At 61.5% G+C, this 57,671-nt stretch carries 52 protein-coding genes and 1 pseudogene (2 of these 53 only partly in view); 19 read left to right on the forward strand and 34 right to left on the reverse strand.

Going from position 1 to position 57,671, the window contains the following annotated elements; genetic code table 11:
- From HPT29_RS28035 to HPT29_RS28045, 3 genes are all read right to left on the reverse strand, one after another.
- On the reverse strand, positions 1–116 hold the 5' end (the start) of the coding sequence (locus tag HPT29_RS28035; RefSeq protein ID WP_173949714.1) for an NAD(P)/FAD-dependent oxidoreductase. The gene continues 1,093 nt to the left of window position 1, outside the view; the window shows 116 of its 1,209 coding nt (coding positions 1–116); the start codon lies at positions 114–116; the stop codon falls past the left edge of the window.
- A 131-nt stretch (positions 117–247) separates the two neighbouring features.
- Positions 248–787, reverse strand: coding sequence for an RrF2 family transcriptional regulator (locus HPT29_RS28040; RefSeq protein WP_173949713.1), 540 nt, complete (start codon positions 785–787; stop codon positions 248–250).
- 200 nt (positions 788–987) lie between these two features.
- Complete coding sequence (locus tag HPT29_RS28045) at positions 988–1,251, reverse strand: hypothetical protein (protein ID WP_173949712.1); 264 nt, start codon at positions 1,249–1,251, stop codon at positions 988–990.
- Positions 1,252–1,622: 371 nt separating this feature from the next.
- On the opposite strand from HPT29_RS28045, the gene HPT29_RS28050 reads away from it, so the two are divergent.
- On the forward strand, positions 1,623–2,267 hold the full coding sequence (locus tag HPT29_RS28050; RefSeq protein WP_173949711.1) for a glutathione S-transferase family protein: 645 nt from the start codon (positions 1,623–1,625) through the stop codon (positions 2,265–2,267).
- Positions 2,268–2,383: 116 nt separating this feature from the next.
- On the opposite strand, the gene HPT29_RS28055 is transcribed toward HPT29_RS28050, so the two are convergent.
- The 13 genes from HPT29_RS28055 to HPT29_RS28115 all read right to left on the reverse strand — a co-directional run bounded on the left by HPT29_RS28055 (position 2,384) and on the right by HPT29_RS28115 (position 15,022).
- A protein-coding gene (locus tag HPT29_RS28055) for an IS630 family transposase (protein ID WP_173949710.1) occupies positions 2,384–3,341 on the reverse strand; the annotation gives its coding sequence in 2 pieces (ribosomal slippage) (positions 2,384–2,989 and positions 2,991–3,341; 957 coding nt in all).
- 148 nt (positions 3,342–3,489) lie between these two features.
- The gene (locus tag HPT29_RS28060; protein ID WP_173949709.1) at positions 3,490–5,145 is read right to left on the reverse strand and encodes an acetolactate synthase large subunit; all 1,656 of its coding nucleotides are present in this window, start codon (positions 5,143–5,145) and stop codon (positions 3,490–3,492) included.
- 148 nt (positions 5,146–5,293) lie between these two features.
- Positions 5,294–6,283 (reverse strand): pyruvate dehydrogenase (acetyl-transferring) E1 component subunit alpha, encoded by a 990-nt coding sequence (pdhA, locus tag HPT29_RS28065; RefSeq protein WP_173949708.1) that lies wholly within the window; start codon positions 6,281–6,283, stop codon positions 5,294–5,296.
- A gap of 30 nt (positions 6,284–6,313) precedes the next feature.
- Entirely contained in the window at positions 6,314–7,609 is a 1,296-nt protein-coding gene (gene nuoF / locus HPT29_RS28070; protein WP_173949707.1) for an NADH-quinone oxidoreductase subunit NuoF, read from the reverse strand.
- A gap of 21 nt (positions 7,610–7,630) precedes the next feature.
- Complete coding sequence (locus HPT29_RS28075; RefSeq protein WP_173949828.1) at positions 7,631–8,566, reverse strand: NADP-dependent oxidoreductase; 936 nt, start codon at positions 8,564–8,566, stop codon at positions 7,631–7,633.
- 536 nt (positions 8,567–9,102) lie between these two features.
- Positions 9,103–9,618 (reverse strand): peptide-methionine (S)-S-oxide reductase MsrA, encoded by a 516-nt coding sequence (gene msrA, locus HPT29_RS28080; RefSeq protein ID WP_173949706.1) that lies wholly within the window; start codon positions 9,616–9,618, stop codon positions 9,103–9,105.
- Positions 9,615–10,073: a peptide-methionine (R)-S-oxide reductase MsrB gene (msrB, locus tag HPT29_RS28085; protein ID WP_173949705.1), complete on the reverse strand. Its 459-nt coding sequence runs from the start codon at positions 10,071–10,073 to the stop codon at positions 9,615–9,617. Before msrB ends, msrA begins: the two co-directional genes overlap by 4 nt.
- Before the next feature lie 46 nt (positions 10,074–10,119).
- Positions 10,120–10,275 carry a DUF1127 domain-containing protein gene (locus HPT29_RS28090; protein WP_173949704.1) on the reverse strand — a complete coding sequence of 52 codons (156 nt, stop codon included), beginning with the start codon at positions 10,273–10,275 and terminating at the stop codon, positions 10,120–10,122.
- Positions 10,276–10,409: 134 nt separating this feature from the next.
- A complete protein-coding gene (locus tag HPT29_RS28095) occupies positions 10,410–10,946 on the reverse strand; it encodes a YkgB family protein (RefSeq protein WP_173949703.1) in 537 nt (178 codons plus the stop codon).
- 408 nt (positions 10,947–11,354) lie between these two features.
- The gene (locus HPT29_RS28100; RefSeq protein ID WP_173949702.1) at positions 11,355–12,983 is read right to left on the reverse strand and encodes an NADP-dependent glyceraldehyde-3-phosphate dehydrogenase; all 1,629 of its coding nucleotides are present in this window, start codon (positions 12,981–12,983) and stop codon (positions 11,355–11,357) included.
- A gap of 527 nt (positions 12,984–13,510) precedes the next feature.
- Positions 13,511–13,900 (reverse strand): hypothetical protein, encoded by a 390-nt coding sequence (locus HPT29_RS28105; RefSeq protein ID WP_173949701.1) that lies wholly within the window; start codon positions 13,898–13,900, stop codon positions 13,511–13,513.
- Positions 13,901–13,923: 23 nt separating this feature from the next.
- Positions 13,924–14,385, reverse strand: coding sequence for a DNA-binding transcriptional response regulator (locus tag HPT29_RS28110; protein ID WP_173949700.1), 462 nt, complete (start codon positions 14,383–14,385; stop codon positions 13,924–13,926).
- A gap of 13 nt (positions 14,386–14,398) precedes the next feature.
- A complete protein-coding gene (locus tag HPT29_RS28115) occupies positions 14,399–15,022 on the reverse strand; it encodes a transglutaminase-like cysteine peptidase (RefSeq protein WP_259061097.1) in 624 nt (207 codons plus the stop codon).
- 309 nt (positions 15,023–15,331) lie between these two features.
- Between HPT29_RS28115 and HPT29_RS28120 the strand changes: the two genes are divergently transcribed.
- Entirely contained in the window at positions 15,332–15,919 is a 588-nt protein-coding gene (locus HPT29_RS28120; RefSeq protein WP_173949699.1) for a TetR/AcrR family transcriptional regulator, read from the forward strand.
- Between the two features lie 34 nt (positions 15,920–15,953).
- Here HPT29_RS28120 and HPT29_RS28125 read toward each other — a convergent pair whose 3' ends face one another.
- From HPT29_RS28125 to HPT29_RS28165, 7 genes and pseudogenes are all read right to left on the reverse strand, one after another.
- The gene (locus HPT29_RS28125) at positions 15,954–16,673 is read right to left on the reverse strand and encodes a hypothetical protein (RefSeq protein WP_173949698.1); all 720 of its coding nucleotides are present in this window, start codon (positions 16,671–16,673) and stop codon (positions 15,954–15,956) included.
- 8 nt (positions 16,674–16,681) lie between these two features.
- The gene (locus HPT29_RS28130; protein WP_173949697.1) at positions 16,682–17,020 is read right to left on the reverse strand and encodes a DUF1476 domain-containing protein; all 339 of its coding nucleotides are present in this window, start codon (positions 17,018–17,020) and stop codon (positions 16,682–16,684) included.
- A 372-nt stretch (positions 17,021–17,392) separates the two neighbouring features.
- Positions 17,393–18,772, reverse strand: coding sequence for an FAD-containing oxidoreductase (locus tag HPT29_RS28140; RefSeq protein ID WP_173949696.1), 1,380 nt, complete (start codon positions 18,770–18,772; stop codon positions 17,393–17,395).
- A 78-nt stretch (positions 18,773–18,850) separates the two neighbouring features.
- Positions 18,851–19,537, reverse strand: a complete 687-nt coding sequence (locus HPT29_RS28145) for a VOC family protein (RefSeq protein ID WP_173949695.1) — start codon at positions 19,535–19,537, stop codon at positions 18,851–18,853.
- A gap of 61 nt (positions 19,538–19,598) precedes the next feature.
- The gene (locus tag HPT29_RS28150; RefSeq protein WP_173949694.1) at positions 19,599–22,784 is read right to left on the reverse strand and encodes an efflux RND transporter permease subunit; all 3,186 of its coding nucleotides are present in this window, start codon (positions 22,782–22,784) and stop codon (positions 19,599–19,601) included.
- Positions 22,785–22,806: 22 nt separating this feature from the next.
- Positions 22,807–23,924 (reverse strand): annotated as a pseudogene (locus HPT29_RS28160) (efflux RND transporter periplasmic adaptor subunit).
- A 93-nt stretch (positions 23,925–24,017) separates the two neighbouring features.
- Positions 24,018–24,563: a ferritin family protein gene (locus tag HPT29_RS28165; protein WP_173949693.1), complete on the reverse strand. Its 546-nt coding sequence runs from the start codon at positions 24,561–24,563 to the stop codon at positions 24,018–24,020.
- Between the two features lie 421 nt (positions 24,564–24,984).
- Between HPT29_RS28165 and HPT29_RS28170 the strand changes: the two genes are divergently transcribed.
- From HPT29_RS28170 to HPT29_RS28200, 7 genes are all read left to right on the forward strand, one after another.
- On the forward strand, positions 24,985–25,878 hold the full coding sequence (locus HPT29_RS28170) for a helix-turn-helix domain-containing protein (protein WP_173949692.1): 894 nt from the start codon (positions 24,985–24,987) through the stop codon (positions 25,876–25,878).
- Between the two features lie 54 nt (positions 25,879–25,932).
- Entirely contained in the window at positions 25,933–27,600 is a 1,668-nt protein-coding gene (locus HPT29_RS28175; RefSeq protein WP_259061101.1) for an FAD-dependent oxidoreductase, read from the forward strand.
- A gap of 120 nt (positions 27,601–27,720) precedes the next feature.
- Positions 27,721–29,028, forward strand: coding sequence for a family 1 glycosylhydrolase (locus tag HPT29_RS28180; protein WP_173949690.1), 1,308 nt, complete (start codon positions 27,721–27,723; stop codon positions 29,026–29,028).
- A gap of 438 nt (positions 29,029–29,466) precedes the next feature.
- Entirely contained in the window at positions 29,467–29,868 is a 402-nt protein-coding gene (locus tag HPT29_RS28185; protein ID WP_173949689.1) for a cupin domain-containing protein, read from the forward strand.
- An 8-nt stretch (positions 29,869–29,876) separates the two neighbouring features.
- A complete protein-coding gene (locus HPT29_RS28190; RefSeq protein WP_173949688.1) occupies positions 29,877–31,217 on the forward strand; it encodes an epoxide hydrolase family protein in 1,341 nt (446 codons plus the stop codon).
- A gap of 133 nt (positions 31,218–31,350) precedes the next feature.
- A complete protein-coding gene (locus HPT29_RS28195; protein WP_173949826.1) occupies positions 31,351–31,572 on the forward strand; it encodes a DUF2798 domain-containing protein in 222 nt (73 codons plus the stop codon).
- A 29-nt stretch (positions 31,573–31,601) separates the two neighbouring features.
- Positions 31,602–32,555, forward strand: coding sequence for an alpha/beta fold hydrolase (locus tag HPT29_RS28200; RefSeq protein WP_173949687.1), 954 nt, complete (start codon positions 31,602–31,604; stop codon positions 32,553–32,555).
- Positions 32,556–32,680: 125 nt separating this feature from the next.
- Here the strand turns inward: HPT29_RS28200 and HPT29_RS28205 are convergent, their stop codons facing one another.
- On the reverse strand, positions 32,681–33,730 hold the full coding sequence (locus tag HPT29_RS28205; protein ID WP_173949686.1) for an alpha/beta fold hydrolase: 1,050 nt from the start codon (positions 33,728–33,730) through the stop codon (positions 32,681–32,683).
- 220 nt (positions 33,731–33,950) lie between these two features.
- Between HPT29_RS28205 and HPT29_RS28210 the strand changes: the two genes are divergently transcribed.
- Positions 33,951–34,367 (forward strand): organic hydroperoxide resistance protein, encoded by a 417-nt coding sequence (locus HPT29_RS28210; RefSeq protein ID WP_173949685.1) that lies wholly within the window; start codon positions 33,951–33,953, stop codon positions 34,365–34,367.
- A 197-nt stretch (positions 34,368–34,564) separates the two neighbouring features.
- The gene (locus HPT29_RS29080; RefSeq protein ID WP_432807352.1) at positions 34,565–34,858 is read left to right on the forward strand and encodes an SDR family NAD(P)-dependent oxidoreductase; all 294 of its coding nucleotides are present in this window, start codon (positions 34,565–34,567) and stop codon (positions 34,856–34,858) included.
- A gap of 39 nt (positions 34,859–34,897) precedes the next feature.
- Here the strand turns inward: HPT29_RS29080 and HPT29_RS28215 are convergent, their stop codons facing one another.
- Both HPT29_RS28215 and HPT29_RS28220 read right to left on the reverse strand, forming a co-directional pair.
- Positions 34,898–36,217, reverse strand: a complete 1,320-nt coding sequence (locus HPT29_RS28215; RefSeq protein ID WP_173949683.1) for a sensor histidine kinase — start codon at positions 36,215–36,217, stop codon at positions 34,898–34,900.
- Complete coding sequence (locus tag HPT29_RS28220) at positions 36,214–36,954, reverse strand: response regulator (RefSeq protein WP_173949682.1); 741 nt, start codon at positions 36,952–36,954, stop codon at positions 36,214–36,216. Before HPT29_RS28220 ends, HPT29_RS28215 begins: the two co-directional genes overlap by 4 nt.
- 360 nt (positions 36,955–37,314) lie before the next feature.
- Here HPT29_RS28220 and HPT29_RS28225 point away from each other — a divergent pair, with 360 nt between their 5' ends.
- Both HPT29_RS28225 and HPT29_RS28230 read left to right on the forward strand, forming a co-directional pair.
- Entirely contained in the window at positions 37,315–39,081 is a 1,767-nt protein-coding gene (locus tag HPT29_RS28225; RefSeq protein ID WP_173949681.1) for a cytochrome c biogenesis protein DipZ, read from the forward strand.
- Positions 39,082–39,243: 162 nt separating this feature from the next.
- A complete protein-coding gene (locus HPT29_RS28230; RefSeq protein WP_259061103.1) occupies positions 39,244–39,375 on the forward strand; it encodes a hypothetical protein in 132 nt (43 codons plus the stop codon).
- Between the two features lie 282 nt (positions 39,376–39,657).
- Here the strand turns inward: HPT29_RS28230 and HPT29_RS28235 are convergent, their stop codons facing one another.
- The 6 genes from HPT29_RS28235 to HPT29_RS28260 form a co-directional block, all read right to left on the reverse strand.
- A complete protein-coding gene (locus HPT29_RS28235) occupies positions 39,658–40,137 on the reverse strand; it encodes a hypothetical protein (RefSeq protein WP_173949680.1) in 480 nt (159 codons plus the stop codon).
- Positions 40,130–40,783, reverse strand: coding sequence for a TetR/AcrR family transcriptional regulator (locus tag HPT29_RS28240; RefSeq protein ID WP_349774737.1), 654 nt, complete (start codon positions 40,781–40,783; stop codon positions 40,130–40,132). The genes HPT29_RS28235 and HPT29_RS28240 overlap by 8 nt, the downstream gene beginning before the upstream one ends.
- 171 nt (positions 40,784–40,954) lie before the next feature.
- Positions 40,955–42,724, reverse strand: a complete 1,770-nt coding sequence (locus HPT29_RS28245; RefSeq protein WP_173949678.1) for a DHA2 family efflux MFS transporter permease subunit — start codon at positions 42,722–42,724, stop codon at positions 40,955–40,957.
- Positions 42,721–43,755: an HlyD family secretion protein gene (locus HPT29_RS28250; protein WP_173949677.1), complete on the reverse strand. Its 1,035-nt coding sequence runs from the start codon at positions 43,753–43,755 to the stop codon at positions 42,721–42,723. Before HPT29_RS28250 ends, HPT29_RS28245 begins: the two co-directional genes overlap by 4 nt.
- A gap of 353 nt (positions 43,756–44,108) precedes the next feature.
- On the reverse strand, positions 44,109–45,188 hold the full coding sequence (locus HPT29_RS28255; RefSeq protein WP_173949676.1) for a TetR/AcrR family transcriptional regulator C-terminal domain-containing protein: 1,080 nt from the start codon (positions 45,186–45,188) through the stop codon (positions 44,109–44,111).
- Entirely contained in the window at positions 45,185–45,835 is a 651-nt protein-coding gene (locus HPT29_RS28260) for a TetR/AcrR family transcriptional regulator C-terminal domain-containing protein (protein ID WP_173949675.1), read from the reverse strand. The genes HPT29_RS28255 and HPT29_RS28260 overlap by 4 nt, the downstream gene beginning before the upstream one ends.
- 139 nt (positions 45,836–45,974) lie before the next feature.
- On the opposite strand from HPT29_RS28260, the gene HPT29_RS28265 reads away from it, so the two are divergent.
- Positions 45,975–46,607 carry a TetR/AcrR family transcriptional regulator gene (locus tag HPT29_RS28265; RefSeq protein WP_173949674.1) on the forward strand — a complete coding sequence of 211 codons (633 nt, stop codon included), beginning with the start codon at positions 45,975–45,977 and terminating at the stop codon, positions 46,605–46,607.
- 44 nt (positions 46,608–46,651) lie between these two features.
- Here HPT29_RS28265 and HPT29_RS28270 read toward each other — a convergent pair whose 3' ends face one another.
- Positions 46,652–47,845 (reverse strand): adenylate/guanylate cyclase domain-containing protein, encoded by a 1,194-nt coding sequence (locus tag HPT29_RS28270; RefSeq protein ID WP_173949673.1) that lies wholly within the window; start codon positions 47,843–47,845, stop codon positions 46,652–46,654.
- A 433-nt stretch (positions 47,846–48,278) separates the two neighbouring features.
- Between HPT29_RS28270 and HPT29_RS28275 the strand changes: the two genes are divergently transcribed.
- The 5 genes from HPT29_RS28275 to HPT29_RS28295 all read left to right on the forward strand — a co-directional run bounded on the left by HPT29_RS28275 (position 48,279) and on the right by HPT29_RS28295 (position 52,841).
- Positions 48,279–48,626 carry a hypothetical protein gene (locus HPT29_RS28275; RefSeq protein WP_173949672.1) on the forward strand — a complete coding sequence of 116 codons (348 nt, stop codon included), beginning with the start codon at positions 48,279–48,281 and terminating at the stop codon, positions 48,624–48,626.
- A 106-nt stretch (positions 48,627–48,732) separates the two neighbouring features.
- Positions 48,733–49,938 (forward strand): NAD(P)/FAD-dependent oxidoreductase, encoded by a 1,206-nt coding sequence (locus HPT29_RS28280; RefSeq protein ID WP_173949671.1) that lies wholly within the window; start codon positions 48,733–48,735, stop codon positions 49,936–49,938.
- Between the two features lie 77 nt (positions 49,939–50,015).
- Positions 50,016–50,816, forward strand: a complete 801-nt coding sequence (locus HPT29_RS28285) for an acetoacetate decarboxylase (protein ID WP_173949670.1) — start codon at positions 50,016–50,018, stop codon at positions 50,814–50,816.
- Positions 50,817–50,849: 33 nt separating this feature from the next.
- Positions 50,850–52,025: a DUF3734 domain-containing protein gene (locus HPT29_RS28290; protein WP_173949669.1), complete on the forward strand. Its 1,176-nt coding sequence runs from the start codon at positions 50,850–50,852 to the stop codon at positions 52,023–52,025.
- Positions 52,026–52,058: 33 nt separating this feature from the next.
- Complete coding sequence (locus tag HPT29_RS28295) at positions 52,059–52,841, forward strand: 3-hydroxybutyrate dehydrogenase (protein WP_173949668.1); 783 nt, start codon at positions 52,059–52,061, stop codon at positions 52,839–52,841.
- A gap of 194 nt (positions 52,842–53,035) precedes the next feature.
- Here the strand turns inward: HPT29_RS28295 and HPT29_RS28300 are convergent, their stop codons facing one another.
- A protein-coding gene (locus HPT29_RS28300; protein ID WP_259061109.1) for a trifunctional serine/threonine-protein kinase/ATP-binding protein/sensor histidine kinase crosses the window boundary here: on the reverse strand, positions 53,036–57,671 show its 3' portion. The gene runs 932 nt beyond the window's last position; only the last 4,636 of its 5,568 coding nucleotides appear in the window; its start codon lies off the right edge, out of view — the gene reads right to left on this strand; it ends in the stop codon at positions 53,036–53,038.

The following is a 57,671-nucleotide window of genomic DNA, read 5'->3' on the forward strand; positions in this document are numbered from 1 at the left end:
ACGACAATCACCTCGATGTCCGCCTCCTTGCCCGCAAGCGACACCGCCCGAGCGGCGGAGACGGCGGCCCACATGCCGGCAAAGCCCGAGCCGGCGATCACAATTTTCTTGGTCATAATAATTCTCTGTCTCGGCCGGACGTGTGAAGCCATTCCGTCAAGGTGAGGCCCGACGGGTTCTCGGCAGGTCCGGCAAGGTGCCGAGAAATTCTAAATGTTTGAGGTGAGGGCGGCTGACCCCCGCGAGATCAACTTGGCGGCTCTTTGGATCGGGGGGTGCGGCCTGGCCGACGGGCGTCTAGACGCTCCGACATCCAGTCTTGAACCTGGCCGAGAAAATCTGATGGGGCTTTGCGTCCGAGCGCCGCGTGCACATCGGCCAGCGATTGGGAAGCCAGCGTGTCTCGCATCGCCTTCTCAGCCTGGAGCATGACGGCGTGGACGGCACACACACCGTTGCTCGACCATGCCGGCGGCTTGCCCTTGAACAAGGCGCAACGGCCCCGGATCTGCTGACAATCGAAGAGCGGCTTCTCCCCTTCGATCGCGTCGACGATCTCTAGGAAGGTGATGTCCTTGGCTGGACGTGCGAGGCGGTAGCCGCCCCGAACGCCTTCGCTGGCCGTGACGATCCAAGCCCTTTCGAGCTTGGGAAAGATCTTGGCGAGGAAGCCGGGCGAGATACCCTGCAACTCGGCCAGGTCCCGGCTGCTGAGGGCTGCATCAGAGTCGACAAGCCATAGAAGGCAATGGATGCCATACTCAACGCTGACGGTCAGGTGTGCCATAATTTCGGTATGTTGCGTCTGCCAATAATCGGACTGCGATAAACACAGACCATAATAGTCAGCGTTTATCGACGCAAGTGCGAAAACGCATACTGTCTTTGTCTGAATTGATCTGCCACTGCGTACGATCCGGGTCAGCCCTGGCGGTTCGCTCACGTGCCCGTGTGATTTAACAGATGCTGCTTCCCGTATGACATGCCTCAGTAACCAGCAGATCGGCGAGCAGGCCGCGACGCCGTGTATCCGGTTGCGAGCTGCCGCATCCGGTTTTCAGCCTGATGCAGTGCCTCGAAAACCTGCTTGTTGGCGCGACCTTCAGCAATGGCACGCTCCCAGCGGCCATCACGCATCATCGCCTCGACCTCGCGATTGACCTGGTCGCGATCTGTACCACCGCCCATCTCCGCCAAGGCCATGCCGGGAAGGACAAGAAGGGGCAGGGTCAAAAGACGTTTTCTCAACATGGCGCTCTCCATAAAGCCGGCGCATGGCCGATGCCCGAGGGCTGGGTGCAATCGGCGAGTGCCGATCGAGCCTGAGGCGATCTTGCAGCCGCCCTGAGCCACAAAACAGGACCAAGACCGACCGAAAAGACTGCACCATTGGCGTTGATCCCCTCCCCCGTCGGCGCTGAGGAGAACTTTCAGAGTCACGGGCAGCTTCGGGGACGGTCACATCATCCCAACTGGCCACGGCAATGGCCGCGTTGCGATCCAACGCACGCGGGTTAGATCCAGTAGACTCATGCCCGGAGCCGCTATAGAAACCCGGCGCAATCAGGATCTCACCTATATCCAGGGCGATCCGATACCCAAGACTTGGTTGGGAGGCACGCATGCTTAAGATATTCGGCGCGGTCGGATCAGGCTCCGTGCCGATCGAGGCCATGCTGACTTTGCTTGGAGTTCCTTACGAAGTGATTGAGGCGGTCACTTGGGAGGACGAAGCGGCGCGTGAGCGGGTCGAGACAGCCAATCCGTTGGGTCAAGTCCCGACACTGGTGCTGCCATCCGGCGAGGTCATAACTGAAAGCGCTGCGATCCTGATCTATTTGGCTGATCTCCATCCACAGGCACGACTGGCGCCAGGGCTCAACGACCCCAATCGCGCACAATACCTCCGCTGGATGACCTATGTGTCGGCGGCCATCTACGCATTTGCCTGGATCAAAGACGACCCTATGCGCATCACTGCCAGCGACAAACTCGCGCCGGAGATCATTGATCGCATTCATGACCGGATCGCCGACTGCTGGCACATGATGGACGATCAGATCACACCGGGCCGCTACATCCTCGGCGACGAACTCTCCGTGTTGGATCTGTATGTCACGGTGATCTCGCGCTTCGCTCCCTGGCGCTCGCGCTTTTACAAGAGTGCACCGAAGATGGCCGAAATCGTCCGCCAGGTCGATACGGATCCCCGTCTCAACGAATTTTGGGCGAAGCGATTTCCATTTGATGAGGGGTGGGAGCGGTAAGCGTTACATCGCGAGCCATGCTTAAGAACCGATGGCGGCGATAAATGCACATCGCCGCCGCAGCTCCACGTGGGTGTGAGTTCACCGCGTGGCCACTCAACTAGAGCATCGGACGGTTACACGGACGCATACCCGGCGGCCTTGAGATAGTTCCAACACTCTTGCGGCTCGAAGAGATCGCAGATGCCTCCGAGGGCTCGCCAAAGCACCTCAAAGGTTCGGGCCTCGGCCTTGCGCAAGTGTGCTTTGATCTTGGCGAAGGCCTGCTCGATCGGGTTCATGTCCGGACTGTACGGCGGCAGGAACAGGAACCAGGCCCCTCGTTGCTTCAGGCATTGGGCGGCCTTCTCGCTCTTGTGAACCGCGAGGTTGTCGAGGATCACGACATCTCCGTCTCTGAGCGTCGGCGCCAGTTGCGTCTCGATGTAGGTGTCAAACGCCGTGCGGGTGATCGGGCCATCGATCACCCAGGGCGCGCTCAGCTCATGGCAGCGCAGGCCCGCGATGAAAGTATGCGTCTTCCAATGGCCGAAGGGAGCGCCGGCGCGTAACCGTTCTCCCTTGCGCGAGCGTCCGCGCAGGCGCGTCATCTTAGTGTTGACGTAAGTCTCATCGAGAAACACCAGCCGGTGCGGCTCTTGGCGCATGCGCGGCTGGCGGTGGCCTGCCCAGACCCTGCGCTCCTCACGTATGTCGGCGCGTGCGCACTCCGCCGCCATCAGCTGTTTTTTTATAGGTGAAGCCACGCCGGCACAGGAAGCGCGAGAGCATCGCGGGAGCCGCCACCACCCCGTGCTCGTCCAGCAGCCTTGCGGCGAGCTCGGGCATGGTGATGGCCGGCTCGGCCTCGACGGTCTGGATCAGAAAGCTCTCATAGGCCACCAGCTTGCCGCCTCCCGGCGGGCGGCCCTGACGGGCTGGCGCGAGTGAGCCGGAGTGCCGCTTGCGCTGCATCAGCCTGATGGCGCAGCTGTCACTGACCCCAAAGTGGCGGGCCGCCGCCCGGCAGGAATGGCCCGCCTCGACAAAGGCCGCCACCCTCACGCGCAGATCCAAGGAGAAGCTCTGGGTCATGATCCACCTCCTGTCCTCAGAAGGGAATCACACTTCAGCCCAGACCGAAACCTCTTGAATCTGCCTTCCAGTCCGATGCTCTAACGCGTCCGTCAACGGCTTGCCGCCTTCGCGGGCGATCGGTGCCCGATCAAAGGACTGGACGACTTCAATCGTTGGAGCCTCCACTCAGAGCCTGGTCACGCAGCTCCTCGACAAGGACCCGTATGTTTTCCGAGTAATCCACCGGCACGGCGACAACGTGAATGCCTCCGCCAGCAAAGGCGGCCTCCAGCGTCGACACGAGATCATCGGGGCTCTCTACCCGGCTGCCCTTGGCGCCATAGGCCTTGGCGTAGGTCACGAAGTCGGGATTGCCGAAGGTCAGGCCAAAGTCGGAATACCCGTCCACGGCCTGCTTCCAGCGGATCATTCCATAGGCGTTGTCCTGCAGGATCAGCACCACCAGGTTGAGCCCGAGACGCACCGCCGTTTCCAGCTCCTGCGAGTTCATCAAGAACCCGCCGTCGCCACAGATCGCGAGGACGCGGCGGTCGGGGTAGAGCAGGGCTGCCATCATGGCAGAGGGCAGGCCCGCGCCCATGGTGGCGAGCGCGTTGTCGAGCAGAAGGGTATTGGCGACCCGGGTGCGATAGTTGCGGGCGAACCAGATCTTGTACATGCCGTTGTCGAGGCACACGATGCCGTCCTCCGGCATCACTTGGCGCACGTCATGCACGATGCGTTGTGGGGTCAGGGGATAGCGGCTCTCCTCCGCCCGATCGGCGATCCTGGCCAGGATCTCCTCACGCAGGCCAAGCAGCGCGCCCGCATTGGGCAGCTTGCCTTCAAGGCGGTCGGCCAGCAGCCTGAGGCTCGGACCGACATCACCCACCACCTCGGCATGCGGGAAAAAGACCTCCTCGACCGTTGCCGGCAAATAGCCCACATGCAGAACGGTCGGCCCCTTCGGTCCCATCAGGAATGGCGGCTTTTCGACCGTGTCGTGACCGATCGCGACGATCAGATCGGCGCGGTCGATCGCCCGGTGGACATAGTCGCGTTCCGACAGGGCCGCAGTGCCCAGGTACAGACCGGACCCGCCGGACACGGATCCCTTGCCCATTTGCGTGTTGAAGAACGGGATCTGCAGGCGCCGCACGAAGTCCGACAGCGCCTCCGCCAGGCGCGGGCGGCTCGCGGCCGCGCCGAGCATGACCAGCGGCCGCTCGGCCTTGAGGATCAGTTCGGCGGCCCGATCCAGGGCCTCCGCCGGAGCAACAGGCGGATCGATCGGGTGAGGGGGCACCAGTAGCGCAGTCGCCACAGCGGCTTCGGCAGCAATGTCCTCCGGCAGCTCGAGAAGCACCGGCCCTGGCCGCTCCTGCTGGGCCACCCGGAACGCCTCGCGCACAATCGTGGGAATCGAGGCAGAGCTGACGATCTGGCGCGCGAATTTGGTCAGCGGCGTCATGGTCGCGACCATGTCCACGATCTGAAAGCGAGCCTGCTTGCGGCTCAGGATGCCCTTCTGACCCGTGATCATGACCATCGGCATGGCGCCGAGCAGGGCATAGGCCGCGCCGGTGGTGAGGTTGAGCGCACCCGGACCAAGCGTCGACAGGCAGACGCCCGGTCGGCCGGTTAGCCGGCCATGCGTCGCCGCCATGAATGCGGCCGCCTGCTCGTGGCGAGTCAGCACCAGTTGGATCGAGGATTGCCGCAGCGCCTCAACCACGTCGAGGTTCTCTTCTCCGGGCACCCCGAAGATCTGCTGCACACCTTCGTTCTCCAAAGCGGATACAAGCAGTTCCGCGCCGTTCATGGGACACTCCTCAAGCTGACACGATGGCGTCAGTGTATCAGACGGCCGACATACCCGCTCAACGCCGCCCCAGCCCCGGTCATCAAAAGGAGACCAATCAGATGCAAATAGAGTCAATATCACACGGCTCAACCCACTCCCAGGATGATCAATTCAGGATATCGGTGTAGAGTTCGGCTGTGTCGGGCTCTGGATCGTTGGTGGCGAACTCGGCCGCCTCGTTGACGATCTCGCGGATTTGGCTGTCAATGACCTTCACGTCGTCTTCCGACAGCTTCCAGCGTGTTAAAAGGCGCTGGCGGACCTGCTCGATCGGATCACGCTGCTCGCGTATCTGATCCACCTCGTCCCTCGTGCGGTACTTCCCCGGATCCGACATTGAGTGGCCACGATAGCGGTAGGACAACATTTCGAGGATGTAGGGACCCTGGCCGGAGCGGGCATGCTCAATGGCACGTTGGCCGGCGGCGTAAACAGCCCGGACGTCCATGCCGTCTACCTGCTCGCCGGGGATGCCGAAGGATACACCACGCTTCGAATAATCGGTCTGCGCCGAGGCACGGCTCATCTCCGTGCCCATGGCGTATCGGTTGTTCTCGATCACGTAGACGACCGGCAATTTCCAGACCGCCGCCATGTTGAAGCTCTCGGAGACTTGGCCCTGGTTGGCCGCACCCTCGCCGAAATAAGTCAGGCAGACATTGCCGTTCTCGCGGTAATGGTTCGCGAACGCAATGCCGGTGCCGAGCGACACCTGGGAGCCGACGATGCCGTGGCCGCCGTAAAAATGCTTCTCCTTGGAGAACATGTGCATGGAGCCGCCCTTGCCTTTCGACAGGCCGCCGCGGCGCCCCGTCAGTTCGGCCATGACGCCCTTCGGATCCATGCCGCAGGCCAGCATGTGGCCGTGATCCCGATACCCGGTGATCATCTGGTCGCCCTCTTTCGACGCCATCTGCATGCCGACAACAATGGCTTCCTGGCCGATATAGAGGTGGCAGAAGCCGCGGATCAGGCCCATGCCGTACATTTGGCCGGTCTTCTCCTCGAAGCGCCGGATCAGCAGCATCTCGCGATAGGCATGCGCCTCCTGATCCTTGGTAAACTTCTGCTGATCCTTAGTAGCTCTCGGTGCCATGATGGTCTCCCGGTGTCTGGTGGCAGCCAATCACTCCGCTGCTAAAGCTGGCTGGTGCTCACGCTGATACAACGCAATCCGCTCAAGCATCATTGGGCGAAAGTGGCGGATGAGCCCTTGCACCGGCCAGGCCGCAGCGTCGCCAAACGCACAAATCGTATGGCCTTCCATCTGTTTGGTCACTTCCTCCAGCAGATCGATCTCGTGTGGATCGGCTCGGCCCTCCACCATCCGGTACATGACCCTCGTGATCCACCCTGTCCCTTCCCGGCAGGGGGTGCATTGGCCGCAGCTTTCGTGCTTGAAGAACGCGCTCAATCGGGCGATGGCCGCAATCAGGTCCGTCGACTTATCCATGACAACGACAGCGGCGGTACCCAAACCGCTCTTGACATCTCGCAGGGCGTCGAAGTCCATCAGCAGCGTATCGCAAATGCTCTTTGGCAACAGCGGCATCGAGCCACCGCCGGGGATAACGGCAAGCAGGTTATCCCATCCTCCACGGACTCCGCCGGCATAGGTGTCGATCAGCTCGCGTAAGGGAATGCTCATGGCTTCCTCGACGTTGCATGGCCTGTTCACATGACCGGAGATCGAGTAGATCTTGGTCCCGACGTTGTTCGGTCGCCCGATGCCAGCGAACCAGGCGGCACCCCGGCGCAGGATGGTCGGTACGACGGCAATGGTCTCAACGTTGTTCACCGTGGTCGGACAGCCGTACAGACCGATCGCTGCGGGGAACGGTGGCTTCATCCGTGGCATCGCCTTCTTGCCTTCGAGGCTCTCGAGCAAACCTGTCTCTTCTCCGGCGATGTAGGCGCCGGCACCGCGGTGCAGGTAAAGATCGAAGTCCCACCCGGACCCGCAGGCGTTTCGGCCGATCAGGCCGGCCTCGTAAGCCTCGTCAATGGCCTGCTGCAGATGACGGGCCTCATCAACGAACTCGCCTCGAATATAGATGTAACAGGCATGCGCGCCGATGGCGAAGGACGCGAGCAGACAGCCTTCCACCAGTTTATGGGGATCGCCGCGCATGATCTCCCGGTCTTTGCAGGTGCCTGGCTCGGACTCGTCGGCGTTGACGACCAGATAGCTCGGCAGCCGATCGGATGATTTCGGCATGAAGGACCATTTCAGTCCGGTGGCAAAACCTGCGCCTCCGCGCCCGCGGAGCCCAGACGCCTTGGTCTCATTGATGATCCAGTCCCTTCCGCGAGCGAGCAGAAGCGACGTGCCATCCCAATCTCCCCGCATCTGCGCACCAGAAAGCCGCCAGTCGTAGAATCCATAGAGGTTGGTGAAGATGCGGTCCCTGTCGCTAAGCATGGCCAGTTCTCCTTGTCTCGTTCACCTGGCGTCCACGGCGAGAACAATTTTTCCTTTCGGGCGAGGCTGAACGTCCTCCAGCATGCGGTGGGCCTCCCGAGCGTCAGCGAGGGAGATGACAGCACCCACCCGGGTCCGCAGTTCGCCGCTGTCGATGAGGCTTGCAATCTCCGCCAAGTCGTGGCTTGTCACTCTGACCAGGAAGAAAGTGGCATCGACACCGTAGCTCCTTGCGAGGTCCTGATCCGGCTGAGCGACGGCCGAGATCAACTTGCCGCCGCGACGCAGGACCTGGAAGGAGCGCTGCTGCGTCTCGCCTCCGACCAGATCGAGCACAGCATCGACATCCCGGATCTCCTCTTCGAAGCGCTGGGTCTTGAAGTCCACCACCGTGTCTGCACCGAGCTCGCGCACGAAGGCAATGTCGTCAGTCGCGACGGTCACGATGGTCCGAATGCCGGCTCGGCGGGCCATCTGCACTGCGTAGGCCCCCACGTTGCCCGCTGCGCCATGGATAAGCACAGTCTGACCAGCTTTGAGCAGCGCCTGTTCGAACAGACCCTGCCAAGCGGTCACGGCAATGACCGGAACGGACGCTGCTTCGACGTGATCGATGGAAACCGGCTTCGGTGCAATCATTGTCGCCGACGCCAATGCATACTCGGCATAGGCCCCGATAAAGCGCGGGTTCGTGACACCGTAAACCGGATCTCCAACGCTCAGGCCCAGAACCTGCGGCCCGATCGCCTGGATCTCGCCAGAGAGGTCTGAACCTAAGGTGAGGGGAAGGGGTTGGGGCAGGGCGCTTTTACCAGCCCTGATCCAACCGTCCCACGGGCCAACCCCGGCAGCGTGCACTTTGACAAGAACCTCGCCGCGGTCAGGACGGGGAACCGGAACATGCTCGAACTGCATAGCGTCCGGAGAGCCGAACTCGTGCACACGCCAAGCCATCATGCGGGACATGATAGCCGATCCTTATTTCTGCTCCGGGTGGCCAGTGTTTCGCCACGATCACCGAACACCGCGAGCAGCTTCACCGTCCCTCCCGGCCCCTGGGCGGACGCGCTCGTGCTCGCAAGTGCGACTGCAATGCCAGCTGCACCGAAAGCGCGTGAGAAACTGATGATCCTCATCGTCGTGCCCTCATGCTGCGATTGGGAGACGGCGATCTTGCGGCCGGCGCGGACTGCAAGACAGGCCCAAGAACCCACAAACTGGCTGTACCATCGACAGGGCAGGGGGCATGCCTCGACTCCCTCAGGTGCAACAGTCCCCGGTGCTGGATGTCATTATGATCGGGTTGCCGAGCGATGCCTAAGCCGCGAGTATCTCAATATTGCGGTCGTTCATCCAATCTTGCGAAAATCCTCCTTGTCGAATGCATTCTGGCGCTCGGATTGACAGAACCGTCGAAGTGAAATGGCCCGGAGGAATCCGGGCCATCTTTGCAAGGTCACCTTGTTCTGGGTCAGCGGCCGATAGCAGCGGCTCTAGGCGGCGTTGCTGCGACGCGGCAGCTTCCAGCCGGGGCGGACAAAGTGGCAGGTGTAGCCACCCGGATAGCGCTCGAGATAGTCCTGATGCTCGGGCTCGGCTTCCCAGAAGTCCCCGGCCGGCGCAAGTTCCGTGACGACCTTACCCGGCCAGAGGCCCGAGGCGTCGACATCGGCGATCGTGTCCTCGGCTACCTGTCGCTGCTCGTCCGAGGTGTAGAAAATTGCCGAGCGGTAGCTCAGGCCGAGGTCATTCCCCTGCCGGTTTTTCGTGCTGGGATCGTGAATCTGGAAGAAGAATTCCAGCAGGTCGCGGAAACTCGTCTTCTCGGGATCGAAGATGATCTCGATCGCCTCCGCGTGCGTGCCATGGTTGCGGTACGTCGCGTTCGGCACTTCTCCACCAGAATAGCCAACACGAGTGGAGACCACGCCGGGGAGGCGCCGGATGAGATCCTGCATGCCCCAGAAGCAGCCTCCAGCCAAGACGGCCCGCTCAGTTGCGCCAGTCATACTGTTTCTCCTTTCTCTGCAAAGAGCTTGCGAAACTCGCCGTAGCCCTCACTCTCCAAGTCATCGAAGTGAATGAACCTTAGCGAGGCCGAGTTGATGCAGTAGCGCAATCCGCCAGCGTCAGATGGTCCATCGGGAAACACGTGTCCCAGATGGCTGTCGCCGTGGGCGGAGCGCACCTCGGTTCGCACCATACCATGGCTTGTATCGCGGATATCGATAACGTTGTTGGCATCGATCGGCTTGACGAAGCTGGGCCAGCCGCTGCCGCTGTCGTATTTGTCGAACGAGGCGAACAGCGGCTCGCCCGACACGACGTCAACGTAGAGCCCGGGCTCCTTGTTGTCCCAATACGCGTTGGCGAAGGGCCTCTCGGTCCCGTCCTTCTGTGTCACCCGGTACTGCTCTGGGGTTAGCCGGGACACGGCCTCGGGGTTCTTGTGATAGGTTTTCATCTGACATTCTCCTTCCGTGATTTGGAAAGGTGATCCAGGAGGCGGCTTACGAGGCCGCACTCTGACGCGCGATGCCATCGATATCGTTACGGGAGATGCCGATATCGTCGAGCTCCCGATCTGAGAGTTGCATCAGCTCACGGATGACCTGGCGATAATGCAAATAGGCACTGATCTTAGCCATGATGAAGGCGATAAACATGTGAAACTCCTGATGTTGGCCGACTCATACCGTCGGCGTAAGGGTGGCAGGTGCCGCCCTCTCCCCGGTGGCCCGCAATCGACGGGCCTTCGAGGGGAGGGCGAAGCCTAGTGGAGGCTCCGCCCCGCCATCGGTCAGGCAGCGCGGGCCGCACGCAGGCGCGAAAGCGAGTCAACGGCGATCGCGAGGGACACAGCGAGCAAGCCTATGTCCTTGAGCAGGAACTGACCGGGTGCGACGGAGATCGCCGGGTAACCAACCTCCGGCAGAAACACGCCCGGCGTGGTTGCCATAAAGCTGAGGGTGGTCACAAACAGACCTGCCGAGAGCACACCGCCGATGAGGGAATACACGGGTCCAATGAGCCGGGCGGCAATCAGGGCGCCGATGCTGAGCTCGAGGACACCGAGGAGGCTCGAGAAGCCTCGCACGCCAAAGATCGGATAGACCCAGCTCAACAGCGAACTGTTGCCAACGAGGCCAGTCAGGCCTTCCGCCTCGTAGGCAGTGAACTTCATGCCACCGAACCAGGCATAGATCACGACCAGCGAGGCATAGAGGCCCGCTGTTGTGACCGTCCGGCCATGGCGGTCGACCAGATCAAACAGAAAAGCTGCGGGAGCCTGAGGGCCCGGATACGCCGCGATGTTGGGACTAGAAACACGAGACATTGCTTTCTCCTGGGTTTCCGCGGCGGCCCTTCGGCCGGTTGCGGGGTAAACGATACTGATCTGTATCGATAACGACTGAGATATACCGATCTGTATCACTCGGCAAGCATTGTCCGTGAAACGAAGGGCTTCTGGCTCACGCGAGGTGCCAAATGGCACACGATCCCCATGTGACCCTGTCTGAGCTGTTACTGGGACTGCATGCCAAAGAGGATCAAAGGCGCCGTCTTCGTTAGCGTCCTTCAGCGGTCAGAACTGTCGTGGGTGGGTATGATACGCGCATGAAGCGGCTCCGGATGAGGCACTAAATGATACAATTCAGTATCGCTCAGTGCCTCCCTGGCTATGCCGATTGCAACCGGGAAGGGGCGCCGGCGCACCTACAACCGGTCGAGCGTCCTCCGACGGTCAGAAGATAAAGCGGGTGTTGATGAAGTTGGATGTCTGCTGAGTGACAATGGCCTCAAGCAGGCTCTTGTTCGCTTCCGTTTCCTTGGTGGCGACCATCGAGCGGATCGAGAACGAGCGGAGGGCGTCGGTCACCGACAGGGTGCCCTCCGCCGAGTCCTTGCGGCCGGTGAAGGGAAACACATCAGGGCCGCGCTGACACTGGCAGTTGATGTTGACCCGGCACACCTGGTTGACGAGCGGATCGACGAGCTGGCCGATTTGGTCCGGGCTTGAGCCGAAGATGCTCACCTGCTGCCCGTGCTCGGACGTGGTCACGTACTCGAGCGCCATTTCGAGATCCTCGAACGGCATCACCGGGACAACAGGCCCGAATTGTTCCTCCCGGTAGAGCCTCATTCCATCCTCGACAGGGTAGACAACCGCCGGGTAGAACAGGGTGCCGGCCACACTGCCGCCATCCTGGTTGACGACCCGAGCGCCCTTGGCCTTGGCGTCCTCCACCAGAGCCGTCATGTGATCGGTCTTGCCAGCTTCAGGAAGCGGGGTGATGTTGACACCCGCCTCCCAAGGCATGCCGACCTTGAGCTTGGCCACCTCCTCGCTGAACCGGCGCAGGAACGGTTCCACGATGGACTGATGCACGATCAGCATCTTCAGCGCCGTGCAGCGCTGGCCGTTGAACGTGAGGGACCCGATCAGGCACTCTCTGACGGCAAGCTCGAGGTCGGCATCCGGCAGGATGATGGCGGCATTCTTGGCGTCGAGCCCGAGAATGGCCCGCAGGCGGTTGGTCTTTGGATGCAGCTTCTTGAGATGGTCAGCGACCTTGCTCGAGCCGATCAGGGCCAGCACGTTCAATTGGCCAGTGTCGAGCAGACGGGGCACAACTACCGAGCCGCGCCCGTAGACCATGTTGATCACGCCCCTTGGGAAGGAGTTTAGAAAGGCCTCCAGCAGCGGGTAGAACAACAGGGCGCCGAACCGTGGTGGCTTGAATACCACCGTGTTGCCCATGACGAGCGCCGGGATCAGGGTCGCGAACGTCTCGTTCAGGGGATAGTTGTACGGCCCCATGCAGAGAACGACTCCGAGCGGGGTGCGCCGGATCTGGCCGATGGTGCCTTCGACGATCATGAACCGGGAGTTGCTGTTGTCGAGTTCCTTCAGGGCGGTGAGCGTCGCCCGGATGTAGTCGACGGTGCGCTCGAATTCCTTCTCGGAATCCGCCTTCGGCTTGCCGATCTCCCACATGATCAGATTCACGACCTCCTGGCGGCAGTCGATCATCCGGCGTGTGAAGTCCTGCAGGCAGGCTATGCGCTCGGCGACCGTCATGGTGGGCCACCGGCCGCGGCCGCCGTCGTACGCGTCCACGGCGGCCTTGAGCGCCTCTTCCGCCTCTTTCTCTGCTCCGGAGGGAACGCTCCCGAGTTCGATCTGCTGCAGTCGGCCGTCCGCGGCACGCAGGCAGACCGGCGACCGCACCGTATCGACAGCTCCGTCCCAGGCCTTCAGTTCGCCATCGACGAGATAGGTCCGTTGGTGAATGGCAGCGGGAGGTCGGTGTTCCGCTGGGATATGGCCGTCCTGGGGGAAGAGCAGCCTCAAGGCATCGAAGCTGGCCATGTCACACCTCCCTTGTGGCCCACCAACCTAGGCGGTCAGCCGGGCAGATCTGTGGCTTGCTCGCCATCGAACCGGTTCGTATCGCTGGGATCCAGTCTCGGATTGCTGGATTTTGCTCGGAATTGCGACAATCGGATCATCTCGACGGGCTTTTTCCAGCATATGGCTGAGATGTTCGATAGCCTCCCTGGGTGTACACAGCCGGTGCTCCTGCAGGCTTTGACACCCTCCCCGTGAGCTGACGGCGATCCTTTAGGATCGCCGTTTTTTCCCCAACAGAGCCGGTCCCCGATGTGATGAAACGGCCTGGCAGCTTCGCCGTTCTCATCCGAACCATTCTCGGAACAGCCCTGAGCTGTGGCCGGGATTGCGGCAACCGCTGATTTACAGAAACAAGGGCAGATATAGCGCGCCAATGACGAGTGTCAGCGTGAGCACCGCGGTGACAGAGGCCCAGAAGGAGCATTGCTCGTTGCTTCGGTCCATGACTTCGTCCTCATTGATCCACGCCGGCACGGCCGTTCGATTTAGGTTGCGGGTCCGCGCGGAGACGGGGCATTCCAGTGACCGGCGTCATGCGTCGCGCTCACGATCATCTCGACTGCCGCTGCCAATTCATCCTCGTCGAAGTCGTGGAACCCCAGGCTGTCGACTGAGCTCTGCGTTGGGGCGTCGATGACCTCGATCCAGAATGGCGGCAGGCCCGGGCTGGCCGATGCCGGGTGAAGTTCGGCCAGGTGGACTTCAAGCGAGCCAAGCCGCAGCACCGCAATGGCTCGCGAACTGTTTCTGTCAACCGCCTGAAACACGAGCCGAACATAGGCTTGGATGATGCGCCGCTCGATTTCGGCAGCACAAAGGTCGCTTAAGAAAGGATAGTCGGCACACGCTTGTTCTATGATTGCTTTGGTGTACATGATCGATATCTCCAGGTGCCGGGTTACGGCTGGCAATTGGCTCCAGGCGAAAGCATCGGGTACGCTGCACGACGCCGTGGATCGGAATTCGCGACAGCGGCGGAGCGTGTGGGTTCGGGTGTGTTGGACACGGTTCGGATGGCATCCAGGACGACTGCTAGCGAGGGCTCCTTCAGAACCACGTGACCCTGCCCGGAGACGCGCTCGACCGACGCGGCAATCACCGCGGCTCGATGCGGAGGCCTGTCAAGGAACTCATCGGCCAGGATCCATCCGTCCATCAGGTCCTGCAGATCAGCCCGGACGTAGAACCAGTCGATTGGCCGATCCCGGTCACGCAGCATAGAAAAAGCGCTTCGGGCGGAGGAGACGAGCACCACCTCGAACCCGCTTGACCGCAGGTGCTGCCCGAGACTCTCCCGAAAGGTCGTGTTGGTGTCAGCGATCAGAATGCGTGCGCGGTTTCCGTGAAGCGACCGTGGCATGAGAGCCTCCCCGTTATCGGCTGACAGTCGACGTGACGACGGCTTGATTGCTCAGCCAGACCCACGCGCGGGTCCGGTCACCTTCGCTCTTGATGTACACGTACCCGGTCTGATGCCACGGCAGGACGGCGTCCCGCTTGTTGTCGAGGATGAAGTCGCCGTGATCGGTCCGGACAGCCATGACGGCATGGCCTGCACCGAGTTCGTCGAGCACCACAACCATGCGAAGGGCCCGCCGCGGCAAGCCGGCTTCGACCAGCATGCGCCGCTTGAGGATCTGGTAGTCCTCGCAATCACCATAGCCATCGTCCGGATAGTCCCAGCGGTCGATCACGCCCCAGTGGGTGATGTCTTCCTGCGGCGACACGGCCGCGTTGACTTGCTTGTTGATCGCCACGATCAAGGCCCAGGCACGCTCGTCGAGCTTGATTGTGGCAGGCTCGGAGGGGTCGATCGCACATTCGACCGGGCTCCGCTCGCAAAACTCGCTCCAGGCGTCTGTCGGCTGAGCGCTTGCGCCTGCTGAGGGGATCCAGGCTCCTTCAAACTGACGGGGCTCGCCTGCATTGACGCGCGGGATCCCGACAAGGGCAAACAACAGGAGGAGGCCGATCACTATGGATCGAAAGGTCCACACCAAGCCTCCTCGGGCGGTCTTCTTCTCAGCAACATGGTAACAGGAGCACTGCCGTTTGATAGTCCAGGGCATCATCGCCCCTCCTGATCTCACTGGATCGGCAGGCCGTCCCACCAATCCCAAACGATACCAATCCGTATCGGACGCACTGGATTTATACAGATCTGTATCGTTTTGCAAGGCGGCTCTGGACGCCGCTGTGCGAAGACGCACGTTTGGGGAGCATTTGGAGAGAAAACGCGTGCTTGCTTTCGAGCACCGTTGGCCCTAATGTAAAAATACAGATCTGTATTGTCGTGGGAGGGTGTAATGCGTCGTTCAGAAATTCGTGATCATCTGCTCGAGACCGCGTTGCGGCTGTTCAACCAGCATGGCTACCACGCGACAGGTATTGACCTGATCATCGCCGAGGCCGGGGTCGCTAAGACGACGCTCTACCGGCATTTCGAAACCAAAGAGGATCTCATTCTGGCCGTTCTCGAGCGTAGGGACGAGCAGGAGCGGGACGCCATGCGGGCGTTTGTCGAGCAGCGCGCGAAGGATCCGGTCGAGCGCCTGCTGGCAACCTTCGACTTTCTTGAATCCTGGTTTCGGGACGAGCATTTCCGCGGCTGCATCTTCATGAGCGCCGCAGGGGAGCATAAGGACACCGTCAACCCTGTGTTCCGGACCGCCGTGCTGCACAAGCGCCTGACGCTGGCATACTTTGAGGAACTCGCCCATGCAGCGCGGTTTGCAGAGCCGAAGCGGATTGCGGCCGAAACGAACCTGCTACATGAGGGTGCGATTGCCGTTGCACAGATGACCCGCAGTGTCGAGCCCGCCCGGCAGGCCAAGCGGATGGCGTCCCAGTTGCTCACAACGGAGGAGCGGACTGCGTTGGCTCCAATATCCTAGTCTAGGTCCCGGTATCCGATCCGCCCAAGGACTTTCAAGTCACCTCATAGTCACTGAGATCGATTGACACGAGTGTGCGTGAGTGGTCTGGCTGGCGGTTCGCGAGACGCGGGTGAGCGCGCCTTCGGTTCGGGAACATAAATCCCCCGAAATCCCTGACATCGTACACGTACTGTGCCGCGAGGAAGCCGCCGGAAACGTCCACTTGGTAATCGTGGCGGCGGAGTAGAAAGTCCGGCCCGAAATAGAAGTCCTGTTCACGGCAATGGCTGGCGATCTCGGCGGGAAACGTCGCACGCAGAACCCGCCAAGACTCATCTTTCTCCTGCCAGGGCTCGACTTCCTCAACCTCAAAGCCGGGCATCGCCAGCAGGAAGGGAGTTGTGAGATACGTCCACAGGGCATAACCGTTGAAGTAGGCCAGGTGTAACGGATCCCACGGGGTCTCGAGCCCATGACCTGAAAAGGCCGACCTTGGGTCGTTTCTCTCAGCGACAATCGAGTTGTCGCTGGCTTCAATCACGACCCGGTCGGGGGCGAATGTCATTTGCCAGTCCGGATCGCCAAATGGCGCAAGAGTTGCCCATTCCCGTTGTATTCCAACTTTTGTTCGGCGCCGGATGTCGTCGGTGAAGATCCCCTTTGTTGCCCAGAAGTCGCCCCCGGTCACAACGGTTGCACTCACCTCGTGAGAGCTGTTCCACCGGTCCACACCGCCATGTGCGGCGAGGACGCGCTCAAGCAAGTCGTGCATGGCATCCCTCATGATGTTGATGGATTGGCAGATGGCCTGTCGAACTCATTGTGGGCCTGAACACGCAACTCCTCCAGTTTTGCGCGAAGAGCCGCCTCACTAACTCTGATGCCGGCGGTCCGCATATCGTGGCGGACTTTCTGGAGAATATCGCGATCACCTGGCTCCTCCAGATCAGCGTCCACCACACTCGCTATGTAGTGGAGGAGCTCGCAGTCCAGCTTGCCGAGTTGCTCGCCCGCCCAGAAACTGAAGAGTCGGTTTCGCCGGAGGATGACCTTGTATCGGTGAACCCTCTCGGGATCGAACGCGAAGATGTCATTGGTTTGGTCATCGATAATCATCATGAAGTTCGACCCACTCTCTGAGACACGGCGCGATCTTGCCGCCGGAGTGGGTCACGAAACAGATCCAAGAATCGTCGAAAGGACTGCACTGTCACTGAGCAAGCATCATGTTGGCTACCTGGCTGTTCCGCCGACAGTCTCGGTCGGGTGCTGCATATCAAGCGGGACAGGGCCTCTTTCACCGGCGCCTCGCTCCAGCCTTCCTGCAATCTCCGCCACATGCCGCCCTTGGAACCGAGCTCCGCGACCCGCTTGCTGGCGGCATCTGCGCCAACGACGGAGAGGACGCCCTCCGCGATGGCCTGCGCCATCTGCTCGATGTGACCATAGGACGAGTAGTAGACGACCAAGACCCTAGCCAAGAGAGCCCCCCTAGTTAACGGGTTGGAGATCTCCAAGCAGGGTAGGGATCAGCTCGGAGACGGTCGGGTGGACAGGCACGGCCCATTGCAAGGTCGGGTAGGCGGCTCGGGCATTCATCATATTGAGGATGCCATGGATGACCTCATCGCCGGTCACGCCGAGCACGGCAGCGCCGAGGATCTGCTTGCTGTCGGCATCGGCGACGATCTTGATGAAGCCCTTGGTCTCACCGCGTTCAATCGCCCGGCCAACCCGCGTCATCGGGCGCTTGGACACCAGGATCTTCCGGCCTGACTTGAGCGCTTCGGTCTCGGTCAGGCCGACACGTCCGAGCGGTGGGTCGATGTAGAGGGCATAGCCGAGAAGTCGCTCGCTGACGCGGCGCGAGTCACCGTCGAGAAGATTGGCTGCGGCGATTTCATAATCGTTATAGGCGGTGTGGGTAAACGCCCCGCGGCCGTTGCAGTCGCCCAAAGCCCAGATGCCGGCTACGTTCGTCGCAAGAGTATCGTCTACCGCAATGTAGCCGCGGGCATCGACTGCGACCCCAGCCTGGTCGAGGCCGAGATCGTCCGTGTTGGGCCGGCGGCCGACCGCCAGCAGCACATGCGATCCGACCACCATCGGTGCTCCAGAGGTGCAATCGACGTCGACCGCCACACCGTCCGCATGCGGCTTGAACCCGATGCACATGGCGCTGGGGCGGACTGTGATCCCCTCATCGGTGAGGATCTCACGAACCGCCTCGGATACGTCCTCGTCTTCGCGGGCAATTAGCCGCGGCGCCATCTCGACCACCGTGACCTCCGCGCCGAAACGGCGATACATCTGGGCGAACTCGAGCCCGATATAGCTGCCGCCGATGACGATCAGGTGCCGCGGGACCGTGTCGAGCTTGAGGATCGAGGTGTTGGTGAGATAGTCGACCGTGTCGACACCTGGCATGTCGGGCACGTTCGCGCGGCCGCCAACGTTGATGAAGATGCGGGGCGCGGTCAGCAGGCTCTCGCCCACCTGGACGACATCCGGCCCCTTGAACCGGGCGTGCCCCTTGATGACCGTCAGGCCATCCATGCCGCGCAGCCACTTTTCGACGTTCGTGCGGGCATTCGTCGAGACGGTATCGGCTCGGGCCTTGACCCGTTGCATGTCGATGCCGATCGGACCCTCGCTGGCAATCCCATACTCAGCGCCTCGGCGGGCGAGATGGGCCGCGTAGGCGCTGGCGACCAGCGTTTTGGTCGGCATGCAGCCCGTGTTGACGCAGGTGCCGCCGAACAGATGACGCTCGATGAGGGCGACCTGCATCCCGGCGGCGGTCAGCCGCCCGGCCAGGGACGGGCCCGCCTGTCCGGCCCCGATGACGATGGCGTCGAAGGTCTGGGTCATGGTGCGGGCTCCACGATAAGTGCGGGCCAAGGATCAGGATGATGTTCCAACGAAAGCGTAGACCATTGGGATCGCCGCTCACGTCGGCAGCGGCTGGCCGGTCTGCTCCGCCACCATGTACCCGGCATACCAGTCCGGCCAGCCCTCATCATGCTGGCCGGTCCGCTTCTCGTGCTCGCCGTGCGCGACCGCTGCGCGCCGGAGCGCGGCCGCGAGGTCTGCTGGCGAGGTGAAGGTGGCGCCGTTCGTGTCCACGCGTCCTGGCAAGCGCTCGACGACCTGTTGCAACAGCCAACCGTTGCCGTCCGGATCGCTGAACGAGGCATACGTCCGGTAGGTGCGGTTTTCGGGATCTCGGCCACTCACCCGGACCCGCCCGAACAGGTACGGCTCGTCCGTGCCAGTGTGCTCCTCGCCGGCGTGGAACACCTCGCTGACCTTGGCGCCACGCCGAAGCAGCTCATCCCGGACAGCCTCGATGTCGGAGACGATCAGATACAGCCCCTGAGCAGACCCGGGGGCCGCGGCGGTCACGTTCTTGCCGAAGATGACCGAGCACCCGGAGCCAGGCGGCGTGAACTGGATGACGCGCCAGTCGTCACCGGCGGCGAAGTCAGCGTCGAGCCGCCATCCCAGGCCGTTGTAGAAGCTCCTGGCGCGATCGACGTCCGCAACCGGGATGACGACGACCTCGAGCTTCATGTCGACTGCCTGCGGTCTCTGGGTCTGGGACGCAGTTTCGCCGATGACCTGCGTATCGTTCATGTCATCCTCCTACCGTTTACAGGGCTTGAGAGTGGCAGGGTCAGGCCGCATTTCTGACCTTTCATTCGGCTGGGGTTGAAGCCTGGGTAGGGATGCGGACAGGCTGACGATGGCGCCTCCTGCCCATCCGGAGCACCACGAGCCGCGCCGCCACATAGAAGACCGGCGTCAGGAACAGTCCGAACACCGTGACACCGAGCATGCCGGCGAATACGGCCGTGCCGAGGGCCTGCCGCATTTCGGCTCCGGGTCCGGTCGCGATGGCGAGCGGCAGCACGCCGAGAATAAAGGCGAACGCCGTCATGAGAATGGGGCGCAGGCGCAGTCGGCAGGCCTCGACAACGGCCTCCACTGGCGTCTTGCCATCAAATTCCGCCTGTCGGGCGAATTCGACAATCAGGATCGCGTTCTTTGCCGCCAGTCCGACGAGCACCACGAGACCGATCTGGGTCAGGATATTGTTGTCCTGCCCCCGCAGCATCACGCCGATCAGCGCGGAGAGCACGCTCATCGGCACGATCAGGATGATAGCGATCGGCAAAGACCAGCTTTCGTATTGGGCCGCGAGCACGAGAAACACGAAGAGCACGGACAGGGCGAAGATGAACACCGCCGTATTGCCGGTCTGCCGCTCCTGATACGCCAGCTCCGTCCACTCGAAGCCCATGCCGGGAGAGAGATTCTGCCGGACCAGTGCCTCCATGGCATTGAGCGCGGCGCCTGAGGATACGCCCGGAGCCGCATTGCCCTGAAGGGCCACTGAGGTGAACATGTTGTAGCGCTGGACCAGGTCAGGGCCAGACATCTGCTGCATCTCGACGAGGGTGCCCATAGGCACAAGGGCGCCCGTGGACGAGCGGACCCGCAGCCGGTTGATATCCTCTTGGTCAATGCGGAAGCGCTGATCGGCCTGCGCCCGCACCTGATAAACACGGCCGAAGGCATTGAAGTCGTTCACGTAGGCCGTGCCGAGATTGATCCGCAGCGTCTCGAAGATGTTCGGGATCGGCACGTTAAGGATGCTGGCCTTCTGCCGGTCGATCTCGAGATAGACCTGAGGTGAGTTGGCCGAGAACGTCGTAAAAACGCCAGCGAGATTCGGATTTTGGCGGGCTTGGGTTATCAGTTGATAGGCCACCGCGAGAATGCCGCGCACGTCGTCGCCGGTCCTGTTCTGCAGCTGCACCTTGAACCCTCCCGAATTGCCGAGGCCGCGGACGGGCGGCGGCGGGATGGCGATGATGAACGCCTCCTCGATCGGCTGCATGCGGGCGAAGAGATCGCGGATGATCTTGGGTCCGGAATCCCCAGACTTGATGCGCTCCTCGAACGGCTTGAATCCGGCAAAGATGGCCGCCGCATTGGTTGCATTGGTGAAGGTGGCACCCGAGAAGCCTGGAAGGGCGACCGCATTCCGAACACCCGGCGTTTCCTGGATAATCTTCGAGGCCCTTTGCACGACCGCGTCGGTCCGGGACAGGGAGGAACCATCGGGCAGCTTCACTACAACGATGGCATAGCCCTGATCGAGCGTCGGGATGAAGCCGCGCGGCACGTGATCGGTGATCCAGAGCGTTCCAACCAGGAGCCCACCATAGATCGGCAGCACGATCAGCTTATGCCGCACGACGGCGCCAACCGCTCTGGCGTAGCCGTTCGAGGTGGCGTCGAAGCCCCGGTTGAAGCCGTTCGCCAGAGTCCTGCCAAAACGCGACACCGGATTGTGTGAATGTTCGTGGCTGTGCGGCTGCAACAGTCTTGCAGCAAGGGCTGGCGACAAGGTCAGGGAATTGAAGGCTGAGATCAGCGTCGAAACCGCGATGGTAAGGGCGAATTGGCGGTAGAACTGGCCCGTGATGCCGGGAATGAAGGCTGTGGGCACGAAGACGGCGGCGAGAACCAGCGCGATGGCCACGACAGCCGTGCCCACCTCGTCCATGGTGGTGTGGGCTGCGTCACGAGGCGATAATCCGAGGGCAATGTTGCGTTCGACGTTCTCGACCACGACGATGGCATCGTCGACTACGATGCCTATGGCCAGAACCATCCCAAAGAGGGTGAGGGTGTTGATCGAGAATCCAAGAGCCGCCATGAAAGCGAACGTGCCGACCAAGGAGATCGGAATGGCCACAATGGGAATAATGGCAGAGCGCCAGCTCTGCAGAAAAACGATCACGACGAGCACAACGAGAGCCGTGGCCTCGAACAGCGTCTTGTAGACTTCGTTGACGCTCTCGGCGATGAACTCGGTGGGATTGTAGACGATCTGGTACGCGATTCCCGGTGGGAAGTTGGCTTTGAGCTCCTCCATGCTCCGGATGATCTGCTCCGAGGTATCAAGGGCGTTGGTGCCGGGCCGCTGGAAGATCGCGAGGGCCACAGCCGGCTTTCCATTCAGGTAGGAATTCGTCACATAATCCTGGGCTCCCAGTTCGATGCGGGCGATGTCCTGCAGCCGCACAAGGTGCCCCTGGCGAGTGGCTTGGACGATGATCGACCGGAACTGACGCGGATCCTCGAAACGGCCTTGCGTGGTGACCGTGAGCTGGAAGGCGGCATCCGTGGGCGTCGGCTCCTGTCCCAGGGCTCCGCCGGAGACCTGAACGTTCTGCTCCTGGATGGCGCGGACCACGTCACCCGAGGTCATGCCGTAGGAGGCGAGTTTCTCCGGATCGAGCCAGATGCGGATGGAGTACTGCCGCTCGCCGAAGATGGTGAGATCGCCAACGCCCTGGAGACGCAACAGGATGTCGCGGACGTAGTTGCGGGCATAGTTGGAGATGTAGAGCTGGTCGTAGGACTCGTCAGGCGAGAGCATGTGCACGACCATCATCAGATCGGGCGAGCTCTTGAGCGTTGTGACGCCGAGACGCCGCACCTCCTCCGGCAGCCGCGGCGTTGCGATCGCCACCCGATTTTGGACGAGCACCTGCGCCTTGTCGAGATCGGCGCCCAGTCTGAAGGTGATCGTCAGCGCCATGGCGCCGTCGCTGGTCGAATAAGAGGACATGTACAGCATGTCCTCGACGCCGTTGATCTGCTGCTCCAGAGGGGTGGCAACCGTGGCTGCCACCGTCTGGGCGTCAGCCCCCGGATAGCTGGCCCGGACCACCACAGTAGGCGGCGCGACCTCCGGATACTGCGCCACCGGCAGCGTGGTGTAAGCGATGCCACCGACGATCAGGAAAAGGGCCGACAGAACGGTCGCAAAGATCGGACGGTCGACAAAAAAATGAGCCATCCGCATGGAAGTGCCCTCATCAGCGAGGTCAGGTGCCGTTTCGCTCCCGTGTCAGTGGCAGCGTCGTCATCTGCGGCGTAACGGGTGCCCCGGGCCGAACCCGGACGAGGCCGTTCACGACCACGGCCTCGTTGCCCGTCAACCCACTGCGAATGACCCTGTAGCCATCGATCCTTGGGCCGATGCGGACCGGCTTGAGACTGACGATGTTGTTCTCGCCGACGACATAGACGACGCGCCGGTCCTGGTCGCTGCCGATCGCCTCGTCCGGCAGGAGAATGCCTGTATAGGGATCCGAAGCCCCGATCGTCACGCGGCCGAACAAGCCGGGCGTCAGCACCATATCCTTGTTGTCGAAGACCGCACGCACCCGGATCGTGCCGCTGGCCTCATCCAGCCGGTTGTCGACGAAATCGATCTGTCCCTTGCGCTGCCCAAGCGCTCGTCCGTCAGCGTGAGCAAAGCCTCATTGGCCGATCCGTTGGCGGCTGTTCTCGTGCCCCCATTGGGTTGGGGTGCATAGGCCAGGAACGAGCGCTCGTCGACATCGAAGTAGAACTGGATCGGGTGGAGCGAGACGATGTTCGTCAGGAGCGTCTCGTTGGCGTTGACCAGGTTGCCCTCGGACACGAGCTTGCGGGAGATCCGGCCCGTCAGGGGCGCCTTGATCTCCGTAAACCCGACATCGAGCTCGGCCTGGCGCACGGCGGCCTGCGCCCGGTCCATGTCCGCCTTTCCGGTCAGAAAGGCCTGACGGCGCTGGTCGAAGATTTGGTCGGTGATGTTGCCGGTCATCCGCAGTTGTTCGGCCCGAGCAAGGTCGCTTTGGGCAAACTCCAGCCGGACCTGAGCGGAGGTCAAGGCTGCTTTCGCCTGCTCGAGCGCATTCCGGTACGGACGCGGATCGATGGTGAAGAGGAGGGATCCCGCCCTGACGAGGGACCCGTCCTGAAAATGAACCTTGTCGAGATACCCCGAGACCCGGGCGCGGATGTCGACCTGATCGACTGCCTCAAAGCGCCCGATGAAGTCGGTCCGCTCGACGATGTCCTTGACCACAGGCTTGGCGACGGTCACGGAAGGCGGCGAAGTAGAACCGTCCTGGGCATGGGCCGAGTTTTCTGGCAGCAGCCACAAACCAAGCATGGAGAGCACAAACCCGAAGCGGATCCCCATCCTCCCGATGCCTTCGTCCAATTTGCGCACTTGCGTCATTCGCAAAGCTCCCGAGGCTTCAGATCAGGCCGGGACCTCTACACCGGGAATCAAGCATTCATTCGCCTGCTGGCTGAGAAGGTCGTGCCGTTCGTCCAGGACTGAGAACAAGTCCTTCAGTTGTGACATCGCCGTTTCATGAGCTATCAGGCGCAGATCCAGAAGAGACAGAGTCGTGTCGTCGTCCAAGGTTGCCGCAAGGGTGCGGGCGCACCGGATCACTTCGGAAACCTTCTGATGATCCAGCGGAAGCTGACGCAACGTCTCACGTTCCGATGTGCCTTTTGGCTGGGAAGCAACGATACGCGCATGAGCATTCAGAGTGGCATGGTCGATGGCAATATCCGAGCTCAAAGCCCTAACCCGGCGGGCAAGGGGAGTCATGCCGTCAAGAAGATCCTGCCTTTGCCTCTCTAAAGCTCTGTCGAGAAGGGCCAGCGCAGATCCCTGAAGCGACCACCAAACGGTCTGCGTCTTCATCGCCAGCCTGTCCGTGTCGGCCAGCAAGCGAAGTAAGGCCTGCGCGATGATGCGGCGGTTGAAGCAATTGATCTGGTAGCCAGGATCCATGGTTGGCCGCACCTAGCGAGCGATGAGTCCGAATTCGGACCGTTCTCTACAGTGAGGGCAAGAATACGCTAGCGTGAGGTATTTTACCGATCACGGTGAGCAGCAACAGATCCAAAGTTGCGCCAACTCGCCTGGAATTGCGCAAATCCGCCTCGCCTCGACCGCGCGATGGTCACCTTTTCTGCGCAACTTCAGCTGGTCTCGTAGTGCCCATCATGGCGAAAAACGGATACAATCAGTCCGATGACGCGCTATTCGAAGGGGAGCCTGCGTTCCAAGCTTGACCGATGTATGGTGACCACTCGGATATCGCGGCCGTCGATCCAAGCTGTCGAAGTAATATTGTTCTGAGGGCTCTAGCCCATTCTCGCTCTGGCCATTCCCGGGTAGCCTGACGGGGAGGCCTCTTCGGGAGGCCACGATGAACCCAGATGATGCGGTCACCATTCAGTTCCACAAGTCAACGGCGGACGTTCTGAGGTTGAGTTATGGATGGGGCGTGCTCGATGCCGACCACGTGACCATGGCAAATCCGCAGCCATACGACTTTGCCCTCCAAAGCAGCCGACACTGCATCGCACTCCTGAATTGCTGTCGCAGTGACGGAGAGACCTACGTCGAGGGCCTCCCACGTTCCACCGTACGGGATAACCGGAATAAACTGATCTTCATCCCAGCGGGGTGTCGGCTGAATGGATGGGCGCAACCAGGCGCGGGGGCCATGGCGTTCACAGCGGCCTACCTCGACCCACAGCTTTGCTCGGATCTGGAGGAAGGTGAGCGCGAACTTTACCCGATCGTACGGTTCGAACATCCATTCCTGAGCCAGTTGATGCTACGGCTCGATGATATCCTGGCCCAACCGGAAACCTATTCCCGCATGTATGTAGAATCTTTTGCAGTCGTTATGCTGTCGGAGATTTCGAGATTCCAGGCGGTTCACCCTTCACAAAGCCGCTGTATCGAAACGTTCAACGGACACAGGGGAGGCTTGGCCAGTTGGCAGAGCAAGGCTGCGTGCGACTATATCGAGGCGAACCTCCACCAGGATATTTCTCTGACTGATCTCGCGGCCGTCGTCCGGCTCACCCCATATCACTTCTGCCGGGCATTCAAGCAAACCACCGGCGTCCCGCCGCACCACTACCAAATGACACGCCGTATCAAGCGGGCCATGACGCTTCTGGCCGATGCCTCACTGTCGATTTCCGATGTGGCAGGTATTGTCGGTTACGGCAGCCCGAGCCGGTTTTCCGCGCTCTTTCGACGGTTCACCGGTCACACGCCCAGAGCGTTCCGGCGGGAGATGATTTAGAGGTTTGCTCAAGAGAGGACGAGGCCGCTCATGGCTGCCGCAGGACCGTCAATTATGGAACGACGCCGGGAGCAGGCGTTTCCCGTCCTTGAGCAGGCCGAAATTGACCGCATGCGCCGGTTTGGCGAGGTCCGCCACTACCAGCCCGGCGAGACGCTGGTCCGGATCGGCGAAGCAGGACGCGGCCTCGCGGTGATCCTGGCCGGCCGGGTGGAGATCATCCAGCACGCCTCCGGCCAGCGCCTGCTGATTACGAAGCATGAGGCCGGGGAGATCATGGGCGAGCTCACCCAGCTTTCCGGTCGTCCCTCCCTTGTGGAGGCGATGACGGTTGAGCCGGTGGAGGCCTTGGTCATTCCGCCCGAAAAGCTCAGGGCCGTGTTGATTGCCGAAGCGGAACTCGGCGAGCGGATCATGCGGGCGCTGATCCTGCGACGCATGGGGCTGTTGGAGCTGAGCGCCGGGGGACCAGTGATCGTTGGCCCTGGAACTCACCGCGACGTCCTGCGGCTGGGTGGCTTTCTCTCCCGCAACGGTCACCCCCACCAGAGCCTTGATCCCGAGATCGATCAGGAGGCGAGGGCGCTCGTCGAGCAGTTCGATGTCGATCCCGGGGAACTGCCGATCGTCCTGTGCCCAAACGGGCGGTTGCTGCGCAATCCGAGCGAGGACGAGTTGGCCCGTTGTCTCGGCTTGGTGGGTCCGCTCGATCCGGACCGGGTCTATGATGTGGCCGTCGTGGGCGCCGGCCCCGCCGGTCTCGCCACCGCTGTGTATGCGGCCTCGGAAGGGCTCTCAGTCTTGGTGCTCGACTGCCGGGCCTTCGGCGGCCAGGCTGGTGCCTCCATGCGGATCGAGAACTACCTTGGCTTTCCAACCGGCATCACCGGCATGGCCCTCATGGCTCGGGCCTACACCCAGGCCCAGAAGTTTGGGGCCGAGATGGCGATGCCGGACGAGGCTGTTGGCCTTGAGGGCGAGGGCCCATCAGGAAGTGGTCCCTACGTGGTGACCCTGCTCAACCAGGAGCGGGTGCGTGCCCGTTCGGTGGTGATCGCCACGGGCGCCCGCTACCGGCGGCTCGAGGTGCCGGACCTGGAACGGTTTGAGGGCTCGTGCGTGCATTATTGGGCCTCACCCCTGGAGAAGAAGCTCTGCACCGGGCAGGAGATTGCCCTCGTCGGCGGCGGCAATTCGGCAGGTCAGGCCGTGGTCTACCTTGCCAGTCAGGTGGCGAAGGTCTGGCTGCTCGTCCGAGGGCAGGATCTTGGGAAGAGCATGTCGCGCTATCTCGTCGACCGGATTTCAGGCCTTCCTAACGTGGAAATCATCACCCAAGCCCAGATCACCGGACTCGAGGGACAGCCCGGCCAGCTCGAGGCGGTTCGCTGGCGCTTGGCAACCGGCGAGGAAATCCGCCGGTCGATGCGGCATCTGTTCCTGTTCATCGGTGCCTCGCCCAACACGCAGTGGCTGGATCCGTCGCAAGTGGTCCTGGACCCGAAGGGCTTCGTTCTGACCGGAGCCGATGTGGCTCCTGGCCGGAGGCTGTTGGAGACAAGCCTCAACGGCGTCTTCGCCGTTGGCGATGTCCGATCCGGTTCGGTGAAGCGAGTGGCCGGAGCGGTGGGGGAGGGAGCACAGGTGGTGGCTGCCATTCACGCTTTCCTGACGAAGGATGCCGTTCCGGGGCGGGCTCGCGGCGACGCTCAGCCCGCCTGACCAAGGTTTTCAACCTAGGAATGGCCCGTTTCGGCCATACAGTGGGCACGTGTGGACGGATGTTCGTCCTCCACTATAACACCACGATCGGGGTCGCTCCCATCATGAGGGAGGTCCAACATGACCGCTTCGACGTTTCTGTTCGCCACCGGGATCGAGAACAGCTATCCCACCATCAATGGCGGGCGAACACGCATCGACGAGATGGAGAAGTGCGGGCACTACACCCTATGGAGGACGGATTTCGACCTGCTCGATGAGATCGGCATCCGCTATCTCCGCTACGGTCCGCCTATCCACACGACATGGCTCGGGCAGGGACGCTACGATTGGGACTTTTGTGACCAAACCTTCGGCGAACTCTACCGCCGCAACGTTGTGCCGATCGTCGACCTCTGCCACTTCGGGGTCCCGGATTGGATCGGCAACTTCCAGAATCCTGACTTTCCGGACCTGTTTGCCGGGTATGCTCAGGCCTTCGCCGAGCGCTTCCCCTGGGTTCAGTTCTACACGCCGGTGAACGAGATGTTCGTCTGCGCCGCGTTCTCGGCGGCCTATGGCTGGTGGAACGAGCAGCTGTCGAGTGATCAGGCCTTCGTCACGGCGCTGAAACACATCGTGAAGGCCAATGTCCTGGCCATGGGGACGATCCTCGACGTCCGCGCCGATGCCATCTTCATCCAGAGCGAGTCCTCGGAACACTTCCACCCGGACTGCCCGAATGCGATCCCACTCGCCGAGTTCTACAACGCCCGCCGCTTTCTTCCTCTCGACCTCAACTACAGCCGGCGGGTGGACTCGGACATGTTCCTCTATCTCATGGACAACGGGATGAGCCGGGACGAATACGAGTTCTTCATGCGAGCGAATCTCAAGCGTCACTGCATCATGGGCAACGACTACTATGTGACCAACGAGCACCTCGTCTCGGCCAACGGGCACACCAGCGCCTCCGACGAGGTCTTCGGCTATGCCGAGATCACCCGGCAGTACCACGACCGCTACATGCTGCCGGTCATGCACACCGAGACGAACGTCAAGGAAGGTCCACGAGGCGACGAGGCGGTCAAGTGGCTCTGGAAGGAGTGGTCCAATGTCCTACGCGTGCGCAACTCCGGCGTGCCGATGATTGGCTTCACGTGGTACTCGCTCACCGATCAGGTCGACTGGGATACCGCCCTGCGGGAGGAGAACGGCACCGTCAACCCGCTCGGCCTGTACGATCTCGACCGCAACATCCGGGCGGTCGGGCGCAGCTACCGGCAACTGATCCACGACTGGTGTCAGGTTCTGCCGGCCCAGAGCATCTGTCTGCAACTGCCGATCACGCAGCCGCGCGACTTCGACAAGCCGTTCGCTCACCGGGCGCGGAAGTCGATGAAATCGATCTGCGAGAGAACCCCGAGCGAGCCGCTCATGTCGAACTAGGATGTCTGGAGAGGCTCCCATGCGTTGGAAAGCCAAACACCGGCCGGAGTGTTACCCTGGAGTTGGAACGGAAGCCAAGCCGCAGGAGCGTTTAGTGCGCCTTCTGCTGATAGCCGTGATCGTGATACTTTCGGTGTTCTCTTTGATTTATGCCTCTCACGCCAGGGTGCATGGCACCCACCCGACTGACCTCGCATCGGCTCAGCAAGCACATGAAAGTGCCACGGCACCAAATCGGAGAGGGCGACGTGGTTGAAGCTTTCGGACCTAGATTGCCCATCCGTTTGGGTTAGATTTTTGTATCTGAATGTATCGGCATGGGCGTCTCAAGGCAGTCGGATACAATCAGGCTCTGTCCCTGAAACATCCAGGACACACGAACAGCGCGATGATTTTCCACCAGCAAGAGGCATGCCGCCTCCCCGGAAGGAAGAGCAAATGAGAGCGCGCAACTACCTAATGTCAGCTGCCCTCGTCGCAGTTGGCCTATTTTCGCTTCAGGCAGCCCAGGCTCAGCAGAACGTCACCCAGCGCACCGATCTGGTGCAAAGCGACATCAGCCTGCCCGGTAAGGAAGTCCTTCAGGTACGGGTCGACTTCAATCCTGGCGTCGTTTCGATCAACCACAGGCACCCGGGCGAAGAAGTCGCCTACGTGCTTGAGGGCACTCTCGAGTATCAGCTCGAGGGCCGGCAGCCTGTCACCCTCACCGTGGGCCAGTCGCTGTTCATCCCGGCCGGAGTGGCCCATATCGCCAAGAACGTCGGCCCGGGCAAAGCCTCGGAGCTGGCGACTTACATCGTTACGAAGGGTGCCCCTCTCCTTGAGCCGGTGAAGTGAGTTCTCCGATGGACCTCGACATAGGGGAGGGCGCATTGGCATCCCATGAAACATCCGACAGTCGGCAGTTCTCGCGCCGTTCCCTGCTTTTGGGCGGTGCGGCGGTGGGACTGGCATCGGCCACTCTTCCATTGGCGGGCGCTTTGGCCTCAGACGGGGCTAGGAGACCCGCGCCCGACTGGATCCGCCCCTTTCAGGTGAATATCCCGGAGGCGGCGCTGGTTGATCTGCGCCTGCGGCTTGCCGCGACCCGATGGCCTGACGGCGAGACGGTGACCAACCGCTCGCAGGGCATTCAACCCGATAAGTTGAAGCCCCTCGTGGATTATTGGCAGAGCGCCTACGATTGGCGTCAGGCCGAGGCCAAGCTGAATGCCTTGCCGCAGTTCGTGACCAATATTGATGGTGTGGACATCCACTTCATCCACGTACGCTCGCCTCACGACAATGCCTTGCCGCTGATCATGACCCATGGATGGCCTGGCTCCGTCTTCGAGTTGCTGAACCTGATCGGCCCGCTCACTGAGCCCACAGCCCATGGCGGCAAAGCCGAAGACGCATTTCATCTTGTGCTCCCGACCATTCCCGGATTCGGCTTCTCTCAGAAGCCCTCAGCCTCCGGCTGGAACCCGCAGCGTATCGCGGCGGCCTGGGACGTGCTGATGAAACGCCTCGGGTATCCGCGGTATGTTTCCCAAGGTGGGGACTGGGGGGCCATCATCAGCGACGCCTTGGGCCGTCAGGCACCTAACGGACTGCTGGCGATCCACGTCAACCGGGTAGAACGGGCTACCACCTTCCCGCCGGATGCCGCTCAAGCTCTCAGGAGCGGCGGCCCTGGGCCGGACAACCTGTCCGCCGAGGAGAAGGTCATCTTCGAGGAAGCGCGCGATTTTCTGAACAATGGCTTCGGGTATGCCGCGATCATGGGCACCCGGCCTGAGACGATCGGATACGGGCTTGCGGATTCTCCCGTCGGCCTAGCTGCCTGGCTGTACGACAAGATCGCCGATTGGGTCTACACGCGGGGCGACCCCGAGGCGGCCCTCAGCAAGGACGCGATCCTCGACAACATCACGCTCTATTGGCTGACGAATACCGGTCCATCGAGCGGGCGGATCTACTGGGAAAATGCTGCGCCCGGAGCGAAGCTGACGCCCGTCAAGGTTCCGGTGGCTGTGACAGTGTTTCCAGGCGAGGTCTACAAGCCGCCGAAGCATTGGCTGTCGCGGGCCTATCCGAACCTCATCTATTACAACCGCGTCGAGAAGGGTGGCCACTTTGCTGCCTGGGAAGAGCCGAAGCTCTTCAGCGAAGAGTTGCGAGCCGCCTTCAAGACCGTCCGCTGATGGAGATTGCCGAGCCAGCGATCTGCTGGCTCGGCGATCGTTTTAACGTCTCACGGAGGCGCACGAGGTGGAACATGAACTCGCGGCATCCCGGGCGGATCGGCCCGGCATGGAATTCGAAATGGACAACTCAGTGAATACGCAAGTGAAACGGAAAATCGCCTTCGCCTTGCTGATGGGCATCGTGACGACGGGTATTATCTCGTTTGCCATCCTGGCCCTCAACGTAGGCTTTTCGGAGACCTTCGCCCTCACGTGGCTGCGGTCATGGGGCATCGGGTACGTGATCGTGGTCCCCGTTATTCTCGTCGTCGGTCCATGGCTGCAGGCACAGGTCAACCGGATGATTCAATGAAATCCCGAGGTCACTTGGAGGGACATGCTATGCTCAAGCGTTCACTGTTTGTGATTTTTGGTCTGGCTCTTGGTTCCTCGACTGCTTGGGGCTGCGTCGACACATCTGCTGCGAAGGAACAGGCTATGGACATAGGTTTTGTTGACGTCGGTTCTGACATCACGCTCAGAAGGTTGAAAATGCAGAACTCAAGTCCCGGGGGAACAGTGCTTCTACTGCATGGTTTCCCGGAGACGCTGTGCGCCTGGACCGAAATATCGAGAGAGCTCTCCTCTGACTATGAAGTCCATGCCTTTGACTGGCCGGGCTACGGTCTTTCATCACGGCCCGCCGCCGATCAGTTCTCCTACTCGCCGAAGGACTATGCACGGGTCTTGGGCGAATACATCAAAAAATCCGGCATCGATACATCGAAGCTCACGATCTATGCGACTGACATCGGAGCCCTGCCAGCGCTTCTACTGGCCCTTGAGGATCCGAACGTCGCCAAGACCATCATTGTTGGTGACTTCGCACCGTTCAACAGACCTCAATACATGCACGACAGATTGCAAGGCCTGAAGTCGGAGCCTTCGGCAAGTGCGACGCTTGCCGCCTATAAAACCAGGACCGGCGCGGAAATTCTTGATACCGCGGTAAGGGGAGGGCTGCCCAAAGAAGCGCAGTTTGAGGTTTCCGCTGGGTTCAAAGATGACGTGTCCAGCAGTTGGAGCCATGGTGGAATGACACCGCCAGACGCCTTCTACCACTACTACTCCCACTTTACGCGAGATGAGGACTATCTCGAGGCGAACATTGGCAAGCTCAAGACGCCCGTGAGAGTGGTTTGGGGCGAGAAGGACATCTACATCACTAAGGAGATGGGGATCGAGTTTGCCAAGGCGATCAACGTGGACATCACTCTTCTGCCTGGTATCGGACACTACCCTCATCTTCAAAGCCCGAAGCAGACCGTTGAGGAGATCCGCGCCTCATTCCGATGACGGGCAGTATCCGGAGGAAACGCGAGGCAATGTAAGGTAGCGCGTCATTGCCGCCGCGAACCCCAGCGCTCAGGCTGTCGGAGTACGCCGAGCCACCTCGACAGAGGCTCGGCGTTTCGCATTAACTAAGCTCGATCAGCGTCAACAACAGCCTGAGCAAAGGCCTGCGGGGCCTCCTGAGGCAGATTGTGGCCAATCCCGCCAGTGATCAGGCGATGCTCATACTTGCCGGAGAACTTCTTGGCATAGACAGCCGGATCCGGGTGAGGAGCGCCGTTCGCATCGCCTTCCAGGGTGATCGATGGGATGCTGATCACGGGAAACTCAGCCAGCCGGCGCTCAAGCTCATCGTACTGGCGTTCGCCTTCAGCCAATCCGAGCCGCCAACGGTAATTGTGAATCGCGATTGAGACGTGATCCGGGTTGTCGAACGCGGCTGCGCTGCGGTTGAACGTGCCCTCGTCGAAGTTCCACTTCGGCGAGGCGAGTTGCCAGATCAGCTTGGCGAACTCACGCCGATACTTCTCATATCCAAGCCGTCCGCGCTCCGTTGCAAAGTAGTACTGATACCACCATTGCAACTCGGCCTGGGGTGGCAAGGGCATTTGGTTCAGTGTTTGGCTGCCGATGAGATAGCCACTTACGGAGACCATCGCCTTGAACCGCTCCGGCCAGAGCACTGCGAGAATGTTGGCAGTTCGCGCACCCCAGTCGCAGCCGGCCACGACGGCCTTATCAATCTTCAGCGCGTCCATCAGGGCGATGATATCAACCGCGATCGCCGATTGTTGGCCGTTTCGGGGCGTTTCGGCCTTCAGAAACTGCGTGCTTCCATATCCGCGCAGGTAAGGCACGATCACCCGGTAGCCCGCCTCGGCGAGCAGCGGTGCCACATCCACATAGGTATAGATGTCGTAGGGCCAGCCGTGCAACAGGATTACTGGAGTGCCATCTGCAGGCCCCGCTTCCGCGTATCCTACATTCAGGACACCTGCCTGGACCTGCTTGAGCGAGGGAAAGGATGTATTTGTGCCGGGCTTGACCTGCGGCAGCCTAGGCGGTGTGTGGATCGCCTCCTGGGCCTGTGCGGCACCCACCCCAAGCTGGACCGCCGCTGTTGTCAATGCAGCCAAGCCTACGAAGTGTCGCCGTGAGAAGTTGATTTGGTTTGCCATCGATCTGCTCCCCTGAGATGAACCGGAGCTACAGAACAAAACAGTGTTGTATCCTCATTGTGTTCGCACGGATGCCTTTTGTAAGCTTATGTGTCTGGAGGACTGGACGGAACGTTTTCTTACAATTCGGGCTGATCTGCAAACATCCCGGATACGTAGATCCTGCATCTATTGGCTCCGCTGACAACACCAACATCAGCGATGCAAAGGAGCCGACACCATGTCGAAGATTGAAAAGGTTCTCTACACCGGCAAGACTCGCACCACCGGCGGACGCGACGGGACATCCCGCAGCGACGACGGCCGTCTCGATATTCAGCTGTCCCACTTCGTTGGAAGGGGGAGTGGCACAAATCCCGAGCAGCTCTTCGCAGCCGGCTGGTCGGCCTGCTTCCTTGCCGCGATTGCCAAAGCGGCCTCCAAGAGGAAGGTTGAGCTTCCGAAAGACCACGCAATCAACGCAGAAGTCGATATCGGACAAACCGGTGATGCTGTCTTCCTCCAGGCTCGCCTCAATGTAAGCCTTCCGGGCATCGAACCGGAGACGGCACGAGCCCTCGTCGATGAAGCCCACCAGACGTGCCCCTATTCCAAGGCCACGCGCGGCAACATCGATGTCGAAATCAATTTGATCTAAGCCCAGCCCTGGCGGGGGCCTACAAACGGCCCGTTACCGAACAGCTGACCCTCTGAGGCGTGGAAGCCCCGTGGCATCAGAGCCACGGGGTCTGACACTCCGAATTCCAGTCTAGAAAATCTGCCTTCGTGTTGGAGATCGTTATGGGTGTTCCCGTTTGGTTACGAGTTGGCGATGGCAGCGGTATGCCCCCATCCATGCGGCGGGCCCCTGGCTCAGTCTGGCTTATCGCCGACAGCTCCAGTCAGGTGGGACTCGCCGTGGCTAAGGACGTTGTCGAGCGCGGGCATCGAGTGATCCTCGCAGCCCGCAACACAGCAGCAGTTCAGGATCTCGTCAGAGGATTTCCGAATACAACCCTTGTGGTTGCTCTGGATGGCGCGACGTCAGACGATGTTACTCGTATCGTCAGAGAAACCAAGGACCGGTTTGGGCCGATCGAGGTCCTCGTGAATACCCCGGGTGTTGGAAGTCTCCCATTCCTCGGCTGAGTGGCGAGCGCGCCCTTCCAGGTCAATCGCAGAGGTGGATCAGCCGAGGACAATTTCCGCTGCAACGCCCCCACCGGACCTGTTTTTGAGACTGAGCGAGCCACCGATAGCCAACGCGAGTTGCTGGGCGATGGCGAGCCCTAGGCCCGTTCCGCCGGTATCTCGGTTTCGGGATTGCTCGAGGCGATAGAATGGCTGAAGAACGGCTTCGAGTTGCCCCTCCGGAATTCCCGGGCCGCGATCGCAGACGGCGATACAAATCTTTCCATCCGGCGTTCTGACTGTATCGACCTCTGCCTCTCCGGCGAATTTCAAGGCATTGTCGATCAGATTTGTCAGGATACGCCGAAGGGCGTGAGGGCGTGTTGTGATGACAGCATCAATGGTCCTAGGAACTGTCACAGCCTTCCCAGTGTCCTGATAATCGAAGACAATGCTCTCGACGAATGAGCCGATGTCAATCCGCGTCGGCTTTTCAACATTGCCGTGGGCCGTTCTGGCGTAGGCCACTCCCTCGTGCACAAGCCTCTCAATCTCTGAGAGGTCGCTGATCAATTTCTCCTTCTCCGGACCGTCCTCGGCGACCTCGGCACGAAGTTTCATGCGCGTAATGGGCGTCTGAAGGTCGTGAGAAATCGCGGCCAGGATCTGGACCCGCTCCTCGAGGTAATGCGCGATCCGATCCTGCATGGCGTTGAAGGCAGTCGCCGCATCGACGACCTCTGCCGGTCCTGTCTCATCAAGCCGAGCCGCATCCTTGCCGGGATTCAAGGTTTCAGCCGCCTTGGCGAGCCGGTGAAGCGGCCTTATCGCCGAGCGCACGGCAATCCAAGTGCACAACAGGAGAAGGCCGAGCTGTGCAACCAGAACATAGGGAAGCCATGAGGCGAGAGGCATGACCCTTGGCCGTAGGTCGATCGTCACTTGCGAGCCATCGCTGAGCGTTACATGGGCTTGAACACGTTGCCGTGGGCCAGGAATGGTCTCGACGGTAATCGGCAACCGATGTCCCACCGCCGTCTGGATGGTTTCAGCGACCTCTTGGCCAAGCCCGGTCACTTCAGGAACACCGGGGAGACCCGGGCCGAGCTCATATCGATAGTTCCCCCGCTCCAGCATAGCGACCCATTGCTGGCGTTCGCCCGCCGGCAGGCGGTCGAGAAGGGCCAGAGAGATGCCGACGTCCTTCTCGAGATTGCCGAGCATCATCGTCTTGGCTGCCGAGTAGCGTTCAAGGAACAGGACGCCAAACGACAGGGCGTGCGCCACGGCCAGCCCGGCGAAAAGGATGAGAAAGAGCCGCCACCGCAAGGTTCGAGGCAGTCGGAAGACGGTGCGATGCCAGCCTTTGATGGTCATTGCCGTGCCGTCGTTATCTCGACCGGCACCGCGAGGACATAACCTTCGCTGCGGACCGTCTTGATGTAGGCCGGCTCGCGGGCATCCTCGCGGAGGCGTTGCCGAAGTCTGCTGACGAGCAGGTCGATGGAACGGTCGAAGAGTTCGGCCTCACGTCCCTGCGTCAGGTTGAGCAGTTGATCACGGGAGAGAACCCGTTGCGGATGGTCGAGAAAGACACGGAGCAGGCGGTACTCGGCACCACTGAGCGCGACAGCCGTTCCCTCCTTGTCGAGGAGATGCCTCATCGTCGTATCGAGTTGCCATTCGCCAAACGTCAACAATTGACCGGCTTCTGTCACCTGCAGGTTGGGCGGCATCATTCGCGTGCGGCGGAGCACCGCCTTGATCCTGGCAAGCAGTTCTCGAGCAGCGAACGGCTTCACCAGATAATCATCGGCACCCATCTCCAAGCCAACGATTTTGTCGGTGTCATCATTTCGTGCCGTCAGCATCAGGACGGGCGTGGATTTGTGCTTTCCGGCCCGGAGCTCTCGGCAGAGCACAAGTCCGTCGTCGCCGGGCATCATGATGTCGAGGACGATTAGGTCGACCCGGTTAGCCTCGAGAAATGACCGCATTTGCCGCCCATCCGCGGCGGCGGTGGCGCGCAGGCCGTTCTTCTTCAGGTAGTCGGCAACGAGTTCTCGTATCTCACGGTCATCGTCGACGATCAGGATGTGGTCTGTATGTTCCATGGCGGTCACCGCAGAGGCTGCGGGACTACTTTAGCACTGCGTGCGGTTAGAATAGCCCTTTATCCTTCGAGATTTGTATCGAGCTGTATCCATCTCAGCCGAAGATACAAAAGCTGACAAGAATCCTGGCTGCGGGTTAATTCAACGGGCCTGTTACTGCGAGCTTGTGCAACTTAGTAACAAAGTGCTGGTGGGGGTTTCTTCAGAAGTTCAGCCACAGCAGCGATGGTTGCGACTACATTTCGATACAGTTCGGCCTGTCTCGGACATATCCCGGATACGTCAAGCTGAACAAATGTGAGCCAGTTTCAATCGCCGGCCAGTGCTTCAGCACATTGGCCGCGTCTGAGAGGCCCGGCCATGACCCTGTTCGTTGTTTCTTATTTGGCAGGAGTCCTGACAATCGTCAGCCCCTGTATTCTTCCGATCCTGCCCTTCGTCTTCTCCCGGGCGGGCCAGCCCTTTGCCCGCAGCATCCTTCCGATGATGGTTGGCATGGCGGCGACCTTTGCGGCGGTCGCGACCCTTGCTGCCGTGGGTGGAAGCTGGGCGGTGCATGCGAACGAGGTCGGACGCTCTGTCGCCATCGCATTGCTGGCCATGTTTGGTGTGACCCTCATTTCGGCACGCGCTGCCGCCTTCCTGACCCGGCCGGCGGTCGCCCTCGGCAGCCGGCTGTCTGGAGTGGCGCCTTCGGACAAGCCCAGTGTCGGTGGATCGCTGCTCCTCGGGGCTGCGACGGGCTTCCTCTGGGCGCCCTGCGCTGGCCCGATCCTGGGGTTGGTTCTGACGGGAGCCGCCATCCAGGGCGCCAATCCGCAGACCTCTCTCCTGTTGGCCGCCTACGCTGCCGGAGCGGCAACATCCATGGCGCTGGCCGTTTTGACGGGCGGACGAGTGTTCGCAGCGATGAAGCGCTCGCTGGGTCTCGGCCACCGCATTCGGCAGGGCTTGGGCGCGGCTGTTCTCGCCGGCGTCACAATGATCGTCCTGGGCCTCGATACTGACCTTCTGACCCGTCTGTCCTATGCGAGCACCGCCAGCATCGAACAATCCTTGCTGGATCGGGTGCATGGCAAGCCTGATGCTGCCTCGACAAGTTCCACAGGCCGTCGCACGACGTTGGCTACGAACGACGCTGGTCAGGGCTATCGCAGCAACTTGCCGGTCGAGGGCAAATTTCCGTCCCTTGATGGTGCGGTGAAGTGGCTGAACTCCGAGCCGCTGACGACTGAACAGCTGAGGGGCAAGGTCGTGCTCATCGACTTCTGGACGTATTCCTGCATCAACTGCATTCGCACGATCCCCTACGTGCGGGCTTGGGCCGAGAAGTACAAGGATCAGGGTCTCGTTGTGATCGGCGTTCATGCTCCCGAGTTCGCCTTCGAAAAGCGCATTTCCAACGTGGAACGTGCCATCCAGAACTTCGCGATCACCTATCCGGTGGCGATCGACAACGACTTCAAGATCTGGCGCGCCTTCCGGAACAGCTATTGGCCGGCTCACTACTTCATCGATGCCCAAGGGCGGATCAGGCACCATCACTTTGGTGAAGGCGATTACGAGGAGTCGGAGCGCGTTATCCAGGAACTGCTGGCGGAAGGGGGAACCCAGAGGGCAGAGAGCAGCTTCGTCACGCCAGATGCAAAAGGGGCGGAAGCCGCGGCCGATTTTGACCGGGTCCAATCCGGCGAGACGTACCTCGGCTACAAACGAGCATCGAACTTCGGCTCGCCCGAACAGGTTAGCGCCGACGAGCCACGGGACTATACCGCCGGTCGGCTGCGGCTCAACGAGTGGAGCCTGGCCGGGAACTGGACGGTTGAGGCGGAGCAGGCTGTGCTCAACCAGTCCGGAGGAGCGATCTCCTACAGATTCCGAGCCAGGGACCTGCACCTCGTGCTCGGGCGTAGCCGTGACGGCAAACCGGTGCGGTTCCAGGTAACCATCGATGGCAAAGTGCCTGGAGCAAACCATGGTAGCGATATCGACACCAACGGTAATGGGACGGTTGCAGAAACCCGGCTCTACCAGTTGATCCGGCAAGGAGGGGACGTCCGGGAGCGAACCTTCGAAATCCGCTTTCTGGATCCAGGGATCGAAGCCTACGCGTTCACATTCGGTTAGGAAGGATTGCATTATCGAACAAAGCTGACATCGTGTGGGAGAGCATAAGGTTCTGTGGGGCAGCCAGTGCGGAGAGCCCTCCAAAGGCTATGAACAAATCCGATCGGTCGCAGAATAACGTGAACCGAAACTAAAGGCGACACGGTTGCCCCCCAGGTCCTCATGCTCTCCTATCAGTTCGAGCAGCCGTTCGTGATGGACACCTCCAAGTTCGAGCGCACGTTCGGGGGCTCGGTCACGCCGCTGCGGGAGGGCGTGCGACAAACCATTGCCGCCCTGCAATCGACCCGCTGAGAGCGTGCCGCCCGCAACCCCATCATCAGCCCGCTCTAGCGAGGACCGGGAAGGGCGAACCCACGCCCAGTCCTCGCGCCACCGGAAGTTGGCTTGGTATAGACAACCTGTCGATGCCAAGGGCACCAGCTGGATCCGTCATCGGTCGGGGCACCACAGAAGATTGCCTCGGTTTCGTCCGAGACAAAATAGCGGCATTGCTGCGCCCGCAGCTTGCAGGGAAAAGCTGTCTTTGGTTTATAATGCCGGCGCTCGATCAGGAAGGGATCTTGCGCTGGCCACCTAATCGCGTGTCCTCAGCTCGGCGATGGCACCAATCAAGCCAAATTGGTACTTCTCGCGCAGGAGCGCCATGACATTGCTGGCGCTCTTCCTACCAACTCTCTTAATCAGGAAGTGATTAAGACTACTTTGTCTTGCATGGCATCGATCAAGTGCCTGCTCTGCAAGCTGCTCTGCCGTCTGACTTGTTTGAAGTCTTTCTTTGATGAATGACGCGGCGCAGATCTGCCATTGATCGTTCAGCACTCTCGCCTCTTCATACACGGCCAGAGGCTTGAACTCGTCAGCTTCGACGGGGGAACCAGCCATCAATGAAGCGACCAGACATCCGGTGGCCAAGGCAATGCGCCAGCCATTCACCCGGGTACGAGCGGATAAACCAATATTCGGATGGTCGGCTAGCGGAAGTACCGCATATAGATGGTGCCGCCTGAGATCGACAGGGCGATAATAAGCGGGAGCCAACGGGACATCAAACATCCTTCTGCCCACCGGTCAGGGTGCCAAAGGCACGCAGCACCTGCTCTACCCAGGCGGAGCAATCCGCTTGTGGCTCCTGAGGCTGGTTGGGCACAAGAATACGTCCGATCGCATGCGCCAAACACCACCTTGCGAACTGCATTGCTGCGGCATGAGTGTCCTGGATCTGGATGTCGCCGTCAGCCACGTGGGTGTCGAGGTCCTCCGCAATCCGTTTGATCGTCGGGCCAAGACTTTGCGTGAGGAACTCCTCGCCCAAACGGGGGAAACGGCCGAGAGCCCCGATGACCAGACGCAGGGTCGCCATCGTCGCCGGGGCTTCCATGACCACGAGAACTGCAATCCCGATCTGCCTCAGAGCTGAGGCTGGATCCAGATCTTTCGGGTCGGGGGACGGCAGCTCCCGTGTGATGCGCTCTGCTTCCGAATCGATCAGCGACCTGAATAAGTCATCCTTGCTGTCGAAGTGGTTGTAGAGCGTGCCCTTCGAGACCCCCGCCTGGATGGCGATCTCGTCCATGCTGGCTCCGGCATAGCCGTTCAGGAGAAAGACCTGTCGCGCGCCGTCGAGGATCTGGCGCTTCTTGAGCATGCTCCGGAGGTCAGGGGCTTGCCTGTCAACCGGGTGAGGACTGGTTTCGAGCATGATGCATCCGTGACGCCTGACGTAGTTGTTGGTGGGCCCCGGCGCCGGTGGCCGGGCCCGGCGGGATGCTCATGGAGCCTGCGTGGAGGGGGCACAGGACCGCGAGCTGAGCTTCCCGCGATTAATCGATCATTGTTGGCATCGGCCTGCGCGGACTCGGCCGACGCCGCCTCAGCCAGCGCGAGCAGCAACAGGAGAAACGGCACCGTGCCCACGATCATGCCGCCCATCATGGTGTCGACGTGGACGCTCACCTGGGGTTGATCGCGCTCCACTGCTGAGCGGGACTGCCTGAAGCCGAGTCTCGTCTGGCTCCCGCTCCTGCAGCTGAGGGTGCGACCCAACCGTCTCGACTGACCGCCCAGCGCGCGATTTCGCGTATCGCGAGAGGCCGATCTTGGTAGCCACCAGCACAGGTGCGGCGACGAGAAAAAGCAGGGCAACGGCATTGAACGCCGTGTCGAAGGCGATCACCGTAGACTCACCTGTGACGACGCGGCCAAGAAGGGCCATTGCTGCCCGGCTGGCGGCCGCGGCGTCCATTCCTCTTGCCGCCAGCATGGCAGTCATTGTCGTTAACCGGTCGCTAACCGCAGGAACGCCGGCGGTGACATGGGCGCCAAGCACCGCGAGATTAGCGGTGACGTTGTGATCGATCAGGGTCTGGAGCCAGGCGACACCCATAAGGCCGCCCAGCTGGCGACTCGTATTAAAGAGGCCGATACCAAACACGAGATTGCGGCTGGTGAGATTGCTGAACGCAATCAGGGTGATCGACAGAAACAGGAAACCGAGGCCCAGGCCGCGCAACAGGATGGCGGCCATCATGTCGTCCGAGCCGCTTTCTCGGGTCGAGCCGGAGAGCATCCACATCGCCACCATGATTAGCAGAATTCCAAACGGCACCGTGGCGAATGGAGGAACACGACGGATCTGGAACAGGAAGGCGGCGAGAAGGAGGGCACCGACGAACAGGGCGCCACTTGGCAGCAGGAGCTGGCCGGCATCGGTCGGTGTGAACGCCAGGACGGAGACGGCAAATGCCGGGATCAGGAACGCGCTCCCGAACAATGCAGCGCCCGCGACAAAGCTGACGATAAAGGCGAAGGAGAAATCGTCTGACCGGAACAAGGTAAAATCGAACAGGCCATGGTCTTCGGCCATCAACTGTTGGCCAAGAAAGGCCAGCAGAGTGGCTGCGCCGATCACTGACAGCCACAGGATGCGTGGCTCCTCGAACCAGTCCCATCGGCTGCCCTGGCTGAGCACGTAGGTAAAGCAGAAAAGCGCGACGGAGATCAGGGCGAAGCCAATCCAATCAAACGGACGTCGCGCCGTCCCGATGGGGGTTGGACTGTCTGCCATCAGCATGAGGCCGACAGCTGCCAGGGCCACCGGAACAACACTGAAGAAGATCCAAGTCCACGAGTGGGTGTCGAGCAACCACCCTTGAAGGGCGGGGGCGATCGTGGCCGGGGCAACGACAGCCCCCATTGCAAACAATGCCTGCAGGATCGGCTGGCGGGATCGCGGATACGCCAGAAAGAGGATCGCTTGGCCCCCGACAAGCAGGGTGCCGCCGGAGAAGCCCTGGATGATGCGGAGCGCAACCAGCAGGTCCAACCGAGCTGTGTTGGCGGCAAGACCGCAGGCCGTGCCCATGATCAGCGTTGCGCCGATCACCAGACTGCGCGGATTGATCCGCGTCATCAGAGAGGACGCGGTCAGGAATCCGATCAGCTTGAAGGCGGTGTACCCGACATCGAGCCAGGCAAACTCGTCCGGCGTGGCATAGATGTCGCCGATAATATCGCCACGCCCGAGCGACAGCACGGTGCTGGCGATCGCCTCAGTCAGGGTGGCCAGTACGATGCCCAGGACAAGAAGGGCCCCTGACGCAGGTCTGGCGCGGCCCGGCAGGGCGGCAATGGCCGTGGTCATGAGCCGCTTCCTTGATCGATCTCAACCCGTGCGGACAGGCCGGGCACGAGGCGGCCGGGCAAGGGATTGTTGGCGAACCGGATCTTGACCGGAACCCGCTGGACGACACGAACGAAGTTCCCGGTCGCATTGTCCGCGGGGAGCAAGCTGAACGCCGACCCGCTCCCAGGCGCAAAACTGTCCACCACGCCTTGAAGCGTCTCGTTCGGGTAGCCATCGACAGTGATCCGGGCGTGCTGACCGGGCCGGATATGTTCGAGCTGGGTTTCCTTGAAGTTTGCCACGATCCAGACATCGGCGACCGGAACGATATCGAGCAGGGCGGCGCCCGGTGCGACAAGGCGGCCGACCCGGACCTGGCGGTTGCCGATCACGCCGTCGACCGGCGCCCGGACCACGGTGTTGTCGAGATCGATCTGGGCGAGATCGCGGGCGGCCTGGGCTTGTGCGACTGCGGCCACGGCCGCTACGCGCTGGGTGGCAAGGACGGCGATGCGTCGCTGCTGAGCCTCGACCGTTGCCGCCGCCGCCGATACGCCCGCTTCGGCCCGCAATCGCGCCGCGTCGCTTTCATCGATCTGGGCCTGGCTGATGGCGTTGCTGCGGATCAGCTGGCGGTGGCGCTCGGAGGCCTTGGTCGCGCGGTCCAATTCGGCCACGGCCGAATGCTTTTGGGCCTCAGCCTGCCGGATGAGCGCATGCTGAAGCTGGGTCTCAGCATCGACATTGGTCAGGCGAGCTTGGGCGGCTTCGATATTGGCTTCCGCTTGTGCAAGCCGGGCGCGGTAGTCCTGATCGTCGATCCGGAACAAAACGGCGCCCGCTCGGACACTTTGGTTATCCTCAACCGCTACCGCGGTGACGTAGCCGGCAACCTTCGGCGCCAGGGAGGTCACGTCGCCGCGGATGTACGCGTTGTCGGTTGACGTCTCGTCGCTTGAGCGGGCCCAAGCCCAACCTGCCGCTGAGACAACACCGGCACCAAGGCACAACAGGATCCCGATCCGCTTCTTTTTGCTGAGCTGCGCCACGGCGCCCTCCGGTAATAAATGTTACCACGGGACATATACGGTAATGTACGTTACCGGTCAAGAGGACGCTGCAACACGGTAAAACAACTTGGTGTGGGTTGAGATCACGATGCTCATCCGCTGTCTCCTGGCAACAAGTCCATGGATCGGAACCTACCGGACTGAGCCCGCCGGTGCGCCAGAGGAATTGACGTCGTTGCAGAGCGATTGCTGGCATCGCGGGCCGCCGCCAATCGCTCTGAGAAGCCCTCTGTGGGTTCATGCCTCCAAGCATGCCTGTCCAATGGCGATCCCACTATTGAGCCGGTGGCGTGGGCGCCCACTCGATAAGTCCATGACGGCTAAACCGAAGTTTAGGTTGGACGGGTGAGGCTACCATCATGCCGGTCAATGCTCCCGACCCCGGTGGCCCGGCTGCGACGTCGACGCGGATGCCCTGCGAAGCGCGTTTCCGCGGGCACGGCACCGTCGAGAAAGACTTTCACCGCGGTGCGAGCACGCAAGTCGAGTTCGGACAGCGTTGGTCTCTCGCCGAGCTGAAGCACCGCTTCCAGATGAACAGTCCCGTAAAGCATTCCGAGAAACTGGCGGGCGCCGGCTTCGCAATCCACGAGATCGACTTCACCGGCCTGCTTTGCTCGTGCAAGAATTTTCGTCAGGACCGAGATGGCCGGCTTCGGGCCGTGCCGCGTGTACACCCGTGTGGCCTCTGGGTAGCGGTCTGCTTCGAGGATGGCCGTGTAACAAACCTCCAGCAAGGATGGTGTCATCATCGTCTCGAGAAGATTGCGGCCAATGATGAAGAGCAACTCCCTGAGCGGCAGGGCAAGCTGGTCGGCACCGACGCTCAGGGCATTGGACGAGTATTGGCTGACCACCCTGGCGAACTGGTCGACGAGAAGCTGCTCGACGTTTTCGTGCCGCGTCGTCTTCTCGCGCAGGAGCTCCCGGTAGAGGCCGTGCGGTGTCCATGTCCAGCTCCGACGGCCGAGGATGAAGGCGGTGAGAGCGGCGCAATTGGACCACCCGCGAAGCTGGCACGCTTTGCCTGGGATCGCTTCGCGGACGCGAAGAATGTCGCCCGTCCCACCCCACCGGAGAAACTTGACGGCATCGGCCGGTGGCAGGATCGTCACCATCATCCGTGTCCACCACGGCTCAGCGAGCAGCCAGCTACCGGTGCTGGTGGGTCGCATGGCAAAGACATGCTTATGCTTATGATGGACGAACCGATGCCACCACTGGCGTTGAAGGCCGGGGACGAAGCAGATGATCCAGTCGGCGGGATCGACACTCACCAGCGATCCATTCACGTCCACGCTGTTCGCCAGGTCAGGCGGGGCATCGCCGACGACCTGCAGCCCGGACGCGGTTTCCCGGGTTCGCTTGAGCCAAGACAGACCCGCCTGGCCGTTATCGTTAGCTGCGCTCACGCGGTGGCCCTCCCCACGTTTGCACACCCCTGGACGAACCGTTCAAGGCTGGCCTTGACGTGGTCGGCGGCTGCTTCCTCCGGCCGCGTTGCAGGGCTCAACATAAGTGCCTGGTAGAGCGGCTCCCTGAGTATTCCCATCACATGCTCCGCATATAACCGAGAGTCCGGTATCGACAGGATCCCTCGTTCACTTGCTTCCTGCAGAAACTTCCGCAGCGTCATCATCACCGTCGCCGGCCCAGCCTCGTACATTCGCCTTTTGAGCGGCGGGTTGCGGGTACCTTCGGCCATCATCATCCGAACGAACCCGACCAAGGTGGTCGCGTATTCTTTCCAGGCCCCCAGTCCGAAGTCGATCAGCGTATCCCGAACATCGGCCAGGGTGCCGGGGCGCATACCGCTCAGCAATGGCTGTGAGAGGACGAGGGTGTTGCGTTCGGCAAGTGCGATGGCGAGGTCATCCATACTTCCGAATGTTGCCCGGACGTCGTCTTCCGAATATCCGCTGCGATCCAGAAGACGATCGAGGCTCTCGAATGCGTTGCTCGGATCAGCGAGGGCCTCGCGGGCTGCCAGCATAATGGCAGTGCGAGCGCCCGGCTCAACATTGTCCGATTGAGCGGGCCTCAGCGTGGGACGTCTCATGTTCCTGCTCTTTAGTTCGGGGCTGGTGCAACAAGCCTTGTCGAGCTGCGCCACGACGCCTCTGGTAATGATAGTTACCATTGACAGATACGGTAACAGACGTTACCAGTCAAGAGGATGCAAACGGACAGGAGGTTGAATGGCTGTGGTTGCGACAACGTCAAGGCTGCCGAACGGACGCCGGGAAGCCCTTCTACAGGCGGCTGCCGAGGTCTTTTTTGAGCAAGGCTACGCGGCGGCAAGCATCGACGCGATCATCGAACGCGCTGGTGGCTCGAAGCGCAACATCTACAATGAGTTCGGCAACAAGGAAGGCCTGTTCCTGGCCATCATCACCGAAAACGCCGACAAGGTGCTGTCGACCTTGGCGATCGAGGAGATCGAGGGGCACGATTTGCGAGAGACGCTGACGGCGTTCGGACAGCGTCTGATGGGCGGTTATATGTCGCCGACCTTGATCGGCATTTATCGAATGGCCGTCACCGAGGCCAATCGTTTCCCTGAACTGGTGAAGTCGTTCTATGAGCAGGGACCAGGCCGCGCCACGTCCCAGCTAGCCAGGGTGCTTGAAAGCGCCAAGAAACGCGGGGAAATCCGAGTGGAGGATTGCCCCCGCGTGGCCGGGCACTTCGTTGGTATGATCCGCGACAACCTTCATTTGCAGGTCGTTCTCGGGCTACGCCCGCCGCCATCGAACAAAGAAATGCAGGCGGCGGTCGCTTCGGCTGTCGAGATCTTTTTGAACGGTGTTCGATCTGGCCAGGACAAGTAGGCGGTAGCCGGACGCCCATGTTGTAGCAGCCGACGCCTTGGTGTTCACGGGTGGCCGACCTGATCGGCCACCACGGCGAAGACGTCGTGCTCTCCATTCAACCCTTTGAGCTCGAACCGGCCTATCGTTCGCGTGAACGTGCCAGGCAGGACGGCGGCGAAAGTCTCGGAGCACACCACCGTCTCGCCGGTCGCCTTGGCGATCCCCTCCAGCCGGCTGACCATGTTCACTGCCGGTCCGACCACGGTAAAGTCTAGGCGATCGCGGCTGCCGATATTGCCGTACATCACGGATCCTGCGTGCAACGCCGCGACGAAGGGCGGCAGATCCTCGGCCCGGGCCGCCGCGACGACCCGCGACACGGCCCGCACGGCCGCCGCACAGGCGGAGGGGCAACCGCCCTCGCTGACTCGAAAGATCGACAACACCCCGTCTCCGACAAACTTGAGAACGTCGCCGCCCTCCGCTCGCACGGCATCGACCACGGCTTCGAAATAGCGTCCCAGCGTGGCCAGCAGGTGCGTCGGGGACGCCGTGAGCGAGAGGGGCGTGAACCCGCGCATATCCGTGAGCAGGATGGCCGCTTCGGTCTCGACGATGTCACCGCGGCGGATTGCACCCGCTTGCACGCCCGCTGCTGGTCCTTCGCCCAGGAAGGTGGCCAGCAGGCTTGCCGTCGAACGGCGCATAGCGATGGCTTCCAGCGCCGCCGAGAGGGGAACAGCGAGATCCTTGATGAGAGCGATGTGGTTCTCGGAAAACCCGCTCGCGTGCCGTGTGGCGAACATCGCCGCTTGGATGATTCCGTTGCCGAAGGTCACCGGCACCCCGAGATAGTCGGTAAAGCCAGCACTCGCCAACTCCTGGAGAACGGCGTGATCCTCGGGCTCAAGCCGGTCGAGCCGCTGCCGGAACCAGGTTTGGGTCTCCATGACGTGTTGAGACGGGCTACCGATATATGTGGAGGTATCGAGGAAGGCGTGGGGGATGGTGAAGATCTCGGCCGCTGTCTCTGGCGCCCAGACGATGCCCCAGGCCGTCAGAAGCGGGTTGTCGACCCGCATGCCGATGCGCAGCCGGTGCAACGGAATGCCCATCGCGGTCAACCGCTGTGCGAACCCGGAGGTCACCGCAACTGCGTCGCCGGACAGGCGCGCTGGACCGATCAACCATGCCGCGAGTTCTTCTGTCTCGCGTATCCAGGCATCCGAGGCTGCGGCTCTGTGAAGTGGCACCATAGCGGCGATCCTAGATACTTGGAGATCTACTCTGGCATAAGACATCTCCCATCCATACCAAACCAAAGTACAGGTCAACCTATCCGCTCAAGCCATCCGGACTAGACTCGCTGCACGATATCGGCGCCCAGGCGCCTGCATCACTATCGCACACATACGAGGGGAAGCGGTCCGTCAGCCGCGCCTGAATTGCGTCAAAGCGGCTGGCCGAATGTCGATCAGCGTTCTGCCGACATGGAGATTGTTCGAGTGTTTAAGCCGGCGCTGCCTTGTATGGCTTCAGAACTGTCCCGTTTGGCGATCGCCCATCGGAAACAGCAATTGCTCTGCAAGCCCGTCAATTGCTCTGGCGCAGCGGAGCACCAGGTCCGGTAGTTTTCAGACCGTGAGCTTGGTCACAGGAGCCAGTCATAGCACGAGCGAGAGATTGATCATGCAATATTTGGAAACAGCAGCCACAGATGTGACTTGGACAAGACCGGATGCCGACGAGATCGAGCAACGGATCATCCGCGCCTATGTACAGCTTGCCTGCAGCCCTCGGGAGAGAGGGGAATCCCGCAGTCTGATTGTGGCCCGCCTGAGTTGGCTGGACGTGCGGTTGACCGAAGTTTCATCCGAGATTCCGGGCATGCCGCCATTCTGGTTGGAGGTGTATTCGAACGCGAGCCAATCCGTCATCGACAGCTATGGATGCTCGGAGTTCGACGAGGATGATTTGGCCACGTCAGTGCAGATGATCCTGAGCGCAGACCTGCGAGCGCACGATCTTCGCCATTGATCGCCGGACCGGCCTGAACCGATCGAAGACAGACATCGCCGCGAACGAGGAGCGGCGGCGATACCGCACGGACGTCCAAACAATTCATCCAACTGGAGTTAATCACATGCGACTTGTCATCATAGGCGCCGGCTTTGCCGGCATGTACGCAGCACTGTCCGCTGCCCGCCTTCGCGACCTCGAGGGGAGGTCGTCCGACGATCTCGAGATCGTCCTGGTTGCCCCGGAGCCGACCCTGGTGGTTCGGCCGCGGCTCTATGAACCGAAACCCGAAACTCTCACGGCCCCTCTCCAAGAGGTTCTCAAGGCGATCGACGTTGTCTACATGCAAGGCAGCATCGAGACGGTGGATACCGCATCCCGGGTGGTGGAAGGTGTCACGGCCGATGGGATGCGGGGAAGGCTCTCCTACGATCGCTTGATCGTGGCCACGGGCTCTCGGCTGTTCCGCCCGGCTATTCCTGGCCTGGCCGAGCACGCCTTCAGCGTTGACCAGCTCGACGACGCGATTGCCCTCGATCGGCACTTGCACAGCCTGGCTGATCGGCCGGCATCAAACGGGCGCAATACAGTCGTCGTGGCTGGTGGCGGGTTCACCGGCATCGAGGCGGCAACAGAAATGCCCGCCCGGCTTCGTGCGATCCTCGGCCAGGATGCCAAGCCGCGGGTTGTCATCGTCGAGCGAGGCAATGCAATTGCCCCGGACATGGGCGCGGGTCCCCGCCCGGTCATCGAGGAGGCCCTGCAGAAGCTCGGGGTCGAGGTCCGGCTCGGTGCCGGTGTCGCAGCCCTGGACCAATCCGGTGTCATGCTCTCTGACGGCGACCGCATCGAAAGTGCGACCGTGATCTGGGCGGCCGGCATTCGTGCCGCACCGCTGACGGCGCAAATCCCGGCCGAGCGCGACAACTTCGGCCGGCTGATCGTCGATCGCGATTTGCGTGTGCCATCGGAGCCAAGCGTCTTTGCCACCGGCGATGCCGCCCAGGCCACCTGCGACGATCTCGGCAACTACGCGCTGATGTCGTGCCAGCATGCGACGCGGATGGGCGCGTTTGCCGGTCACAATGCCGCGGCTGATCTATTGAGAATTCCGACCAAGCCGTATCACCAGAAAGCTTATGTCACGTGTCTCGACCTGGGCGAAGCGGGCGCGATCTTCACGCGAGGCTGGGACCGCAAGGTGGAGATGGTCGGTGCGGAGGCCAAGAAGACCAAGCAGGAGATCAACACCGTGTGGATCTATCCGCCGCCTGCCGACCGTGCCGCTGCGCTGGCGTCGGCGGATCCGGAGCGTGTCACCGACCTGTAGGTGCCTCGCACGATAAGGGTCGTGCTCTGTGTTGGAGCGCGGCTCTCTCCCCAACGATCAATCTGGAGTTCACGACAATGGACCAACGCACTGTGCGCGGGACGGCGTTTGCCATGCCGCTGACGAGCCCCGCGTTTCCACCCGGCCCCTACCGCTTCGTCAACCGCGAGTACTTCATGATCCAGTACCGGACCGATCCCGAGGCGTTGCGCCGCGTGGTGCCCGAACCGCTCGAGTTGACCGAGCCGGTAGTGAACTTCGAGTTCATTCGAATGCCGGATTCAACCGGCTTCGGCGACTACACCGAAAGCGGTCAGGTGATCCCGGTCTCTTATCAGGGCAAAGCCGGCAGCTACACCCACCAGATGTTCCTCAACGATCATCCACCCATTGCAGGTGGCCGCGAGCTCTGGGGCTTTCCCAAGAAGCTGGCACAGCCGACTCTAGCAGTCGAGACTGATACCTTGGTCGGCACCCTGAACTACGGCTCGGTTCGCATTGCGACCGGCACCATGGGCTACAAGCATTGTGCCCTTGACACCGCTGTCGAAGCGAGGAAGCTCGCCGCACCCAATTTCCTGGTCAAGATCATCCCGCACGTCGACGGCACGGAACGCATCTGCGAGTTGGTACAGTTCCATCTCGAAGACATCACCGTGAAGGGCGCCTGGACCGGGCCGGCGGCCCTCGACCTGTACTCCCATGCGCTGGCGCCTGTCGCCGAGCTGCCAGTTCTTCAGGTGCTCTCGGCCAAGCACATTGTTGCCGATCTGACCCTTGGGCTTGGCACAGTCGTCCACGACTACTTGGCCCCACGGGCGGCCGTACAACGACGCGGGTCAGGGTCCGACCTTTTGATCGAAGCAACTGCAGGCTGACCTGGAAACATCCGGAATAACGGAGTTTGGACAATGCTCGATGTGATGCGCGACCCCATCAGCCCCGGCCCGCTGCACGCCAGGACGCTACCATATGATGTGGTGGCCTTGGTGCTGCAGGGCGGCGGCGCTCTTGGCGCCTACCAGGCTGGGGTCTACCAGGGCCTGCACGAGGCCGGCATCCGGCCGAACTGGGTAGCCGGTATTTCGATCGGCGCCCTCAACGCTGCGATCATCGCCGGTTCGCCCGAAGCCGAGCGGGTGCCTCGTCTGCGCGAATTCTGGGAAACCATCTGTGCCGCCCCGGTGGAATGGCCCGCCGGTGAGGGACTGGGCGACGCCCTTCCGTTTGCGTTCGACATGCGATCGCTGCACAACGCCTTTGCGGCGACGCGAGCGCTCGTACAGGGCCAGCCCGGCTTCTTCAAGCCGCGTTTCCCGCCACCGTTCTGGTCGCCGTTCACGGGCGACGCCGCGACGAGTTTCTACGATACCACTCCGCTGCATCAGACGTTGGAGCGGCTCGTCGACTTCGACCTGCTGAACTCAGGCGAAGTACGCGTCAGTGTCGGGGCGGTCAACGTCCGCACCGGCAACCTCACCTACTTCGACACGGCCGATCACCCGCTGGGACCAAAGCATTTCATGGCGTCAGGCGCCTTGCCGCCCGGCTTCCCCGCCGTCGAAATCGATGGCGAGCACTACTGGGATGGCGGGGTGGTCTGGAACACGCCTCTCTCCCGGGTGCTGAACAGCGAGCCGCGTGACACGCTGACATTCCAGGTCGATCTCTGGTCGGCCAAGGGCCGTGTTCCCAACGACCTGATGGAGGTGTCGAGCCGGCAGAAGGACATCCAGTATTCGAGCCGGACACGCGCTATCACGGACCAGGTGTTGCGGATGCAGAAGATGCGTCAGGCACTGCAGCGCACGATCGAAAGGTTGCCGGAGAGCGCCAAGAAGGATCCGGAAATCCGCGCGATCGCGGATTTAGCCCGCCATCGCGCTTACAATATCATTCACCTGATCTATCAGTCCAAGATCTACGAGGGTCATTCCAAGGACTACGAGTTTGGGCTGAACGCGATGCGGGCCCATTGGCAGAGCGGCCTGGACGACATCCGCCGCACGCTGACCGATCCACGGCGCCTCGATCCGCCCGCTCCCGAGATCGGCATCATTACTCACGACGTTCATCGCCGCGATTGAACGTACATTCTCAACACATCAAAGGAATTTGCTATGCTAAAGGGCAAAGTAGCCATTGTCACCGGATCGACCAGCGGCATTGGGCTGGGTATCGCCATCGAACTGGCCCGGCTGGGTGCCGATATCGTATTGAATGGCCTCGGCGACGCCAAGGACATTGAGGAGACGCGTAGCGGGATCCAACGTGACCACGGCGTGCGCGTTATCTACGACAACGCCGATATGTCAAAGGGCGACTCGGTGCGTGAATTGATCACCGCGACAGTCGAGACATTCAGGCGCGTTGATATCTTGGTGAACAATGCCGGCATTCAGTTTACTGCGCCGGTGGATGAATTCCCGGTTGCCAAGTGGGATGCAATTCTGGCGATCAATCTCTCAGCCGCGTTCCACGGGATTGCGGCAGCCGTCCCCCAGATGAAACGGCAGGGCTGGGGGCGGATCATCAACATTGCCTCCGCCCACGGGCTCGTTGCTTCGCCCCATAAGGTCGCCTACGTCGCGGCCAAGCACGGGGTGGTCGGGCTGACCAAGGTGATCGGCCTCGAGACGGCCGGGAGCGGCGTGACCTGCAACGCGGTCTGCCCAGGCTGGGTGCGAACGCCGCTGGTCGAAAAGCAGATCGGCGATATCGCCGCAGAGAAGCACATCAGCCAGGAAGACGCGACGAAGGAATTGCTAGCCGAAAAGCAGCCGTCATTGCAATTCGTCTCTCCGGCCCAACTCGGCGGCACCGTCGCCTTCCTGTGCTCGCCCGCAGCAGACCAGATCACAGGCACGGCGATCTCGGTCGATGGCGGCTGGACCGCACGATAGCCTGGAGCGACTGATCAGTTCGCCCCCCAACCGAATGGGGCTCTCAAAGGCGAGTTCCTCGCGGATGCCAGCTGGGGCAGGCTGGCTGACGCGGGGCTATGCGGCCCGGCGGTTACCTCCCCTGCGCCTGGGTCCGCAGGGACGGCCGACCTTTCCCTCGGGGCCGGCCGTCCTCAATCCGCGGGTTCGCACCGTCAACCCTGCTGCATTTGAGCAGCGTGGTCGACGGAAGGGACCTCCTCCGATGCAGGGAGGGTAAATTGGAACATGGCTCCCCGAGGCTTGTTCGCGCTCGCCCACATTCGTCCGCCGTGCGCGTCGACAATAGATCGGCAGATCGACAGCCCCATGCCCATGCCAGTGGCCTTGGTGGTGTAGAAGGCCTCAAACACGAGATCACTCGTTGCCGTCCCCAAGCCTGGGCCTGAATCCCGCACAGTGACGAGCACGCCGCCTGACTCGTCTGTCCCGGTGCTGATCAGCACTTCCCGCTCATCGTCTGAGACGCCGCTCAGGGCCTCAATGGCGTTGAGGATCAGGTTGAGCATCACTTGTTGCAGTTGCACGCGATCGCCGCGAACCCGCGGCAAACCATCCGCCAGATCGGCCGTGACGCTGACGCGGTTCTTCATCGCCTCGGCGTGGGTGAGCTCAATCACCTCGCGGATGGGTCCGTTGATCTCCAGCAGATCCTGCTGCGAAGGTGCCTTCTTGATGAGATCCCGGATCCGGTGGATGACCTCGCCGGCGCGTGTGCTGTTCTTGACGATCTGAGTGAGCAACTGCCGTACCTTCTCCAGATCGGGCGATTGACGTGCGAGCCAGCGCAAAGCGGCCTGCGCACTGGCGACCGTCGCGGCGATAGGCTGGTTGACCTCGTGGGCGATCGAGCCGGTCAGTTGACCCATGGTGGTGACGCGGTTCGCATGGGCCAGCTCCATTTGCACCTCACGGTAGCGCCGCTCGCTCTCGCGGGCTGCGGCTTCCGCCCGCTTGCGTTCCGTCAGATCGAGAATGTAGGCGACCCCCTGGTTGGGCGGGTCTTCGAAGCAGGCTGCGCCGATCAGGATGGGCACCCGGCTGCCGTCCTTGCGGAAGTATTCCTTCTCGCGGGCTCGCATCATGCCGGTTTCCTGAAGCTCTTTGGCCTCCTCGAGGATGTGTGCTTGCTGCCATTCCGGAGGCGTCATGTCGAACCATCGCATCCCGGCCTTCAAGTCCTCGCGATCGTACTGGACCATGCGCAGAAACGCATCGTTGGCGTCGAGCAGACGACCGTCCAGGTCCCAGATGACGATCCCGATCACGTCGGAGTCCACGAGGCGCCGGATCCTGCCTTCGCGTTCCGCCAGGTCCTTGTACAAGCGGGTGTTCTCAAGCGAGATCGCCGCCTGCGAGGCGAGGAGCTTCAGCACCGCAATCCGGGCTGGCGCAAAGACGCGGGGCGCCAGATTGTTCTCGAGATACAGCACCCCAATGACCTTGGCCTGGTTGAGCAGCGGCAGGCAGAGAACGGACCGGGCCTGCCGCTGACGGATGTACTCATCGGTAGCGAATGGGGGCTGGACAGCGGCATCATCGAGAATGACGCTCTCCTGGGTGCGCAGAACATAATGCAGCACCGACACCGGCAGCACAGCGGTGGCCACAGGCTCGTTGCACCGGTGCACAATCACCGAGTCACCGCTGGTCGTGGCTTCTGCGGCGACGTGCTGCGCCCCCCCTTGCGGAAGGATGAGCAAGCCTCGCTCGGCCCCCGCCTGCTCGAGGGCCGTGCGTATGAACGTTTCGAGCAGCTTGTCCAGCACGATCTCGCCCGAGATGGCCTGCGAGACCTTGATCACAGTTGCCAGATCAAGGTGATCGACGGATGCGGCGATCGTGCTCGTTGGAGCTGGTGCCCGCTCATCCGTTCGAACTTGTGGGTATATTATATCGAGTTGCTGGACCTTGCCTTCAGCACCCCAGCGCAGATAACAGTAACGTGCGTGCCGCAGATACCCATGCGCCGTAATCTCGAAGCCACCTGCGGCGTAGAAGCGTGCTGCAAGCTCACTGGCAAGCGCCTCATTATGAACAAAGCCGTTCGCCTGGGCCGACCGGATGGCCTGTTCGTACAGGTTCATGGCCTCGAGTGTGCGGCCTTCAATCCGGGCTATCTCCGCGCCGACCAACGCAGCACGGTTATCGAAGTTGTCTGGGCAGTTCTCGGCCCATTCCCGAAGCTGGCGATGATGGGCGGTCAACGCGTCGACGTGTTGACCGCGTTCGGCGGCGTTTACCGAAACACAGAGACCAGCACGAGCCAGCGCAGCGTAAAAATGATACTCCGCCACCTCGAAGCATGACAGCGATGTCCAGAGAAGCCGTTCGGCGTTCGCGGCCGCTGCGAGGGCGGATGCATAGTCGCCCGCGAAGACGCGGGCCTGCAGCTTGCGGATCCAGTACCAGCAGGTGGCGATCGACCGTCCCGGATCCTCCTCCAGATGCTGCTCGAATTGGCCTTCGTCGAACTCGGCGTCATGGAAAGCACCGAAGGTCGGCGTCTGGCCGCGCAGCGTCCGAATGAGCTGGAGCTGGGCGGTGATGATATCAATGATGAGACCGAACTGGATTTGGCCTGCGAACGCAAGCCCGGTCTCGGCCTCGCGTTGCACCTCGTCGAGCGGGTTCCCGGAGGCGAGCAGGCACGTAAACAGATTATTGCAGCCGTACCCCGCAAAGCTGAGATCGCCGACTTCATTGGCCGTTGCGAAAGCACGCCGCACCATCGGCAGGCTCGTCCGAACATGGCGCGTCCAGGGGGTCACGTGACTCCCGAAGAGCAAGTAGACACGGGCCTTGAAGCGGCCAAGCCCGCGCTGCTCGACCAGGTCCACGCCGAGCTGGCCGAAGCGGAACCCGGCCTGATAGTTGCCGAAATGCGGCCCGAGAACCATGCCGAGCCAGACATAGGCCGAGCACGATCCGTCGCTGTTGCCATGCTCGAGACTGAGGTTCACCATCCGGCAGATCACAAGACAGAGCAGGTTCTGGTCGATGCTCATCGCCGGCGGCAGGATCTCGAACAGGACCTCCATGGTCCCTCGCGCCAATGGATCGGACATCCGCGGCAGATCGAGCAGCGCCTCGATCGGCTGGTCGGCGAGTTCGCGCCAGATCCGCTCGTATTCCTGCTGAACCTCCTCCCGTGTCGGGTGGGCCGACCACTGCACGCCGACGTGCCGGAGATAGCCGAGGCAGACCTCGACGGCGCGGTCGCTCCGGCCGAGGGTCATGAAGAGCTCTGCCCTCAACCGGGTGACGGCAGCCAGATCCGTGAGGTTGGGGGCTCGACTCGCTAAGGCGGCAAGGCGCTCCTCCGCTTGCGTCAGCGTACCGGTCAAGAACTCGCATTCGGCGCGATGCAGCTCGACCGCGAAGGTGAGATCGGGGCGGCTCTCCCAGGCGTCTTCTGGCAGCAGCGCCGCACCGGCGGCGAGGTATCTCAGGGCAGAAGCGTAGGCCACAGAGGCCTTGGCGCGTTTGCCTGCAAGAAGATTGAGCTCGGCCAGGTGTTCGCGCTCATCCTGCGAGACGATCAAGGCCGCTCCGCGGTTGAGCTGATTCACGATGTCGAAGATCGCCTCCTCGCGTCTCTCCTCCGGTGTGTGCGCCGCGAGAAGCCTCCCCAGTCGAAGGTGTACAGCCATCTGCTTCCGTTCTGGAATGAGCGCATAGGCCGCCTCCTGGACGCGATCATGGACGAACCGGTACTGATCTCCCGTGCGCTCGACCAACTCTTGACGGCGGGCTGGCCATAAAACCTTATCGACCTGCTCCTCCGTCACGCCGAGGACGATCGACAGTGCCGTGATCTCAGCGATGTTGCCGAGGCACGCCATCTGCCGCAGGGCATCCTGCGCCTTGGCCGGCAGGCGGGTAAGCTTACTGACCATGAGATCGACGACGTTGTCGGTATACCCCTTGGCGTGAATGCGATCGACGTTCCAGGACCACCGCGCGCTGTCGTGATCGAACGTGAGTAAGGCCTCGTCCACGAGCGTGGACAGGAACTGAATGGCGAAGAACGGGTTGCCGGCGGTCTTGTCGTGGACAAGCTGCGCGAGGGGAGTGACATGCTCCAGTTCGCAGCGAAGGGCGTCCGCAATCAGCTGCGTCAGATGCTCCCGGGCAAGTGGCGCCAGCGTGATCTCCGTGACCTGTCCGCCGGCCGCCTTGATCCCGTCGAGCTTGCGCATGAGCGGATGAACGGAAGTGACTTCATTATCGCGATAGGCGCCGATCAGCAGGAGGTGACGCAGTTCCGAGCGGGTCAGCAGATCCTCCAGCAGGTCGAGCGTCGCCGCGTCGAGCCATTGCAGGTCATCGAGGAACAGCGCCAGCGGATGTTCGGAGCGGGCGAATGCGCCAAGGAAGCGCCGGAACACCAACTGGAAGCGATTGTGCGCCTCCTGTTGCGGCAGCTCAGGGACCGGGGGCTGCTCGCCGATGATGAGCGCCAGCTCCGGGACGAGATTGACCATGAGCTGACCGTTCGGGCCGAGCGCCTCCCGCAGGGCGTCGCGCCAGCGAGCCAGGTCCGCCTCGTTCTTGCCGAGAATCTGGCGGACGAGGCTCTGGATCGCTTGAGCCACCGTGGCATACGGGATGTCGCGCTTGTACTGGTCGAACTTGCCGGCGGCGAACAGGCCACGGGGCGGCACCAGTTCCTTGTGCAGCTCGTTCACCACCGAGGACTTCCCGATGCCGGAATAGCCCGACACCAGCACCAGCTCCGGCGTGCCGCCGGCCGCCACCCGATCAAAGGCGCCAATGAGCATGTCGATC

Source organism: Microvirga terrae (genome assembly GCF_013307435.2).
GTDB classification, from domain to species: domain Bacteria; phylum Pseudomonadota; class Alphaproteobacteria; order Rhizobiales; family Beijerinckiaceae; genus Microvirga; species Microvirga terrae.

Coding starts and splice junctions, on each gene's coding strand:
- HPT29_RS28260 (WP_173949675.1), bottom strand. CDS start 45,835: ATGAGACGTCCCACGCTGAGGCCCGCTCAATCGGACAATGTTGAGCCG.
- HPT29_RS28215 (WP_173949683.1), bottom strand. CDS start 36,217: ATGACCATCAAAGGCTGGCATCGCACCGTCTTCCGACTGCCTCGAACC.
- HPT29_RS28125 (WP_173949698.1), bottom strand. CDS start 16,673: ATGCACGACTTGCTTGAGCGCGTCCTCGCCGCACATGGCGGTGTGGAC.
- HPT29_RS28280 (WP_173949671.1), top strand. CDS start 48,733: ATGCGACTTGTCATCATAGGCGCCGGCTTTGCCGGCATGTACGCAGCA.
- HPT29_RS28265 (WP_173949674.1), top strand. CDS start 45,975: ATGGCTGTGGTTGCGACAACGTCAAGGCTGCCGAACGGACGCCGGGAA.
- HPT29_RS28170 (WP_173949692.1), top strand. CDS start 24,985: ATGAACCCAGATGATGCGGTCACCATTCAGTTCCACAAGTCAACGGCG.
- HPT29_RS28140 (WP_173949696.1), bottom strand. CDS start 18,772: ATGACCCAGACCTTCGACGCCATCGTCATCGGGGCCGGACAGGCGGGC.
- HPT29_RS28275 (WP_173949672.1), top strand. CDS start 48,279: ATGCAATATTTGGAAACAGCAGCCACAGATGTGACTTGGACAAGACCG.
- HPT29_RS28230 (WP_259061103.1), top strand. CDS start 39,244: ATGCTCTCCTATCAGTTCGAGCAGCCGTTCGTGATGGACACCTCCAAG.
- pdhA (WP_173949708.1), bottom strand. CDS start 6,283: ATGGCACCGAGAGCTACTAAGGATCAGCAGAAGTTTACCAAGGATCAG.
- HPT29_RS28110 (WP_173949700.1), bottom strand. CDS start 14,385: ATGCCACGGTCGCTTCACGGAAACCGCGCACGCATTCTGATCGCTGAC.
- HPT29_RS28105 (WP_173949701.1), bottom strand. CDS start 13,900: ATGTACACCAAAGCAATCATAGAACAAGCGTGTGCCGACTATCCTTTC.
- HPT29_RS28180 (WP_173949690.1), top strand. CDS start 27,721: ATGACCGCTTCGACGTTTCTGTTCGCCACCGGGATCGAGAACAGCTAT.
- HPT29_RS28220 (WP_173949682.1), bottom strand. CDS start 36,954: ATGGAACATACAGACCACATCCTGATCGTCGACGATGACCGTGAGATA.
- HPT29_RS28240 (WP_349774737.1), bottom strand. CDS start 40,783: ATGCTCGAAACCAGTCCTCACCCGGTTGACAGGCAAGCCCCTGACCTC.
- msrA (WP_173949706.1), bottom strand. CDS start 9,618: ATGACTGGCGCAACTGAGCGGGCCGTCTTGGCTGGAGGCTGCTTCTGG.
- HPT29_RS29080 (WP_432807352.1), top strand. CDS start 34,565: ATGCGGCGGGCCCCTGGCTCAGTCTGGCTTATCGCCGACAGCTCCAGT.
- HPT29_RS28245 (WP_173949678.1), bottom strand. CDS start 42,724: ATGACCACGGCCATTGCCGCCCTGCCGGGCCGCGCCAGACCTGCGTCA.
- HPT29_RS28150 (WP_173949694.1), bottom strand. CDS start 22,784: ATGCGGATGGCTCATTTTTTTGTCGACCGTCCGATCTTTGCGACCGTT.
- HPT29_RS28165 (WP_173949693.1), bottom strand. CDS start 24,563: ATGGATCCTGGCTACCAGATCAATTGCTTCAACCGCCGCATCATCGCG.
- HPT29_RS28210 (WP_173949685.1), top strand. CDS start 33,951: ATGTCGAAGATTGAAAAGGTTCTCTACACCGGCAAGACTCGCACCACC.
- nuoF (WP_173949707.1), bottom strand. CDS start 7,609: ATGCTTAGCGACAGGGACCGCATCTTCACCAACCTCTATGGATTCTAC.
- HPT29_RS28225 (WP_173949681.1), top strand. CDS start 37,315: ATGACCCTGTTCGTTGTTTCTTATTTGGCAGGAGTCCTGACAATCGTC.
- HPT29_RS28190 (WP_173949688.1), top strand. CDS start 29,877: ATGGACCTCGACATAGGGGAGGGCGCATTGGCATCCCATGAAACATCC.
- msrB (WP_173949705.1), bottom strand. CDS start 10,073: ATGAAAACCTATCACAAGAACCCCGAGGCCGTGTCCCGGCTAACCCCA.
- HPT29_RS28075 (WP_173949828.1), bottom strand. CDS start 8,566: ATGATGGCTTGGCGTGTGCACGAGTTCGGCTCTCCGGACGCTATGCAG.
- HPT29_RS28285 (WP_173949670.1), top strand. CDS start 50,016: ATGGACCAACGCACTGTGCGCGGGACGGCGTTTGCCATGCCGCTGACG.
- HPT29_RS28100 (WP_173949702.1), bottom strand. CDS start 12,983: ATGGCCAGCTTCGATGCCTTGAGGCTGCTCTTCCCCCAGGACGGCCAT.
- HPT29_RS28060 (WP_173949709.1), bottom strand. CDS start 5,145: ATGAACGGCGCGGAACTGCTTGTATCCGCTTTGGAGAACGAAGGTGTG.
- HPT29_RS28185 (WP_173949689.1), top strand. CDS start 29,467: ATGAGAGCGCGCAACTACCTAATGTCAGCTGCCCTCGTCGCAGTTGGC.
- HPT29_RS28090 (WP_173949704.1), bottom strand. CDS start 10,275: ATGTTTATCGCCTTCATCATGGCTAAGATCAGTGCCTATTTGCATTAT.
- HPT29_RS28295 (WP_173949668.1), top strand. CDS start 52,059: ATGCTAAAGGGCAAAGTAGCCATTGTCACCGGATCGACCAGCGGCATT.
- HPT29_RS28145 (WP_173949695.1), bottom strand. CDS start 19,537: ATGAACGATACGCAGGTCATCGGCGAAACTGCGTCCCAGACCCAGAGA.
- HPT29_RS28200 (WP_173949687.1), top strand. CDS start 31,602: ATGCTCAAGCGTTCACTGTTTGTGATTTTTGGTCTGGCTCTTGGTTCC.
- HPT29_RS28175 (WP_259061101.1), top strand. CDS start 25,933: ATGGAACGACGCCGGGAGCAGGCGTTTCCCGTCCTTGAGCAGGCCGAA.
- HPT29_RS28235 (WP_173949680.1), bottom strand. CDS start 40,137: ATGTTTGATGTCCCGTTGGCTCCCGCTTATTATCGCCCTGTCGATCTC.
- HPT29_RS28205 (WP_173949686.1), bottom strand. CDS start 33,730: ATGGCAAACCAAATCAACTTCTCACGGCGACACTTCGTAGGCTTGGCT.
- HPT29_RS28045 (WP_173949712.1), bottom strand. CDS start 1,251: ATGTTGAGAAAACGTCTTTTGACCCTGCCCCTTCTTGTCCTTCCCGGC.
- HPT29_RS28120 (WP_173949699.1), top strand. CDS start 15,332: ATGCGTCGTTCAGAAATTCGTGATCATCTGCTCGAGACCGCGTTGCGG.
- HPT29_RS28040 (WP_173949713.1), bottom strand. CDS start 787: ATGGCACACCTGACCGTCAGCGTTGAGTATGGCATCCATTGCCTTCTA.
- HPT29_RS28050 (WP_173949711.1), top strand. CDS start 1,623: ATGCTTAAGATATTCGGCGCGGTCGGATCAGGCTCCGTGCCGATCGAG.
- HPT29_RS28130 (WP_173949697.1), bottom strand. CDS start 17,020: ATGATGATTATCGATGACCAAACCAATGACATCTTCGCGTTCGATCCC.
- HPT29_RS28095 (WP_173949703.1), bottom strand. CDS start 10,946: ATGTCTCGTGTTTCTAGTCCCAACATCGCGGCGTATCCGGGCCCTCAG.
- HPT29_RS28290 (WP_173949669.1), top strand. CDS start 50,850: ATGCTCGATGTGATGCGCGACCCCATCAGCCCCGGCCCGCTGCACGCC.
- HPT29_RS28270 (WP_173949673.1), bottom strand. CDS start 47,845: ATGGTGCCACTTCACAGAGCCGCAGCCTCGGATGCCTGGATACGCGAG.